Source organism: Bradyrhizobium sp. Arg237L (genome assembly GCF_029990105.1).
Taxonomy (GTDB): Bacteria; Pseudomonadota; Alphaproteobacteria; order Rhizobiales; family Xanthobacteraceae; genus Bradyrhizobium.
Genome location: NZ_JAQMIL010000015.1, coordinates 1 through 57,671, shown reverse-complemented (window position 1 = coordinate 57,671; position 57,671 = coordinate 1). Strand labels below are relative to the sequence as shown.

The 57,671-nt window shown below is 64.0% G+C and carries 50 protein-coding genes (1 of these 50 running past the window's edge); 33 read left to right on the top strand and 17 right to left on the bottom strand.

Annotation, left to right across the window (positions count from 1 at the left end):
- A protein-coding gene (locus OZ411_RS11710) for an AI-2E family transporter (RefSeq protein WP_130581175.1) crosses the window boundary here: on the bottom strand, positions 1–789 show its 5' portion. It extends 270 nt beyond the left edge of the window; the window shows 789 of its 1,059 coding nt (coding positions 1–789); the start codon lies at positions 787–789; its stop codon lies beyond the left edge, outside the window.
- A 307-nt stretch (positions 790–1,096) separates the two neighbouring features.
- On the opposite strand from OZ411_RS11710, the gene OZ411_RS11705 reads away from it, so the two are divergent.
- Positions 1,097–2,389, top strand: a complete 1,293-nt coding sequence (locus OZ411_RS11705; protein ID WP_282528063.1) for an MFS transporter — start codon at positions 1,097–1,099, stop codon at positions 2,387–2,389.
- A 25-nt stretch (positions 2,390–2,414) separates the two neighbouring features.
- Here OZ411_RS11705 and OZ411_RS11700 read toward each other — a convergent pair whose 3' ends face one another.
- The 4 genes from OZ411_RS11700 to OZ411_RS11685 all read right to left on the bottom strand — a co-directional run bounded on the left by OZ411_RS11700 (position 2,415) and on the right by OZ411_RS11685 (position 7,782).
- Positions 2,415–5,606: a CusA/CzcA family heavy metal efflux RND transporter gene (locus OZ411_RS11700; RefSeq protein ID WP_282528062.1), complete on the bottom strand. Its 3,192-nt coding sequence runs from the start codon at positions 5,604–5,606 to the stop codon at positions 2,415–2,417.
- Positions 5,603–6,895 carry an efflux RND transporter periplasmic adaptor subunit gene (locus OZ411_RS11695; protein WP_282528061.1) on the bottom strand — a complete coding sequence of 431 codons (1,293 nt, stop codon included), beginning with the start codon at positions 6,893–6,895 and terminating at the stop codon, positions 5,603–5,605. The genes OZ411_RS11700 and OZ411_RS11695 overlap by 4 nt, the downstream gene beginning before the upstream one ends.
- Positions 6,892–7,299, bottom strand: coding sequence for a FixH family protein (locus tag OZ411_RS11690; RefSeq protein ID WP_282528060.1), 408 nt, complete (start codon positions 7,297–7,299; stop codon positions 6,892–6,894). The genes OZ411_RS11695 and OZ411_RS11690 overlap by 4 nt, the downstream gene beginning before the upstream one ends.
- A gap of 99 nt (positions 7,300–7,398) precedes the next feature.
- Positions 7,399–7,782, bottom strand: coding sequence for a hypothetical protein (locus OZ411_RS11685; protein ID WP_130578492.1), 384 nt, complete (start codon positions 7,780–7,782; stop codon positions 7,399–7,401).
- A gap of 269 nt (positions 7,783–8,051) precedes the next feature.
- Here OZ411_RS11685 and OZ411_RS11680 point away from each other — a divergent pair, with 269 nt between their 5' ends.
- A complete protein-coding gene (locus OZ411_RS11680; protein ID WP_282528059.1) occupies positions 8,052–9,287 on the top strand; it encodes an MFS transporter in 1,236 nt (411 codons plus the stop codon).
- A gap of 211 nt (positions 9,288–9,498) precedes the next feature.
- On the opposite strand, the gene OZ411_RS11675 is transcribed toward OZ411_RS11680, so the two are convergent.
- Positions 9,499–10,047, bottom strand: coding sequence for a cupin domain-containing protein (locus tag OZ411_RS11675; protein WP_282528058.1), 549 nt, complete (start codon positions 10,045–10,047; stop codon positions 9,499–9,501).
- Between the two features lie 147 nt (positions 10,048–10,194).
- Here OZ411_RS11675 and OZ411_RS11670 point away from each other — a divergent pair, with 147 nt between their 5' ends.
- A complete protein-coding gene (locus OZ411_RS11670) occupies positions 10,195–11,523 on the top strand; it encodes an aspartate aminotransferase family protein (protein WP_282528057.1) in 1,329 nt (442 codons plus the stop codon).
- Between the two features lie 68 nt (positions 11,524–11,591).
- A complete protein-coding gene (locus OZ411_RS11665; RefSeq protein ID WP_282528056.1) occupies positions 11,592–12,857 on the top strand; it encodes a D-amino acid dehydrogenase in 1,266 nt (421 codons plus the stop codon).
- Between the two features lie 102 nt (positions 12,858–12,959).
- Here the strand turns inward: OZ411_RS11665 and OZ411_RS11660 are convergent, their stop codons facing one another.
- On the bottom strand, positions 12,960–13,595 hold the full coding sequence (locus OZ411_RS11660; protein ID WP_282528055.1) for a TetR/AcrR family transcriptional regulator: 636 nt from the start codon (positions 13,593–13,595) through the stop codon (positions 12,960–12,962).
- A gap of 156 nt (positions 13,596–13,751) precedes the next feature.
- Between OZ411_RS11660 and OZ411_RS11655 the strand changes: the two genes are divergently transcribed.
- From OZ411_RS11655 to OZ411_RS11645, 3 genes are read left to right on the top strand one after another with little or no spacing between them, the layout of a single operon-like run.
- Positions 13,752–14,249, top strand: a complete 498-nt coding sequence (locus OZ411_RS11655; RefSeq protein ID WP_282528054.1) for a (2Fe-2S)-binding protein — start codon at positions 13,752–13,754, stop codon at positions 14,247–14,249.
- A complete protein-coding gene (locus OZ411_RS11650; RefSeq protein ID WP_282528053.1) occupies positions 14,246–15,298 on the top strand; it encodes a xanthine dehydrogenase family protein subunit M in 1,053 nt (350 codons plus the stop codon). Before OZ411_RS11655 ends, OZ411_RS11650 begins: the two co-directional genes overlap by 4 nt.
- On the top strand, positions 15,288–17,552 hold the full coding sequence (locus OZ411_RS11645) for a xanthine dehydrogenase family protein molybdopterin-binding subunit (protein WP_282528052.1): 2,265 nt from the start codon (positions 15,288–15,290) through the stop codon (positions 17,550–17,552). The genes OZ411_RS11650 and OZ411_RS11645 overlap by 11 nt, the downstream gene beginning before the upstream one ends.
- A gap of 6 nt (positions 17,553–17,558) precedes the next feature.
- Here the strand turns inward: OZ411_RS11645 and OZ411_RS11640 are convergent, their stop codons facing one another.
- Entirely contained in the window at positions 17,559–18,338 is a 780-nt protein-coding gene (locus tag OZ411_RS11640; RefSeq protein WP_282528051.1) for a crotonase/enoyl-CoA hydratase family protein, read from the bottom strand.
- A 143-nt stretch (positions 18,339–18,481) separates the two neighbouring features.
- On the opposite strand from OZ411_RS11640, the gene OZ411_RS11635 reads away from it, so the two are divergent.
- A complete protein-coding gene (locus OZ411_RS11635; RefSeq protein ID WP_282528050.1) occupies positions 18,482–19,093 on the top strand; it encodes a TetR/AcrR family transcriptional regulator in 612 nt (203 codons plus the stop codon).
- A gap of 116 nt (positions 19,094–19,209) precedes the next feature.
- Here the strand turns inward: OZ411_RS11635 and OZ411_RS11630 are convergent, their stop codons facing one another.
- From OZ411_RS11630 to OZ411_RS11620, 3 genes are all read right to left on the bottom strand, one after another.
- On the bottom strand, positions 19,210–20,799 hold the full coding sequence (locus OZ411_RS11630) for a gamma-glutamyltransferase (protein ID WP_282528049.1): 1,590 nt from the start codon (positions 20,797–20,799) through the stop codon (positions 19,210–19,212).
- A 139-nt stretch (positions 20,800–20,938) separates the two neighbouring features.
- Positions 20,939–21,103: a hypothetical protein gene (locus tag OZ411_RS11625; protein WP_165421079.1), complete on the bottom strand. Its 165-nt coding sequence runs from the start codon at positions 21,101–21,103 to the stop codon at positions 20,939–20,941.
- Between the two features lie 39 nt (positions 21,104–21,142).
- Positions 21,143–21,784, bottom strand: a complete 642-nt coding sequence (locus OZ411_RS11620; protein WP_282528048.1) for an HD domain-containing protein — start codon at positions 21,782–21,784, stop codon at positions 21,143–21,145.
- 221 nt (positions 21,785–22,005) lie between these two features.
- Here OZ411_RS11620 and OZ411_RS11615 point away from each other — a divergent pair, with 221 nt between their 5' ends.
- The 14 genes from OZ411_RS11615 to OZ411_RS11550 all read left to right on the top strand — a co-directional run bounded on the left by OZ411_RS11615 (position 22,006) and on the right by OZ411_RS11550 (position 37,409).
- On the top strand, positions 22,006–22,965 hold the full coding sequence (locus OZ411_RS11615; protein ID WP_282528047.1) for a GlxA family transcriptional regulator: 960 nt from the start codon (positions 22,006–22,008) through the stop codon (positions 22,963–22,965).
- Positions 22,966–23,141: 176 nt separating this feature from the next.
- A complete protein-coding gene (locus OZ411_RS11610; RefSeq protein ID WP_282528046.1) occupies positions 23,142–23,648 on the top strand; it encodes a DNA starvation/stationary phase protection protein in 507 nt (168 codons plus the stop codon).
- A 54-nt stretch (positions 23,649–23,702) separates the two neighbouring features.
- On the top strand, positions 23,703–24,560 hold the full coding sequence (gene fdhD / locus OZ411_RS11605; RefSeq protein ID WP_282528045.1) for a formate dehydrogenase accessory sulfurtransferase FdhD: 858 nt from the start codon (positions 23,703–23,705) through the stop codon (positions 24,558–24,560).
- 279 nt (positions 24,561–24,839) lie between these two features.
- Positions 24,840–26,276, top strand: a complete 1,437-nt coding sequence (gene fumC / locus OZ411_RS11600; RefSeq protein WP_282528044.1) for a class II fumarate hydratase — start codon at positions 24,840–24,842, stop codon at positions 26,274–26,276.
- A gap of 11 nt (positions 26,277–26,287) precedes the next feature.
- Positions 26,288–26,692, top strand: coding sequence for a hypothetical protein (locus OZ411_RS11595; RefSeq protein WP_130578476.1), 405 nt, complete (start codon positions 26,288–26,290; stop codon positions 26,690–26,692).
- 42 nt (positions 26,693–26,734) lie between these two features.
- Complete coding sequence (mqo, locus tag OZ411_RS11590; RefSeq protein ID WP_282528043.1) at positions 26,735–28,273, top strand: malate dehydrogenase (quinone); 1,539 nt, start codon at positions 26,735–26,737, stop codon at positions 28,271–28,273.
- 18 nt (positions 28,274–28,291) lie between these two features.
- On the top strand, positions 28,292–29,704 hold the full coding sequence (locus OZ411_RS11585; protein WP_282528042.1) for a cytochrome ubiquinol oxidase subunit I: 1,413 nt from the start codon (positions 28,292–28,294) through the stop codon (positions 29,702–29,704).
- A gap of 2 nt (positions 29,705–29,706) precedes the next feature.
- Positions 29,707–30,693 carry a cytochrome d ubiquinol oxidase subunit II gene (cydB, locus tag OZ411_RS11580; RefSeq protein ID WP_282528041.1) on the top strand — a complete coding sequence of 329 codons (987 nt, stop codon included), beginning with the start codon at positions 29,707–29,709 and terminating at the stop codon, positions 30,691–30,693.
- 60 nt (positions 30,694–30,753) lie between these two features.
- On the top strand, positions 30,754–32,811 hold the full coding sequence (locus OZ411_RS11575) for an FUSC family protein (protein WP_282528040.1): 2,058 nt from the start codon (positions 30,754–30,756) through the stop codon (positions 32,809–32,811).
- Positions 32,808–33,014: a DUF1656 domain-containing protein gene (locus tag OZ411_RS11570; RefSeq protein WP_130578471.1), complete on the top strand. Its 207-nt coding sequence runs from the start codon at positions 32,808–32,810 to the stop codon at positions 33,012–33,014. Before OZ411_RS11575 ends, OZ411_RS11570 begins: the two co-directional genes overlap by 4 nt.
- A gap of 89 nt (positions 33,015–33,103) precedes the next feature.
- Positions 33,104–33,967, top strand: coding sequence for an HlyD family secretion protein (locus OZ411_RS11565; RefSeq protein WP_282528039.1), 864 nt, complete (start codon positions 33,104–33,106; stop codon positions 33,965–33,967).
- A 341-nt stretch (positions 33,968–34,308) separates the two neighbouring features.
- Complete coding sequence (locus OZ411_RS11560) at positions 34,309–34,959, top strand: response regulator transcription factor (RefSeq protein ID WP_130578469.1); 651 nt, start codon at positions 34,309–34,311, stop codon at positions 34,957–34,959.
- Positions 34,960–35,188: 229 nt separating this feature from the next.
- Positions 35,189–35,581, top strand: a complete 393-nt coding sequence (locus OZ411_RS11555; RefSeq protein WP_282528038.1) for a response regulator — start codon at positions 35,189–35,191, stop codon at positions 35,579–35,581.
- Between the two features lie 211 nt (positions 35,582–35,792).
- Positions 35,793–37,409 carry an ATP-binding protein gene (locus tag OZ411_RS11550; RefSeq protein WP_282528037.1) on the top strand — a complete coding sequence of 539 codons (1,617 nt, stop codon included), beginning with the start codon at positions 35,793–35,795 and terminating at the stop codon, positions 37,407–37,409.
- A 49-nt stretch (positions 37,410–37,458) separates the two neighbouring features.
- Here OZ411_RS11550 and OZ411_RS11545 read toward each other — a convergent pair whose 3' ends face one another.
- Both OZ411_RS11545 and OZ411_RS11540 read right to left on the bottom strand, forming a co-directional pair.
- Positions 37,459–38,703 (bottom strand): oxalate decarboxylase family bicupin, encoded by a 1,245-nt coding sequence (locus tag OZ411_RS11545; RefSeq protein WP_282528036.1) that lies wholly within the window; start codon positions 38,701–38,703, stop codon positions 37,459–37,461.
- A complete protein-coding gene (locus tag OZ411_RS11540) occupies positions 38,652–38,909 on the bottom strand; it encodes a hypothetical protein (protein ID WP_282528035.1) in 258 nt (85 codons plus the stop codon). The genes OZ411_RS11545 and OZ411_RS11540 overlap by 52 nt, the downstream gene beginning before the upstream one ends.
- A gap of 83 nt (positions 38,910–38,992) precedes the next feature.
- Here OZ411_RS11540 and OZ411_RS11535 point away from each other — a divergent pair, with 83 nt between their 5' ends.
- The gene (locus OZ411_RS11535; RefSeq protein ID WP_282528034.1) at positions 38,993–41,287 is read left to right on the top strand and encodes an FdhF/YdeP family oxidoreductase; all 2,295 of its coding nucleotides are present in this window, start codon (positions 38,993–38,995) and stop codon (positions 41,285–41,287) included.
- A 178-nt stretch (positions 41,288–41,465) separates the two neighbouring features.
- Here the strand turns inward: OZ411_RS11535 and OZ411_RS11530 are convergent, their stop codons facing one another.
- From OZ411_RS11530 to OZ411_RS11520, 3 genes are read right to left on the bottom strand one after another with little or no spacing between them, the layout of a single operon-like run.
- Positions 41,466–41,876, bottom strand: coding sequence for a hotdog domain-containing protein (locus OZ411_RS11530; protein WP_130582077.1), 411 nt, complete (start codon positions 41,874–41,876; stop codon positions 41,466–41,468).
- 10 nt (positions 41,877–41,886) lie between these two features.
- On the bottom strand, positions 41,887–45,000 hold the full coding sequence (locus tag OZ411_RS11525; RefSeq protein ID WP_282528033.1) for an efflux RND transporter permease subunit: 3,114 nt from the start codon (positions 44,998–45,000) through the stop codon (positions 41,887–41,889).
- Positions 44,997–46,172 carry an efflux RND transporter periplasmic adaptor subunit gene (locus tag OZ411_RS11520; RefSeq protein ID WP_282528032.1) on the bottom strand — a complete coding sequence of 392 codons (1,176 nt, stop codon included), beginning with the start codon at positions 46,170–46,172 and terminating at the stop codon, positions 44,997–44,999. Before OZ411_RS11520 ends, OZ411_RS11525 begins: the two co-directional genes overlap by 4 nt.
- A gap of 20 nt (positions 46,173–46,192) precedes the next feature.
- Here OZ411_RS11520 and OZ411_RS11515 point away from each other — a divergent pair, with 20 nt between their 5' ends.
- Positions 46,193–46,849: a hypothetical protein gene (locus OZ411_RS11515; RefSeq protein WP_282528031.1), complete on the top strand. Its 657-nt coding sequence runs from the start codon at positions 46,193–46,195 to the stop codon at positions 46,847–46,849.
- A 287-nt stretch (positions 46,850–47,136) separates the two neighbouring features.
- Complete coding sequence (locus OZ411_RS11510) at positions 47,137–47,985, top strand: AraC family transcriptional regulator (RefSeq protein WP_282528030.1); 849 nt, start codon at positions 47,137–47,139, stop codon at positions 47,983–47,985.
- A 33-nt stretch (positions 47,986–48,018) separates the two neighbouring features.
- Here OZ411_RS11510 and OZ411_RS11505 read toward each other — a convergent pair whose 3' ends face one another.
- Positions 48,019–48,369 (bottom strand): hypothetical protein, encoded by a 351-nt coding sequence (locus OZ411_RS11505; protein ID WP_245476638.1) that lies wholly within the window; start codon positions 48,367–48,369, stop codon positions 48,019–48,021.
- Positions 48,370–48,599: 230 nt separating this feature from the next.
- Between OZ411_RS11505 and OZ411_RS11500 the strand changes: the two genes are divergently transcribed.
- From OZ411_RS11500 to OZ411_RS11465, 8 genes are all read left to right on the top strand, one after another.
- The gene (locus tag OZ411_RS11500) at positions 48,600–49,802 is read left to right on the top strand and encodes an MHYT domain-containing protein (protein WP_282528029.1); all 1,203 of its coding nucleotides are present in this window, start codon (positions 48,600–48,602) and stop codon (positions 49,800–49,802) included.
- Positions 49,803–49,976: 174 nt separating this feature from the next.
- Positions 49,977–50,840, top strand: a complete 864-nt coding sequence (locus tag OZ411_RS11495) for a xanthine dehydrogenase family protein subunit M (protein WP_282528028.1) — start codon at positions 49,977–49,979, stop codon at positions 50,838–50,840.
- 13 nt (positions 50,841–50,853) lie between these two features.
- On the top strand, positions 50,854–51,354 hold the full coding sequence (locus OZ411_RS11490; RefSeq protein ID WP_282528027.1) for a (2Fe-2S)-binding protein: 501 nt from the start codon (positions 50,854–50,856) through the stop codon (positions 51,352–51,354).
- The gene (locus OZ411_RS11485) at positions 51,351–53,771 is read left to right on the top strand and encodes an aerobic carbon-monoxide dehydrogenase large subunit (protein ID WP_282528026.1); all 2,421 of its coding nucleotides are present in this window, start codon (positions 51,351–51,353) and stop codon (positions 53,769–53,771) included. The genes OZ411_RS11490 and OZ411_RS11485 overlap by 4 nt, the downstream gene beginning before the upstream one ends.
- Positions 53,772–54,644: a MoxR family ATPase gene (locus OZ411_RS11480; RefSeq protein ID WP_282528025.1), complete on the top strand. Its 873-nt coding sequence runs from the start codon at positions 53,772–53,774 to the stop codon at positions 54,642–54,644.
- The gene (locus tag OZ411_RS11475) at positions 54,641–55,846 is read left to right on the top strand and encodes a VWA domain-containing protein (protein ID WP_282528024.1); all 1,206 of its coding nucleotides are present in this window, start codon (positions 54,641–54,643) and stop codon (positions 55,844–55,846) included. Before OZ411_RS11480 ends, OZ411_RS11475 begins: the two co-directional genes overlap by 4 nt.
- Positions 55,847–55,921: 75 nt before the next feature.
- Positions 55,922–56,749 carry an XdhC/CoxI family protein gene (locus OZ411_RS11470; RefSeq protein ID WP_282528023.1) on the top strand — a complete coding sequence of 276 codons (828 nt, stop codon included), beginning with the start codon at positions 55,922–55,924 and terminating at the stop codon, positions 56,747–56,749.
- Positions 56,750–56,770: 21 nt separating this feature from the next.
- Positions 56,771–57,277 carry a carbon monoxide dehydrogenase subunit G gene (locus tag OZ411_RS11465; protein WP_282528022.1) on the top strand — a complete coding sequence of 169 codons (507 nt, stop codon included), beginning with the start codon at positions 56,771–56,773 and terminating at the stop codon, positions 57,275–57,277.
- The last annotated feature ends 394 nt before the right edge of the window (positions 57,278–57,671 follow it).

The window sequence follows — 57,671 nt, the reverse complement described above, 5'->3', positions numbered from 1 at the left end:
GATGGCAACGGGAATCCAGACCAGCCCGGCGCCGATCGCGGGCAGCAGCGACAGGAAGGCCATCAGCACGGCCCACAAGATCGGCGCGTGAACACCCAAGAACCAGAACGCCAGTCCGCCGAGCGCGCCCTGGGCCATCGCGACCAGCACGCCACCCTTGACGGTGGCGCGGACGACATCGGCGAAGCGCGTGAACAGCGCGGACTTCCGATCGGCCTCGAGAGGAACAGCCTCCCTGATCCGGTCCGCCACTGCCTTACCGTCGCGCAATAGGAAAAACAGAAGATACAGCATGATGCCCAGGCTGATCACGAAGTCGAATGTGTTCATCCCGATGCTGAGCGCCTGAGGCGCCAGAACCTGGCCGCCCTTCATGAGGCCGGACGTCAACGTTTCGCGCAGGGCCGAAAGATCGCCCAGGTTGAAGCGATCCAGCCAGCCGGTCGCCCACGCAGGCAGCGCATCGAAAACCCGCTGGACGTAGCCGGAGAAGTTGTACTCCCCGGACTGTATCTTTGCGTAGAGACCGGCAGCTTCCCGAGCCAGGGAGGTCGCGATGATCGCGAGCGGCAGCAGCACCATCGCGATGATAAGCAGGACCGTGATCGAGGCGGCGAGGGTCTCCCTTCCGCCCACCGATCTCAATATCCTCCGGTTGACCGGCGCAAAGATGACGGCCACCACGATGGCCCAGAGCACCGCGCCATAGAACGGCTGCAGGATCCAGGCGAACGCCAGGGTGACGACGAACAGCAGCAGCAGGAAACCTTGATCTTCAATCCGTCGCACAGTCCGTCCGCCTCTCTCGCTTGCAGCTTTGTATCTATCATACAACGAACGCGACGAGCGTAGCGTTGGTTGCAATCTTCTACTGTCATTCCGGGGCGCCGCGCTAGCGGCGAACCCGGAATCTCGAAATTGCGGCGCGAGATTCCGGGTTCGATGCTGCGCATCGCCCCAGAATGACGATGACTTGCGCACGGCGCCGCAGCCCGCGGCCATTCTCCCACAAGATGCCTCCGTCCCATTTGTCGGAGATGTCGCATCCTGCAAACGCCGGCATAGTCTCCTGGCGAAAAAGAAACGTGGAGGAAACATGACCGAGAGTACCGTTGAGACGATCGCGTCGGAAGTCGCGGAGGGTGAGGCGGTATCGCCCTGGAAAGTGTTCTGGGCGACCTGGTTTGGATGGATGCTCGATGGCTTCGACTCCTCCATGTACAGCTACATCCTGGTCGGCGCGCTCTCGGAATTGTTGCCGGCGAGCGGGATTGAGGCGAGCCACGCCAATATCGGCATCTATGGCGGCCTCCTGTTCTCGATCTTCATGCTCGGCTGGGCCTGTTCGATGGTTTGGGGCTGGGCGGCTGATCGTTATGGCCGCGTCCGGATCATGTGCTGGACGGTGCTGGTCTATTCGTTGTTCACGGCACTGTGCGGGCTTGCGACCGGCGTCGTCATGTTTGCTCTGTTTCGCTTCATGGCGGGCTTCGGCGTCGGCGGTGAATGGGCGGCGGGCACGCCGCTGCTGCAGGAATCCGTGCCCGAACACACAAGGGTGAGATTGGCCGGCTGGCTGCACACGGCAACGCCGACCGGGCTGTTTCTTGCGGCCGCCGTCACGCTGATCGGCGGAAGCCTGCTCGGTTGGCGCGGCATGTTCCTGCTCGGCATCCTGCCGGCGCTGTTGATCGCGTACCTGCGCAGCAACATTCCCGAGCCCGCCCGCAGCCGCGCGTCCAAGACGAAGACCTCCGTGGCGGAGCTGTTCTCGGGCGCGCAGGCGCGCACCACCTGGGCGGCCGCGCTGATGATGGCCTGCATCATCTTCGGCCTGTGGTCATCCAACTTCTGGGCGCCGACGGTTATCATTACCAAGCTCACCGCGGCGGGCGCGACGCCAGCCCATGCGCAGCAGATGGGCGCGGTGGCCGGTCTCATCACCAATGTCGGCACGCTGATCGGTTGCCTGCTGATGCCATGGATCACCGGATATCTCGCGAGCCGCCGCCGGACGGCGGTGCTGTTCTTCATGGGTTCGCTGATCTCGGTGGTGGCGAGCTACGAGATCGCCATCGCGCGTCTCGACAACTTCGCGCTGTTCCTGGTCCTGCTTCCCGTGCTCGGCTTCTTCACCAACGGTGTGTTTGGCCTGTTCACGATCTGGCTGCCGGAGATGTTTCCGACCGCGTTGCGGGGATCCGGCTCCGGCTTTGCCTTCAGCACGGGGCGTGTATTGGGCGCGGCCGGTCCGACCCTGATCGGCGCGCTCGCCGCGAAGACCGGGAGCTATCCGCTCGCGATCTCGCTGCTGTCGCTGATCTACGTGGTCGGCCTGCCCTTCATCGCGATGGCGCCCGAAACGGCGGGGAAGCCGCTGGCGAGGTGAGATCAGGCGCGCGCTCTCGTTCGCATCATTCGGCCGGCTCCGGAACGCGCGCCTTGCTCGCCGTCACCGGCGCTGCGGCGGGCGGTCGTGATTGGTCCCGATCCTCAGGAGGCAGGCCGAAGCCTTTGACGATGCCGAAGATCGCGGGGATCACGATCAGCGTCAGCAGGGTCGAGGAGACCATGCCGCCGATCATGGGGACTGCGATTCTCTGCATGATCTCGGACCCGGTGCCGGTGCTCCACATGATCGGCAGCGGGCCGGCCATGATCGCGACCACTGTCATCATCTTCGGCCGCACGCGCTCGACCGCGCCTTCCATGATGGCGTCGCGCAGGTCGCTCCGGGTCAACGCGCGACCCTCGGCGGCGCGACGCTGCCTGATCTCGGCCAGCGCCTGGTTGAGATAGATCAGCATCACGACGCCGGTCTCGGCGGCGACGCCGGCGAGCGCGATGAAGCCGACCGCGACCGCGACCGAGAGGTTGAAGCCGAGCCACCACATCAGCCAGAGGCCGCCGACCAGCGCAAACGGCAGCGACAGCATGACGATGACGGTCTCGGCGACCGAGCGGAAGTTGAGGTAGAGCAGCAGGAAGATGATCAGGAGGGTCGCCGGTACGACGATCTTCAACCGCGCCATCGCGCGTTCGAGATATTCGTACTGGCCGCTCCAGATCACATAATAGCCTGCCGGAAACTGGATGCTCGCCTGCACCGCGCGCTGCGCGTCGGCGACGTAGCCGCCGAGGTCGCGGTCGCGGATGTCGACATAGATGTAGGTCGCAAGCTGTCCGTTCTCGGTCCGGATCGAGGTCGGCCCACGCGCCGGCTGGATGGTGGCGACCTCGCCGAGTGGCACCGCGCCTCCCGCCGGCATCGGCACCAGGATGTCGCTTCCGATCGCTTTCGGATTGTCGCGGAGATCGCGGGGATAGCGCATGTTGACGGTGAAGCGCTGCCGGCCCTCGACCGTCGTCGTCACCGTCTGCCCGCCCAGCGCGGTCGCGATCGTATCCTGCACGTCCTGGACCGACATGCCGTAACGCGCCAGCGCCGTGCGGTCTGGGGTGATTTCGAGATAATAGCCGCCGATGCCGCGCTCGGCATAGGCCGACGACGTCCCCGGCACGGCTTTGAGCACCTGCTCGATCTGCCTGGCGAGACGATCGATCTCGACCAGGTCGGTGCCAACAACTTTCACGCCGATCGGCGTGCGGATGCCGGTCGAGAGCATGTCGATGCGCGCCTTGATCGGCATGGTCCAGGCGTTGGAGACACCAGGGAATTGCAACGCCTTGTCCATCTCCGCGATCAGGCTGTCGACCGTGACGCCCGCCCGCCACTGTTCCTTCGGCTTCAGGTTGACGATGGTCTCGAACATCTCGGTCGGCGCCGGGTCGGTCGCGGTCGCGGCGCGGCCAGCCTTGCCGTAGACCGATGAAACTTCGGGGAAGGAGCGGATGATGCGGTCCTGCATCTGCATCAGCTCGGCGGCTTTGGTCACGGAGATGCCGGGCAGCGTCGTCGGCATGTAGAGCAGGGTGCCTTCATTCAGGTTCGGCATGAATTCCGTCCCGAGCTGTCGCGCCGGCCAGACCGTCACAGCGAGGACGGCGAGCGCAAGCAGAACGACGAGCATCTTGGCGCGCAATACGCCCTTGATGACGGGTCGATAGATCCAGATCAGGAAGCGGTTGATCGGATTTTTGTGCTCCGGAACGATCTTGCCGCGGACGAAGATCACCATCAGCGCCGGCACCAGCGTGACCGACAGTAGCGCAGCGGCCGCCATCGCAAAGGTCTTGGTGAACGCGAGCGGGCTGAACAGCCGGCCCTCCTGGGATTCCAGCGTGAAGATCGGCATGAAGGAAACGGTGATGATCAACAGGCTGAAGAACAGCGCCGGACCCACTTCGGCGGCGGCGTCGATCAGGATCGAGACGCGCGACTGCCCGGGCCTGGCTCGCTCGAGATGCTTGTGGGCGTTCTCGATCATGACGATGGCGGCGTCCACCATGGCGCCGATCGCAATGGCGATGCCGCCGAGACTCATGATGTTGGAGCCGATGCCGAGCAGCTTCATCGCGCCGAATGCCATCAGCACGCCAACCGGCAGCATCAGGATCGCGACCAGCGCGCTGCGGACATGGAGCAGGAACACGATGCAGACAAGGGCGACGACGACGCTCTCCTCAAGCAGCGTGTGCTTCAGCGTATCGATGGCAGCGTTAATCAGGTTCGAGCGGTCGTAGACCGGCACGATCTCGACCGATTGCGGCAGGCTGGTCGCGATCTCCTTGAAACGCTTCTTGACGTTCTCGATGACGTCGAGCGCGTTGACCCCGAAGCGCTGCAGCACGATGCCGCTGGCGACCTCGCCCTCGCCATTGAGCTCGGCGATGCCGCGCCGCTCGTCAGGGCCGAGCTCGACGCGGGCGACGTCGCGCAGCAGCACCGGCGTGCCGTTATTGGTCTTGAGCACGATATTGCCGAGGTCGTTGACATCCTTGATGTAGCCCTTGCCGCGGATGACGTATTCGAATTCGGACAATTCGACGGTGCGGCCGCCGACATCGGCATTGCTGGCGCGGATCGCCTCGCGCATCCTCTGCATAGTGATGCCGCGGTCGCGCATCCGCTGCGGATCGAGGATCACGTTGTACTGCTTGACGAAGCCGCCGATTCCAGCGACCTCCGCGACGCCCTCGGCCTTGGCGAGGGCGAATTTCAGATTCCAATCCTGAATCGTGCGGGTGTCGGCGAGGTTCAGCTCCTTCGAGATCACCGCGTATTGGTAGACCCAGCCGACGCCCGTGGCGTCGGGTCCGATCGTCGGCGTCACGCCGGCCGGCAGGCGTGAGGCGGCGCCATTGAGGAATTCAAGCACGCGCGAGCGCGCCCAATAGATGTCGGTGCCGTCCTCGAAGATCACATAGACGAAGGAGACTCCGAAGAACGAGAAGCCGCGCACGACCTTCGACTTCGGCACCGTCAGCATCGCTGTCGTCAGCGGATAGGTGACCTGGTCCTCGATCACCTGCGGCGCCTGGCCCGGATATTCGGTGTAGACGATCACCTGGGTGTCGGAGAGATCGGGAATTGCATCGAGCGGCAAATGAAGGAGCGCATAGAGTCCGGCCGCCGCGGCGAAGCCGGTGCCGAACAGTACCAGCAACAGGTTGCGTGCCGACCAGGTGATAACGCGGGCGATCATGGCCGTCCTCCCATGCCGCTGGTTGACGATGTCTCCTGCGCGCTGCCCGCCCCGGAAAAGCCCTTCAGCGCCGCCTTGAGGTTGCTCTCGGCGTCGATCAGGAAATTGGCCGAGGTCACGACCAAGTCGTCTTCGCTGATGCCTTGCGTGATCTCGACATAGCCGCCGCCGCGATGGCCGAGCTTGACCTCGCGCGGCTCGAACCGGCCGCCGCCCTTGTCGATGATGACGGTCTGCCGATTGCCGGTGTCGAGCACGGAGCTGTCGGGCACGGCGAGCACGGGATCCTGGCTGCCGGCCTCGATGTCCGCATCGACATACATGTCCGGAAGCAGCGCGAGGTCGGCATTGTCAAGCTCGATCCGGAGGCGGACCGTGCGGGTCTCGCGGTTCACCTGCGGATAGATCACGCTGACCTTGCCGGCGAAGATGCGGCCCGGAAAGCTGCGGGCGCGCACGGTGACGGGCTGGCCAACCGCCACGCCGCCGACATCGCGTTCCGCCACGTCGACGACCGCCCAAACGAGCGAGGTGTCGGCGACGCGGAACAGCACGTCGCCGGGCTGTGCGCGCATGCCCTCGATCGCATTGCGCTCCAGCACGATGCCGTCGCGCGGCGCCGACCATTCGATCACGATTGGCACAGCCTTGGTCTTTTCCATCGTCGCGATGGCGGACTCCGGCACGTCGAGATTCATCAGCCGCTGCCGGGAGCCCCGGCCATAGCTTTCGATCGTCGCCGTGGTCTTCGAGGTGATGGTTGCCAGATATTCGGCGGCGGCCGAGGAGACCGCGGGGCTGTAGATCTCCATCAGCGGCTGGCCTTTTGTCACCCGGCTGCCGGTGGTCACATCGGCGACCTTCTGCACATAGCTTTCGGCGCGCATGGCGATGACCGAGACGCGGCGCTCGTCGAGCTGGATCGTGCCCGGCGCGCGCACCAATGTGCTGACGATATGCAGCATCACCGGCTCGGACTTGACGCCGGTGCGCTGGATCCGGCCCGGCGACAGCCTGATAGAGCCGTCGTCGGTCTCCTCACCCTCGTAGACGGGGATGTAGTCCATCCCCATCGAGTCCTTCTTCGGTGTCGGCGAGGTATCCGGCAGCCCCATCGGGTTGCGGTAGTATTTGATCTTGCGGGTGTTCGCAGGCGTGCCGCTCTCGGCGGCGGCCGCGTACGACACGGTGTAGCCCGCGAGCTTCGACGGAAGTCTGTCGGCGAAAATGGCGAGACCCGCCGCTGCGAAACTCGCAGCGGCGGCGCCGATCACAATGGCGCGGGTCATTTTTGGGCCGTGACGACGAGCTTGTTTTCGACCGCGCCGGTTTCGCCCTGCACCTTGGCGCCGAGCGAAAGCTGCCAGCGGCCGGCCATGCCCAGAGTGGCCTTGAACTTGTACAATCCTGGCTCGCCGCCGGGCACGGGGGTGACCTTGGTCGCCATCTCCTGCATGCCATCGGGCGCCATATCCAGCCGCGTGGCGAAGATCACTGCGTCCGGCACCGGCTTGCCGGTCTTCTTGTTGACCAGCCGAACCGCGATGATCTTGTCCGCTCCCGCCTGGACGGTCTGATCGACCAGTTGGAATTCGTAGTCCTTGATCTCGGCCCGCGCGGTGCCGATCGTGCCCAGCATGGCCATGCCGATGAGCGCTGCCGATATGGCGCGCCTGTGGTTGAACGATTTCATTTTTCCATTCCTCGATTGCTTTGGTCTGCCGCTCGCGCAGCACGTGTCATCCGCGCGGCGTCGCAAGCCACGCGGCAGCGTCCGGCGCCGTGACGCCGGTCAGGCCAAAGTTCGAGGGGGATGGTCGGGAGGTGGGCGCGCCAGCCCGTCCGCGATGATGTCGTTGAGCGGACGTAGCTGTTCGTCGAGCTGCCGGTTCACTTCCACCATGCTGGTCGATGGGCCGGCCAGCAGGACCTGCATCATGCAGATCGCAACCAGCGGACAATCCTGGCAAGCGGGACTCTTCTGCTTGTCCGGGCAGCAGGGCATGTCCGCCATATCCATATCTGCCATGTCATGATCATCCGCCATCGGCGCCATCTGGACACCGGCGGACGACAGCAAATGCTCCGCCGCGGCCGGAGTGGCGAGCGGCGCCAGGGTCAGGCTTGCCGTCACCAGCAGCGCGACCAGGAGCTTGAGCAGTTGGCGGATGTCCATAGGTCGAGTTTCGCACAAGTGGCCGGGCGCTGGAAGGGGCTCTGTTGCTCACAAATTTGGTGGGCGAGCGGGAGAACGCTGTCATTCCAGGATGCGCCGTCAGGCGCAGGCCCGGAATCCATTGGGCCACCCGCGCGGTGGTAAAATGGATTCCGGGTTCTCGCTGCGCGAGCCCCGGAATGACGGAGTGGCGGGGGCATTTCCGCATGCCCAATATTTCGCCAAAGCGCTTGACCGGGAGGCAATTCGCGACGAAGTTTGGCGCCGCCGTGCAAATTCCTTCTCAGATCAGCCCAAATCCGGACCATTTCATTCCCGATTCGCGCCGGGCATGGCTGCGGCTCGCTGTCGCCGTGGTGATCGGCTCGCTCGGCAGTGTCGGCATGTGGTCGGTGGTGGTGGCGCTGCCGGTGGTGCAGGGGGATTTCGGCGCCACGCGAGGGACCGCGTCGCTCGCCTTTACCCTCGTCATGATCGGCTTCGGCTCAGGCGGGGTCTTGACCGGCAAGATTACCGATCGCTACGGCATCGTCACCGCGATCGGGCTCGGCATCGGCATCCTCGGGCTGGGCTATATCGGTGCCGGCTACTCGCCGTCGATCTGGTCGTTCATCCTGTTTCACTTCGCGATCGGGCTGTCGTCATCGGCGACCTTCGGGCCGTTGATGGCGGAAGCCTCGCACTGGTTTGAGCGCTATCGCGGGCTCGCGGTCGCGATCGCCGCCAGCGGCAACTATGTCGGCGGCACGATCTGGCCGCCGTTGGTGAATCTCGGCATGCAGCAGTTCGGCTGGCGCACCACGCATGTCGCGATCGGCATCTTCACCGCGGTGGCGATGACGATCGCGCTGTTCGTGCTGCGGCGCCTGACAGGCGCGGCGAGCCGGCGCAGCCATCTCAACGCGCCGCCGCCGCGCGTCAATGTGCGGCTCTCCACCAACGCGCTGACGGCGATGCTCTCGCTGGCCGCGGTCGCCTGCTGCGTGGCGATGGCGATGCCGCACGTGCATATCGTCGCCTATTGCGGCGATCTCGGCTATGGCGTCGCGCGCGGCGCCGAGATGCTGTCGCTGATGCTCGGCTTCGGCATCATCAGCCGCATCGGCTCGGGCTTCCTCGCCGACCGGATCGGCGGCATCCGCACGCTCCTGCTCGGCTCGGTCGCGCAGGGCACCGCGCTGCTGTTCTACCTGTTCTTCGACAGCCTCACATCGCTCTACATCATTTCGGCGATGTTCGGCCTGTTCCAGGGCGGCATCGTGCCGAGCTACGCCATCATCATCCGCGAGGCGATGCCGGCCGCGGAGGCCGCCACCCGGGTGGGCATCGTGATCTTCGCCTCGGTGATCGGCATGTCGCTGGGCGGCTATGTCTCCGGGGTGATCTTCGATGCCACCGGCTCCTACGCCGCCGCCTTCGCCAACGGGCTCGCCTGGAACGCGCTCAACGTCACGATCATGCTGACGCTGCTGATCCGCTCGCGGCAGCGGCTGGCGATGGCGTAAGCCTGACGTCTTTCCGGATTTGATCGAGCGCAAAGCGCTGCCGCCGCGATCCGCTAGCTTTTCTCCATCAACCACGGAGAAGAGCCATGACACTCGATACTATCCTGGTCGTCATCGGCGTGACGGCGATGTTCCTGACCATCGCTGCGGCCATCGCCTGGGGCGACAAGCAGACCCGCAATCTGTGAAGCCGTGCGGCAGCTTGCCGCGTTCAGAATGTCGGCGGGGTACAGGCGCTGATCACCTCGCAGGGCTTGCCGCCGACGCAGCGGAAGCGATGCGGGCGGCGGCTTTCGAAATAATAGGCGTCGCCGGGATTGAGGATGCGGCGCTCGTCATCGACGCTGACCTCGAGCTTGCCCGAGACCACAATGCCGCCTTCCTCGCCGTCATGCACCAGCGGCACGCGGCCGGTATCGCTGCCGGGCTCATAGCGCTCTTTCAGGATCTGCAGGCTCCGGCCGAACAGATTGTCGCCGACCTGGCGGTAGGAGATCGGCTTCTTGCCGATCTCGGTCAGCTCGTCGGAGCGATAGAACACCTTGCGGCGGCGCTCCGGCTCGAGCGCGAAGAATTCCGCCAGCCCCATCGGAATGCCATCGAGGATGCGCTTCAGCGCCCCTACGGAGGGGTTCATCTGGTTGGACTCGATCAGCGAGATCGTCGAATTGGTGACGCCGGACCGCTTGGCGAGTTCGCGCTGCGACAGCTTCTGCTGCGCGCGAATGAATCGCAGCCGGCCACCGATATCGACGCTCATGGGAGAAGTCCTGTTGCAGGTGTTGCGGATCGCGCAAATATGCCGCGTTCGCCCCAATGAGATCAATGGGTTGCAGCAGGGCAGAAAAGGACTTGTTGCGCGTTTCAGAGCGTGTTCGGTTCGCGGTGTCAGCAGTGGAGCGACGCCGTGACCGTTCATCAGATTACGAACACCATCAAGCTCGATTCGTTCTGGATGCCGTTCACGGCCAACCGGCAGTTCAAGGAGACGCCGCGGCTGTTCGCCTCCGCCGAGGGCATGTATTACACCAGCGTCGACGGGCGGAAGGTGATCGACAGCTCGGCCGGGCTCTGGTGCGTCAATGCCGGCCACGGCCGCAAGCGGATCGCCGCAGCGGTCGAGCGGCAATTGATGACGCTGGACTTCGCGCCGTCGTTCCAGATGGGCCATCCGATCGCGTTCGATTTCGCCGAGCGCCTGGCGGCGATCGCGCCGAAGGGGTTGGATCGCGTTTTCTTCACCAATTCCGGCTCGGAGTCGGTCGATACCGCGCTGAAGATCGCGCTCGCCTATCACCGCGCCGCCGGCCAGCCGACCCGCACGCGCCTGATCGGCCGCGAGCGCGGCTATCACGGCGTCGGCTTCGGCGGCATGTCGGTCGGCGGTATGGTGGCCAACCGCCGCGCGTTTGCGACCCATCTGCCCGGCGTCGACCATATCCGCCATACCCATGATCTCGCCCGCAACGCGTTTGCCAAGGATCAGCCGCTTCATGGCGCTGAACTTGCCGACGACGTCGAGCGGCTGGTGGCGCTGCATGGCGCCGAGACCATCGCTGCCGTGATCGTCGAGCCGGTGCCGGGCTCGACTGCGGTGCTGCCGCCGCCGCAAGGCTATCTGCAGCGGCTGCGCGAATTGTGCGACAAGCACGGCATCCTCCTGATCTTCGACGAAGTTATCACCGGCTTCGGCCGGCTCGGCACGCCGTTCGCGTCGCAGTTCTTCGGCGTGACGCCCGATCTGATGACGACCGCAAAGGGCATCACCAACGGCACCGTTCCCTGCGGCGCGGTGTTCGCCAGCCGCAAGATCTACGACGGATTGATGACCGGGCCGGAAAGCCAGATCGAGCTGTTCCACGGCTACACCTATTCCGCGCATCCGGTGGCCTGTGCCGCCGGCCTTGCGACGCTCGACATCTACAAGGACGAAGGCTTGCTGACGCGCGGCGCTTCGCTCGCCGAGTACTGGCGCGATGCGCTGCATCAGCTCAAGGGCCTTCCGAACGTGATCGATATCCGCAACATTGGCCTGATGGGCGCTGTCGAAGTCGCTCCGCGCGACGGCGCGGTCGGCGCGCGCGGCTACGACCTGATGGTCGATTGTTTCAATCATGGCCTCTATTTGCGCCAGAGCGGCGACTCCGTTGCGATGTCGCCGCCTTTGATTGTCGAGCGCAGCCATATCGACGACATGGTGTCGATCCTCGGCGACGCCATCAAGCGAGTGGCCTGACCCTTGCTCCAGCCGTTGTGGAGATTATTTGCAGCGGCAAGTAATGCCGCGGCGGGAGCCTGAAAAGCGTGAAAGTCATCATTCTCGGCAGCGGCGTCATCGGCGTCACGTCAGCCTATTATCTCGCGCGCGCCGGCCATGAGGTGACGGTTGTTGACCGGCAGCCGAAGCCTGCGCTGGAAACCTCCTTTGCCAATGCCGGCGAAGTCTCGCCCGGCTACTCTTCGCCCTGGGCCGGCCCTGGTGTGCCGATCAAGGCCATCAAGTGGCTGTTGATGAAGCACGGTCCGCTGGTGGTCCGGCCGAAGCCCGATCCCGCGATGTGGATCTGGCTGTTGAAGATGCTGCGCAACTGCACCGCGGAGCGCTATGCGGTCAACAAGAGCCGGATGATCCCGATCGCGGAATATAGCCGCGACTGCCTGCGCGCGCTGCGCGGCGAAATCGGCATCCGCTATGACGAGCGCTCCCGCGGCACGTTGCAATTGTTCCGCTACGCCTCCCAGCTCGACCACACCGCCGACGACATCGCTGTCCTCAAGCAATATGGCGTTCCGTTCGAAGTGCTCGATCGCGAGGGCTGTATTGCCGCGGAGCCGGCGCTCGCTGCCGTGAAGGACAAGATCGCCGGCGGGCTGTGGCTGCCGGAGGACGAGACCGGCGATTGCCACATGTTCACGCAGGCGCTCGCGCTCGAAGCGAAAAAGCTCGGCGTGCGCTTCGAATTCAACGTTGCCATCGATGGCTTGATCGCGGATGCCTCGCGCGTCACCGGCGTTGCGACCAGCAAGGGCGTGCTGCAGGCCGACGCCTACGTCGTCGCGCTCGGAAGCTGGTCGCCGCGGCTGCTCAGGCCGCTCGGCATTTCGCTGCCGGTCTATCCGGTGAAGGGCTATTCGATCACGGTGCCGATCGTGGATGCCAGCGGTGCGCCGGAATCGACGGTCATGGACGAGAGCTACAAGGTCGCGATCACCCGGCTCGGCGACCGCATCCGCGTCGGCGGCACCGCGGAGATTTCAGGCTATTCCGACAAGCTCTATGCCGCGCGTCGCGCGACGCTCGATCATTCGGTGACGGATCTGTTTCCGCGCGGTGGCGATCTTGCGAAGGCGACGTTCTGGAGCGGCTTGCGCCCGATGACGCCGGACGGACCGCCGGTGATCGGCGCGACAAGGTATAACAATCTCCATCTCAACAGCGGTCACGGCACGCTCGGCTGGACCATGGCCTGCGGCTCGGGCAGGGTGCTTGCGGACCTCTTGTCCGGACGCAAGCCGGAGATCGATGTCGGCGAGTTGTCGATCGCGCGGTACGATCATAGATTCGGCTGAGTTGCTGCCGTCATTGCGAGGAGCGAAGCGACGAAGCAATCCATAGCGCCGCTTGTGGAGACGTGGATTGCTTCGCTTCGCTCGCAATGACGGTGTGCGCGGTCAGCGCTTGCGCTTCGCAGCCTTCTTCACCGGCTTTGGCGCCGCCGTCTCGCGCGCCCGTTGCACCCGCAGCCCGTCAATGAACACATCCAACAGCCGCAGCACGGTCGATTGCCAGCCTGCCTGGTCGTGCATGTAGCACAGGCCGATCAGGGCGCGCAGGACGTCCTCGGCGCTGATGTCGGCGCGGATCTCGCCGGCGGCGACGGCGCGCGCAAGCAGCGCGGCGATCGCCTTGGTCAGTCGGTCGAGCGAGTAGGCGTGGAGCTCGGGGGAGCCGTGGGCGACCAGCGCCAGCGCGGCCGCCATGCCCTTCTTGGTGGCGACGAACTGGACGTTGGCGTGCAGCCAATGCCGCAGCGCTTCGACCGGGTCCGCCTCATCGTTCAACTGCTCCGCGAGATCGCCGAGCTGATCCACCTCGCGCCGATACACCGCTTCATACAATGCCTCGCGAGTCGGAAAGTGACGGTAGAGCGTTCCGATGCCGACGCCGGCGTGCCGCGCCACAGCCTCCAGGCTGGCCTCGGGGCCGCCGGCGCTGAACACGGCTTTCGCCGCTTCCAGCACGCGCTCCCGGTTGCGCACGGCATCCGCGCGTGGCTTGCGAACTAATCCTGCGAACTGACTGGCCATCAGATTTGTGATCACCCCTCCCTTGTAAAACGGAGGACGCCTCCGTATATGCGATGAGTACCCGGCCTGCAAAGGTCCGCCGATCGACACATTGGCGGCCGCCGGCGGCGCATTACCACTGTAACAATTTCACCATAGCACTGATCGGAGCCCTGCATGAATTTCTCCATCAGCCTCACCGTGAATGGTGTGCGGCGGGAGATCGAGCTCGACGACCCCCGCGTCACCCTGCTCGATCTCTTGCGCGAGCGTCTTGATCTGACCGGCACCAAGAAGGGGTGTGACCGCGGCCAATGCGGCGCCTGCACCGTCCTGGTCGACGGGCGGCGCATCAATTCCTGCCTCGCCTTGGCGGTGAGCCAGGACGGCGCCGACATCCTCACCATCGAAGGTGTCGCGCATGGCGACCAGCTCCATCCGGTGCAGGCCGCTTTCATCGCCCATGACGCCTTCCAATGCGGCTTCTGCACCCCCGGCCAGGTCATGAGCGGCATCGGACTGATCACCGAAGGTCAGGCCGGCGATGAGCCCGAGCGCGTGCGCGAAGGCATGAGCGGCAATCTCTGCCGCTGCGGCGCCTATGCCGGGATCACGGAAGCCGTACTTGAAGCGCAAAAGACGATCGAGAACTCCGAGCAGAGGCGCTCCGCATGATGAATTTCGATTACGTCAGGCCCTCAACGGTCGCCGAGGCGGTCGCGGCCGCATCCGAGAAGGGCGCAACCTATCTGGCTTCGGGCACCAATCTGCTCGACCTCATGAAGGGCGGCGTCTGCCATCCGAGCCGGCTGGTCGATGTCACGCGCCTGCCGGGGCTCGACCGCGTCGAATATCTTGCCGACGGCGGCGTCCGGATCGGCACGCTGGTCCGCAACGCCGATCTCGCGCACGACGCGGAGTTCGCGCGGGCCTTCCCGTCCGTGGCCGAGGCGCTGCTGTCGGGGGCGTCCGCGCAGCTTCGCAACGCGGCGACTGTCGGCGGCAACGTGCTGCAGCGGACGCGATGTGCCTATTTCTACGACGCCCCCAGCGCCTGCAACAAGCGCTGGCCCGGCGCCGGCTGCGATGCGCGCCACGGCGAGAACCGGCTGCATGCCGTGCTCGGCTGGAGCGAAGCCTGCATCGCCACGCATCCTTCCGACTTCTGCGTGCCGCTGGTTGCGCTCGATGCGGTCGTGGAGATCGAGGGCAAGGGCGGGCGGCGCGAGGTGGCGCTCGAGGCGCTGCACCGCCTGCCCGGCGATACGCCGCAGCGGGAAACTTTGCTCGAGCGCGGTGATCTGATCGTCGCGCTGCGGCTTCCGCCCGAGGCGCGTGGCTTTGCCGCGTATACACGCTATATCAAGGTTCGCGAGCGCACCTCGTATGCATTCGCGGTCGTGTCCGCCGCCGCAAGCCTGCGGATTGAGCAAGGTCTGATCCGTGAAGCGCGGCTCGCGCTCGGCGGCGTCGCGGCAAAACCCTGGCGCGCGCGGGCGGCGGACCAGAGTCTTGCCGGCGTCGCGCCCGATGCGGCCGGCTTCCGCGAGGCGGCGCGCATCGCGCTCGCCGATGCAAAGCCGTCCGGCGACAACGCGTTCAAGATCGAACTCGCAGAGCGTATCGTGGTGCGGGCGCTGACGCTCGCCACCGCGGGCACACCGGCGCGCATTCCCGCGCTTCCCGGCTCTCCCTTCTCATCAGGAGTGCGCCATGTCGCTTGAGCTCACCCGCGATCCCGCCCATCTCAGGCACGGCTCGAACATCGGCCAGCCGCTGACCCGCCGCGACGGCGTCTTGAAGGTCAAGGGCCAAGCCCGCTATGCCGCCGATAATCACCCGGCGGGAATGCTCTATGCCGTGATCGCCGTCTCCACCATCGCGCGCGGCCGTGTGACCTCCCTCGATGTCGATGCTGCCAAGCGCTATCCCGGCGTCGTCGACGTGATGACGCCCTCGCACAAGCCGCCGCTTGCCGAAGACCCGGACGGCAAGCCCAATCCTTTCGCGTTCAAGATGGAGCTCCTGCAGAACGACGAGGTGCGCTATGCAAACCAGGCGATCGCGGTCGTGATCGCTGAGACGCTGGAAGCCGCGACTGAAGGTGCCGCACTGCTGTCGCCGCAATATCACGTCGAGCCCGCGCGGGTCGGCCTCGATGGCGCCGAGAGCTATTTGCCGCCGGTGGTCGGTATCGGCAATCCGGCCGAGGTCCGGCATGGCGATGTCGACGCCGCGCTCGCCGGCGCGTCGAACCGCATCGAGGCGACGTATGAAACGTCCGCGCAGTACCACAATGCGATGGAGCCGCACGCGATGGTCGCGGCCTGGGACGGCGACAAGCTTTCGATCGATACGCCGAGCCAGGGCATGGCGATGGCACAGATGCGGCTCGGTGGACTGCTCGGCATTCCGCCTGTTAATATCCATATCCGCAGCCCGTTCCTCGGCGGTGGTTTCGGCTCCAAGGGCCTGGTGTCAGGGCCGCAAGTGCTGGGCATCATGGCGGCGAAGCTGGTGGGACGTCGGGTCAAGCTCGTGCTGCGCCGTGACCAGATGTATGGCCCGGTCGGCCATCGTCCGCCGACCCGGCAGACGCTGCGCATCGGCGCCGACGGCGAAGGCCGGCTGACGGCGATCGATCATCACGCGAAGGTCACGACCAGCACCTTCGATGATTTCTACGAGCCGGCCGCCGACGCCTCGCACACGCTCTATGCAAGCCCCGCGATCAAGACCTCGCATGAAGCGGTGCGCGTCGATACCGGCACGCCGCTGTTCATGCGCGCGCCGGGCGAGGCGACCGGCTCGATCGCGCTGGAGAGCGCCATCGACGAGATCGCCGTGGCGTGTGGAATGGACCCGCTCGATTTTCGGCTGAAGAACTACGCCGAGGTTGAGCCGATCTCCGGCAAGCCGTTCTCCTCGAAGGCGCTGCGGCAGTGCTATGCCAAGGGCGCCGAACGTTTCGGCTGGGCAGGGCGTCCGCTCGCGCCACGGCAGATGCGCGATGATGATGGCTTCCTGGTCGGCTGGGGCATGGGCACGGCGACCTTTCCGGCGCTGATGTTCCAGGCGCAGGCGCGCGCGGTGATCCGCAGCGACGGCTCCGGCATCATGGAGAGCGGCGCGCATGACATGGGGCAGGGCGCGTGGACCGCGCTCGCCCAGATCGCGGCCGATGGACTCGGGCTCGGCATCGATCAGGTCGAGTTCAGGTCGGGCACGTCGGATTTGCCGGACGCCGGCATCGCCGGCGGCTCGGCTCATACCGCAACTGCCGGTGCTGCGATCCACAACGCCGGCGCGGCCGTGATCGCAAAGCTTGCCGATCTCGCGACCAACGACCAGCGTTCACCGCTGTTCGGCGCCGGTAATGCCGGGGTGATCGCGCGGGAAGGGCGGCTGTTCCGCCGCGACGATGAAGCGCGTAGCGAGAGCTATGCGGACATCCTCACGCGCGCCGGCGTCGCCGAGATCGAGGCCAGCGGCGGCGGTGCGGCCGATCCGGCGGCGCAGTCGAGCTACGCCATGCACGCCCATGGCGCTGTTTTCGCGGAGGTGAAGGTCGATCCCGAACTCGGCCAGATCCGCGTCACGCGTCTGGTCGGCGCCTTTGCCGCCGGCCGCATCATCAATCCGCGCCTGGTCCAGAGCCAGCTCTTTGGCGGCATGATCTGGGGCGTATCGTTCGCGCTGCACGAGGAAGCCGTCATGGACCACCGCTCCGGCCGGATCCTGAACGCGAATCTCGCCGAGTACCACATCCCTGTGAACGCCGATGTGCCGTCGCTCGATGTGCTGACCGTCGACGAGCACGATCCGCATGTGAACGCGCTCGGCATCAAGGGCGTCGGTGAGATCGGCGTCACCGGAAGCGCCGGTGCCGTCGCCAATGCGGTCTGGCACGCCACCGGCGTTCGCGTCCGCCGCTTCCCGATCCGGATCGATGATCTCCTGACCCGGCTCTCGAGCTGAGCCGCGTCACCGTCCCTGGAACATCGCAGGCCGCCGCTCGATGAAGGACTGAATGCCTTCGCGGGCGTCGGCGCTGTTCAGGACGCATTCGCGGATCGATGGGATAAAGGCGATCGCGGCGGCCTCGCCGCCCTCGATATATTTCGCGGCTGCTTCCTTGGTTGCCTGGATGCCGAGCGGCGCGTTGCGCGCGATCATCGCGGCAAGCTCCATCGCGCGGGCGATCTGCTGGCCCGCCGGCACCACCTCCTGCACCAGGCCGATCTCGTAGGCGCGCTGCGCCGTGAATTCGTCGCACAGGAACAGGTGATACATCGCATTGCCCCACCCGGTGCGCGACAGGAAGCGGAAATGCGCGCCGCCGAGGGGAGCGATCCCGCGCTTTGCTTCCATCTGGCAGAACCGGCTGTCATCGGCGGCAACGACGATGTCGCCCGCCAGCATCAGCTCGATGCCGATCGTGAACACGATGCCCTGCACGGCTGTGACGATCGGCTTCCTGCAGCGCTTGGAAAGACCGAACGCGTCGACATTGCCTTCCTTGAGATTGCGCTTCTCGGCGGTGGGGCCGAAGAATTTCGGCATGTCGAGGCCGGCCGTGAAATCCTTGCCCTCGGCGCAGATGACGCCGACCCAATAGGCGTCGTTGTTGTGCAGCTCGGTCAGCGCGTCGGAGAGCTGCTCCATCATCGCCGGCGAGAAGGCGTTCTTTTTGGCCGGGTTGTCGATGACGATCTTGAAGATGTGGTCGTGTGCTTCAGTCCGAATGCTGCCTGGCGTGGTCATATTCCCTCCCTTTCGTTGTCAGGATTCGTCATCGCGCCACTCTCGTCCGGTTGGTTGCTATGACACCTGACATAGCCGCATATCGGGCTGGCTATGTCAAGTGTCATAGTCTAGTCTGGTTTGCCGAAATCCGAGGGACGCCGATGACGTCAGGTACGAGAGCAAAGATGGTGGCGGGGGCGGCCGACCTCCTGAGCCGGCGCGGCGTCAACGCCACCAGCATGCGCGAGGTGGTGCGCCATACCGGCACGCCGCGCGGCTCGGTCAGCCATCATTTTCCGCGCGGCAAGCAGCAGTTGATCGAAGACGCGATCGTCTTTGCCGGCGCACAGGTGAGCAAGCCGCTGGACCATCTGACGCGCGAGCGCGGCGCGATCGATGGCCTGCGCGCCTTCATCGCACTGTGGCGGCAAACGCTTGAGCGGAGCAAATTTCAGGCCGGCTGTCCGGTGCTGGCCGTGGCGGTCGAGCAATATGTCTCTGATGCGATGGACAATGCGGGAGCGCCGGACGAAGCCGCGCAACGTCACTTGCTCGATCTCGCCGACGGTGTGTTCGCGGATTGGCAGCGGATCATGATCGCCGCGTTACGCCGCGACGGCGTGCCGCCGGCCCGCGCGCGGCGGCTGGCCGCGCTGGTCGTCGCTTCCGTCGAGGGAACGCTCGCGATGTGCCGCGCGGCGCGCAACGCGCAGCCACTCGACGATGTCAGGCAGGAACTTGAAGCGGTGCTGTCGGCGGCGATATCGGGCTGAGCTGAGCAGCCTGTGCGTCAGAACTTCGGTTCTGATTGGATCAGAACCGAAGTTCCGATTTCTCGTTTTGACGCGTTTCTTCACGCGAACCGGTGTCCGCTTCGCTCGAAAACGCTCTACCCTTCCGCCATCGCTTCGCTCCAGGCGTGGAACGGCTCGGTGGCGCCGCTGTTGGTGGCGCCGTCGCGCAGCACCACGCTGGGGCAGGCGAATTTCAGCGGCATCGTCTGCATGCGCGCTTCCTCATAGTCGAACCGTGCGCGCAGCGCCTCGCGCGCTACTGGCGGCAGCCGCACGTCGCCGATCACGATCGCGCCTTCGCTGGCGTCGATCCTGGGCTGGTGGATGGCTGCATCGAGGTCCATGCCGTAGTCCATCACGAAGGAGAGAAGCTGCGTCACCGCCGGCAGGATGCGCCGGCCGCCGGAGGCGCCGACGGCGAGGCGCCGGCCATCGGCGGCCTGCGCCACGACCGGCGTGTAGTTGGTCAGGCAGCGCTTGCCGGGCGCCAGCGAGTTCGGCGTGCCCGGCGTCGGATCGAACCACATGATGCCGTTGTTCATGGTGATGCCGGTTTGCGGCGTCACGAATTTCGAGCCGAAGGTCGACAGCAGCGTTTGCGTCACCGCCGCCATGTTGCCGTCGCGGTCCACGACGGAGAAATGCGTGGTGCAGGCAGGCGCGACCGCTTCCGCACCGAGCGAGCGGCGGCCGTCGGCATCGCCCATGCCCTGCAGGCGTTCGCGATAGGCGGTCTGCAGCGCCTGCGCGTAAGCCGTGTAGGCGGCGGCATCCGGGGAGGGCGAGGGCTGCACGCTCTGCTGCAGCAGGCGCAGCGTATGCGCGAGTGTCGGCCCGGCGGTCAGTTCGGGCGCCGCATAGACGTAGCCGCCGCGATAGGAGATGCGCAGCGGCTCGCGAACGTGAGCGCGGAACGCGGCCAGATCCTCGACAGATAGCGCGCCGCCGCTCTCGCTGATATCGGCGGCGATGCTGCGCGCCAGGCCACCCTCATAGAAGTCGCGCGGTCCTTCGGCGGCAAGCTGCGCCATGGTTGCCTTCAGCCGGTCCTGCGGCAGCCGCACCACCGACTTGATGCCCCATTGCGCATTCGGCGGCAGGCCATCCTGCAGATAGGCAGCGGCGCTGGCCGGATAGCGGCGGAGATCGGCGGCCGAGCTTGCGATCATCAGCGTGGTCCACCAGTCGACCAACAGGCCTTCCGCGGCGAGATCGACGCTTGGCTTGAGCAAGTCCTTCCACGGCAATTTGGCATGGCGGCGATGCGCCTCCTCCATGCCCGCCACCACACCGGGCACCGCGATCGAGCCGGGGCCATGCAGGTTGCGGTCGTCCTTCACTCGCGCCCAGGGAAAGAGGTCGGAGGCGGTGCCGTCGCCGGTCAGCGGATAATCCTCGATGCGAAGGCTGTTCGGCGCCCGCATGCCGTAGTCGATCACCTCATAGCGGTTTTCGCGGGCGCGGTAGAGCACCATCGCGCCGCCGCCGCCGATCCCGCTCATCCAGGGCTCCACCACGCCGAGCGCAAAGGTGGTCGCGACCACGGCATCGACGCAATCGCCACCCGCCGCCAGCACGGCCGCGCCGACCTCGGCGGCTCTTCGCGACTGCGAAGCGACGATGCCGCCCTTGGAGGTGACGGCTGGTTTGCGGATCTGCTGGGCGTTGGAGAACTGGTCGGACATTGCGCTGTTCGGGCCTTCTCGGAGGGAACGGATCGAGGTGGCCTAGCATGCCGGGCACCGCAGGTTAAGGCAACCAGCCGCCAGATCGGAGGTTCACGCCGAATCCGCATAGGTGGTAAAGTGTCTATTCCTTCTCGCTTCAATCGGTCCGCATCGAGGAGATCGGGTCGCTGCATGGAAAACTGTCTTCCAGCGCGACGTCGAGCCAATAGTCGAGGCGTTGCTCGATCCGTTGGCGCTGCTTCCGGAAGAAGTTCTTCTTGGGTTCAGTGCCCACCGAGCCGACGGCGTTCGTGATGGTCATGATCGTTCTCCATGCTTGATCGTTGATGCTCGGCCTTCGTCATTCCGACCATTTCGAGTTCAGGATGACGTCGCAGAAATTGATCCGGTGGTAGGTCGGGTCGCGCAGCGCCAGCACGTCCGCCTTGACGTTGCCGAAGGTCGTCCCCGGCTTCTTGATCGTCCCGGCAGCAAACGCATCGATGATGCCGTTCTTGAAGTCGTGGCCGCGCGGATGGTGGGCGCAGACCTCATGGCGCTGTGCGGCGGTGAAGGAGTCGAATTCCAGCCCCAGCACATCCATCTCGACGCCGGCCGTCACCAGCGCGACCACCGGCCGCTTGTGCTTCGGGATATCAGGCGTGGTGTGCAGCGCGATCGCGTCCCAGACGTCCTCGACATCGCGCTCATTGATGCGATGGGCGCGGAGGAATTTTGCGGCGGCATTGGCGCCGTCGACCTCGAAGCGCTCGTTGGTGCTGGCATAGGGCGCCTGCAAGCCCATGTCGTGGAACATCGCGCCGACATAAAGCAGCTCATGGTTGACCTTCAGCCCGGCGCGCTGCCCGGCCAGCGCGCCGAACAGGAAGACGCGGTTGGAATGGTGGTAGAGCAGTTCCGATTCGGTGTCGCGAACCAGTTCGTCGACTTCTCGCGCAAGCTTGCTGTCGGGAATGGTGATACCGGCAATGATCTTCGTCATGACCTGATCTCCTTATGGTCTTGGTGGATTGCTCGCCGACTAACTGATGCTTTGCGTGGGCACGAACAACGATGCCGATCCCTGCGAAACCGTCAAAACACCACGCTTTTCTGCCGATGGCGTTCGTGCAAGAAGCACCTGGCTGAAATGCATGGCCGGCTGGCAGGATTCCATGCATAGTCGTCGCGCGCATCCACGCGCGGGAACTGGATTGTTGGTCGATGAAGGCGGTCGCGCTGGCGATCTTTCCGGGAGTGCAGGCGCTCGATGTCGCAGGTCCGCTCGACGTTTTTATCGAGACGAATGGTTTCGTGGGAACGGATCGCGGCTACCGCCTCACGCTGATCGGCGCCGAACGGCAGCCGTACCGGGCGTCAAACGGGATGTCGATCACGCCGGAGATGACATTTGCCGATGCGGAGCAGGCGTTCGATCTCGCGCTGGTCGCCGGCGGACCGGAGCTTCCGACCACGCCGCCGGATCCGCGGCTTGTCGACTGGCTCGGCAAGATCGCCTCGCGCTCCCCACAATATGGCTCGATATGCACCGGTGCGTTTGCGCTCGGCCACGCCGGCCTGATCGACGGCAAGACGGTGACGACACATTGGCAGAATGCGCCCAGTCTCGCCCGGCAGTTCCCGAAGGCGAAGGTCGAGTTTGACCGCATCTATCTGCGTGACGGGCCGCTGCTGACCTCGGCGGGCGTCACTGCGGGAATCGACCTCGCGCTCGCGATCGTACAGGATGATCATGGGCCGGAAGTCGCTCTCGCGGTCGCCAAGCGGCTCGTCGTCGTGGCGCAGCGGCAGGGCGGGCAGTCCCAGTTCAGTCCCTATCTCGTGCCGCCGGCCCAGAAGGATTCGCCGATCGCGCGCGTGCACGCCCATGTGATGGCGCATTTGCGCGAGGCGAACGGTGTCGATGTACTGGCGCAGGTCGCCGGAATGAGCGTGCGCAGTTTTGCCCGCGCGTTCAAGCGCGAGACCAATGTGACGCCGGCCGAATTCGTCGAAAGCGCGCGCATCGATGCCGCGCGCAACCGCCTCGAAGGTTCCGACCTCCCGCTGAAAGTGGTCGCGCATGAAAGCGGCTTCAGCAGCGCCGAGCATATGCGCGTCGTATTCGTCAAGCGCCTCGGGATCACGCCGAGCCAGTTCCGCGCGAGTTTTCGCAAAGTCTGACGCGGCCCCGTTCCGCGCGCGTTCGCAACCAATGCGGAAGATTGTCCCGAAATCCGTGCGAATCCGAAAGAGTCCGCAGGCTCTGGAAAGATACGCTTCCCGATGCACGGTATCGCAACCGTCAAGGACGGCCCGGAAACGCTGGTGCCGTCGACCAAGAAACAAGGATGGCACGAATGCTCAAGTCCACGCGCCCCGAATTGCAAAGCCCGACCGATCTGAAAGCCGACGCGACGCGCGATATCTCGGCAGCGCTCAGCGCCCTGCTGGCCGACGTGTTTGCACTCTATCTCAAAACCAAGAACTTCCATTGGCACATGTCGGGCCGCCACTTCCGTGACTACCACCTTCTGCTCGACGAGCAATCCGACCAGATCTTCGCGATGACCGACCCGATCGCGGAACGCGCGCGCAAGATCGGCGGCACCACGATCCGCTCGATCGGTCAGGTCTCGCGCCAGCAGCGCATCCTCGACAACGATGCCGACTACGTCGATCCGCAGGACATGCTGGCTGAACTGGGCAGCGACAACCAGCAGCTCACGCGCGAGATGCGCCAGGTTCACAATGTCTGTGACGAGTATGGCGACGTCGCCACCGCGAGCCTGCTCGAAAACTGGATCGACGAGACCGAGCGCCGGACTTGGTTCCTCTACGAAGCGACGCGGAACAGGAACTCCTGACCTGAGCCGCGCAACCCGAGGCGAATCCAACGCCAAACCCGAGCTGAGGTGATCATGGCCGCCAATGGTGCTTTCATCGAACGGGCCGGCCTCAACTGGCGGGGTGGCCGCGCGAGTTCATCGTCGCGGGCGGTGGCGGAGGAGACCGCCATTGCGCTGACCTTCGACGGATCGACCTATGCCGTGATGATGGCGACGCCCGCCGATCTAAAGGATTTCGGCATTGGCTTCGCCGTGACCGAGGGCATCGTTGCCCGTGCCGACGAGATCAGGAGCCTTGATCTGATCGAGACTGATCTCGGCATCGAGGTGCGGATCTGGCTTGCAGAAAATCGGACGGCGGCCTTGTTCGCGCGGCGGCGCGCCTCCGTGGGCCCCGTCGGCTGCGGGCTTTGTGGCATCGAAAGCCTTGTGCAGGCGAGGCGCGCGGTTCCCAGGGTGAAGAAGGGCGCGACGTTCGATGCACGCGATCTCTTGGAGGCCATGCGCGCGCTTCCGTCGCTACAGGACCTCAACCAGAGAACCCGCGCCGTGCATGCGGCCGCTTTCTGGCAGGCCGATGGCGGCGTCGGCCCGGTGCGTGAGGATGTCGGCCGCCACAATGCACTCGACAAGCTTGCCGGCGCGCTGATCCGTCACAACAGGTCGGTCTCGAACGGCGCCATTCTGCTCACGAGCCGCATCTCGGTCGAGATGGTGCAGAAGACGGCCATGATGGGCGCGCCCGTCATCGTCGCCGTTTCCGCGCCGACGACGCTCGCGATCAAGACCGCTGACGACGCCGGGATCACCTTGATCGCGGTTGCGCGCGATGACGGCTACGAAGTGTTCACGCATCCAGATCGTATCGTCTTCGCACAGGGAGTGCACCGGCGTCCGGTTGAGACGGGCGATGGCTTTGCGACGGCGTGAATGCCGCCGCGGCATCGGTCCAAGTAAGTAATGAGATAACGGAATCGCGGCCGCACGCGCCGATGCGTTTGCATGGTTTGCGCGCGCGTCCTTCTGCGGCGGCGCTCGCTCGTTCTTGCTCGTGACGACAGAGAGTTGGTGAAGATTGCGGCGGCGCAGTCCTGCCATGCAATTCCGTAAAAGACGTTCGTTTCAGGAAGCCTGAACGCGGCACCGAACGTAGCCTTATTGTGAGGCGTCAATGCTTGTTTTCCGAACCGCGCGCAAAGAGAGGCTGCGATGAATGACCTCCGCAAGGAAACCGACAGTCTTGGTGAAGTCGATGTCCCCGCCGACAAGCTCTGGGGCGCCCAGACCCAGCGTTCGCTCGAGCATTTCAGCATCGGTAAGGATCTGATGCCCCGCGAGATGATCCAGTCCTACGCGATCCTGAAGAAAGCGGCCGCGAACGCCAACCATGCCGGCAAGCGGCTCGATACCAAGGTCCACAAGCTGATCGTCCATGTCTGTGACGAGATCCTGCAGGGCCAGCATCACGACATGTTTCCGCTGCATGTCTGGATGACAGGCAGTGGCACGCAATTCAACATGAACGTCAACGAGGTGATCTCGAACCGATGCTGCCAGCTCGCGGGAACGCCGCTCGGCAGCAAGCATCCGGTTCATCCGAACGATCACGTCAACATGTCGCAATCGTCGAACGACAGTTTTCCTTCCGCCATGTACATCGCGGCCGCCGTCAACGTGACGCAGCGCCTTGTTCCCGCGGTGAAGGCCCTGCACGATGCGATCGATGCCAAGGCCAGGCAGTGGGACGACGTCGTCAAGATCGGCCGCACCCACATGCAGGATGCGACGCCGCTGACGCTCGGCCAGGAATGGTCGGGCTATGCCGGCATGCTCGCCGATGACCTTGCGCGGATCGAGGACGCGCTCAAGGGCGTGTTCCGGCTCGCGCTTGGCGGCACCGCGGTGGGCACCGGCATCAATGCGGCGCCGGGCTTTGCCGAGGCGGTCGCCAGCGAAATCGCACGCCTGACGGGACTGCCCTTCGTCAGCGCGCCGAACAAATTCACCGTGCAGGGCGCGCATGATGCGCTGGTGCAGCTTTCCGGCACGATGCGCACGCTTGCAGTGTCGCTCTACAAGATCGGCAACGACATCCGCCTGATGTCCTGCGGCCCGCGCGCCGGCTTTGCCGAACTGATGATTCCCGAGAACGAGCCGGGCTCCTCGATCATGCCGGGCAAGGTCAACCCGACCCAGGCCGAGGCGCTGACGATGATCGCGGTGCAGGTGATGGCGAACGACGTCGCGGTCGGGTTCGGCGGAGCCAGCGGCTATCTGGAGATGAACGTCTACAAGCCGCTGATGATCCACAACATCGCCCAGTCGATCACGATCCTGACCGACGGCTGCACGAATTTCCGCAGGTTCCTGGTCGAGGGCACCAAGCCGAACCAGAAGAAGATCAAGGAATATGTCGAGCGCTCGCTGATGCTGGTCACCGCGCTCGCGCCCGTGATCGGCTACGACAAGGCCTCGGCGATCGCGCACTATGCGATGGACAACGATCTCACGCTGAAAGCGGCGGCGCTGAAGCTCGGCTTCGTCAGCGAGTCGGAGTTCGACCGCATCGTCGATCCCGCCAAAATGGTCAAGCCGTATGTGGCCCAGGGCAATGCGCCGGTCAAAGCCGGCACACCGACACGCTGAAGGAGCACAGCATGATCAGATGCGTCAGGTTATGGACCGGTGAGGACAGCAATTCGCATTTCGAGGAAGGGCTCATCGATCTTGAACCCGGCCAGCGCGGCGACTGGCTCAGCAGCAAGGTCGACGTCGTCACCATCTCCTTCCAGGAGACGGCATCGGGCGGCGCGTTCGCCTGGCACACCGCGCCGATCCGCCAACTGGTGATCACGCTCTCCGGAACGCTCGATTTCCAGACCCGCGACGGCGAGCATTTCCTGTTGCATCCCGGCGACATCCTGCTGGCGGAAGACACCGTCGGCTCCGGGCATAGCTGGAAGCTGACCGACGATTCGTCCTGGCGCCGCGCCTATGTGGTGCTGCACCCCGGCGCGCATGTGCCGTTCCGCACCAAGGAGCACCAGCCGGCCTCGGCGTGAGCCGTTCAGGACAGCGACATCCAAACCCGCAAGGAGACATCCATGCAGAGCACCCCCACTGGTGAACCGGACGTCGTCCTCATCGGCGCAGGCATCATGAGCGCTACGGTAGGCGTCTTCCTCAAGGAACTGGAGCCACAGCTCACCATCTCGATGTTCGAGGTCCTGGAGGATTGCGGGCTGGAAAGCTCGGATGCCTGGAACAATGCCGGCACCGGGCACGCCGCCAATTGCGAGATGAACTACACGCCGGAGCGTGCGGACGGCAGCATCGACATTTCCAAGGCGCTGCAGGTCAACGTCGAATTCGACCTGTCGCGGCAGTTCTGGTCCTACCTGGTCGGCAAGGGCGCGATCTCGGATCCGCGCTCCTTCATTCACCCGGTTCCGCATATGAGCTTCGTGTCGGGCGCCGACAATGTCGGCTTCCTCAACAAGCGCTTCAAGGCGATGTCGGCTCATCATTGCTATGAGGGCATGGAGTATACCGAGGATCCGAAGCAAATCGCCGACTGGGTGCCGCTGGTGATGGAAGGCCGCAGTGGCGACGATCCGGTCGCTGCAACACGGATCATCACCGGCACCGATGTCGACTACGGGTCGCTGACCCATCATCTGGTTCATCATCTCGTCAGCCAGCCCGGCTGCGCTGTCCACTACAAGAGCGTCGTCACCGATCTCGTCCACGATCAGGACGGTCGTTGGCAGATCGAGGTTCGCGATACCGACACCGGCGAGAAGCGGTCGGTCAAGGCGAAGTTCGTGTTCATCGGCGCCGGCGGCGGCGCGCTGCCGCTCTTGCAGAAATCCGGTATTCCGGAAGGCCACGGCTATGGCGGCTTCCCCGTCTCGGGAATCTGGCTGCGCTGCGACGATCCCGCGGTCAACAAGCGTCACCACGCCAAGGTCTATGGCAAGGCCGCGGTCGGCTCGCCGCCAATGTCGGTGCCGCATCTCGACACCCGCGTCATCGGCGGGCAGCACTCGCTCCTGTTCGGTCCCTATGCCGGCTTCTCGAGCAAGTTCCTCAAGCACGGATCGCGGCTCGATTTGTTCGAGTCGATCCGGCCCGCCAACGTCGAACCGCTGCTTGCGGTGGCGCGCGACAATTTCGATCTGACCGAATATCTGATCGGGCAGGTGCTGCAATCCGAAAGCCATCGCCTGGCGACGCTCGACCAGTATTTTCCGAATGCCGATCCGAAGGACTGGCGATTGCAGGTCGCCGGCCAGCGCGTCCAGATCATCAAGCCTGACGTCAAGCGCGGCGGACTGCTCGAGTTCGGAACCGAACTGGTCGGTGCTGCTGATCATTCGCTGGTCGCGCTGCTCGGCGCTTCGCCGGGCGCCTCGACCGCGGCCTTCATCGCCATCAGCGTGCTGGAGAAGTGCTTTGCCGGTGAGCTCACGGCGAATGCCTGGCTGCCCAAGCTGAAGCAGATCATCCCCTCCTACGGCATATCGCTGATCGATGATGCGGATTTCTGCCGGCGCATCCGTGCGACGACCGCCCAGGTTCTGAAGGTCGACAACATTCCACCGCCGGCCGCCACGCCGACGTCGGCAGCGCAGCGAGCTTGAGAGGACAGGAGACTTTCGATGGACGTCACGGCACTTCTTCTGTCGCGATTGCAGTTTGCGTTCACCATCTCGTTTCACATTATCTTCCCCTCGTTCACGATCGGCCTTGCCGCCTGGCTGACCGTTCTCGAAGCGATGCACATGCGTACCGGCAAACAGGTGTACCGGACGCTGTTCGAGTTCTGGCTCAAGATCTTCGGCGTCGCCTTCGGCATGGGCGTGGTGTCGGGCGTGGTCATGGGGTTCCAGTTCGGCACCAACTGGAGCGTGCTGGCCAAGATGTCGGGACCGATCCAGGGGCCGCTGCTCTCTTACGAGACATTCACTGCCTTCATGCTGGAGGCCAGCTTCTTCGGTATCCTCATCTTCGGCCGCAATCGCGTGCCGCCATGGTTCTATCTGTTCTCCACCGCCATGGTGGCGTTGGGGACGACGCTTTCGGCGTTCTGGATCATGGTCAACAATAGTTGGATGCAGGCGCCCGTCGGCTATGTCATGGAGAAAGGACAGTTCGCCCCCGACGACTGGGTCGCGATCCTCTTCAATCGCGTGGTCTGGGTGCGCTTTCCGCACATGCTGTTGGCATCCTTCCTGACCGGCGCGTTCTGTGTGGCGGCGACGGGCGCGTGGTACCTGCTGCGGCGGACCTATTACGCCGAGGCGCGGGTCATGCTGCGCATGGGCCTTTCGCTTGCGGCGGTGCTGCTTCCGATCCAACTCTTCATCGGACATCTCGTCGGCGATTACGTCCACGATTATCAGCCGGCGAAATTCGCCGCGATCGAGGCCCGCTGGCATGACGAGCAGCCAGCCTCCGAGGTGCTGATCGCGATCCCCGATCCGAGTACGGAGTCCAACAAATACGCGATCAGCATTCCCGTGCTCGGCAGCATCATCGGCAGCATGAGCCTGACGTCGAAGGAAGTCGGGCTGACGACATTTCCACCGCAGGACCGGCCGCCCGTGATCATCCCGTTCTTCACCTTCCGCATCATGGTCGGCTGCGGTCTCCTGATGCTGGGACTGGCGTGGCTCGGGACCTATCTCGAGCTCAAGCATCGCCTCGAGCGCAGCCGCCTGCTGCTCTGGGGCATCTTCCTCAGCTTTCCGCTGCCATGGATCGCGATCCTCACCGGCTGGTACACCGCGGAAGTCGGCCGTCAGCCCTGGACCGTCTATGGCGTGCTGCGCACGGCTGATGCGATGACGCCGTTCCTCACCGCGTCCGCCGCCTTGACCACGCTGATCCTGTTCGTCCTGGTCTATGCGTTCATCTTTTCGTTCGGCACCTACTACATCTATCGGCTGCTGCGTGCCGGCCCGGCCGGAATTCCGACCACGGAGCCGCGCGAAGCTGCGCCGAACCGGCCAATGTCGATGGCGGACCAGCCCTCGGTCGCCACGCGCAGCTATATCAGTGCGGGAGAATAGACATGGTGATGTTCTGGGTTGCGCTGCTCGCTATCAGTATCCTGATCTATCTCTTGCTCGATGGATTCGATCTCGGCGTCGGCATGCTGTTCGGCCTGGCGAAGAACGAGAAGGATCGAAACGAAATGCTGCATACCGTCGCGCCGGTCTGGGATGGCAACGAGACCTGGCTCGTCGTCGCGGGCGTGATTCTGTGGGGCGCCTTTCCCGCGGCCTATTCGATACTGCTCTCCGCCTTCTATATCCCCGTCATCGTCATGCTGCTGGGGTTGATCCTGCGCGGCGTAGCATTCGAGTTCCGCAACAAGGCGCTGGCCTCGCGCTGGGTGTGGGACCTGTCCTTTTCCGGCGGCTCACTTGCCGCAAGCTTCATGCAAGGCGTGATGGTCGGAGGGTTGGTCGAAGGACTGCAATTCACCAATGGCGAATATTCCGGCGGCGCGCTTGGGTGGCTGAGCGGATTTTCGGTGCTGTGCGGTATCGGCCTTTGCCTTGGATACGCGCTGCTCGGAGCCTGCTGGCTGGTGAGGAAGAGCGAGGGGTCCGTTCGCGCCACCGCGCGCCGCCAGATCCCGATCCTTGCGATCGCGGTGCTGGTGTTCCTGGTCGTCGTCTTTGCCCATGCGCTCATCGAGAATCTTCCGATCCTGCAGCGGTGGACCGAAAGGCCGTATCTGTTCGTGTTTCCGGCGATCGGCGCCGGCGCGGCGCTGGTGCTTGCCACCAGCATCCTGCGCCATGACGATTACTGGCCGTTCCACATGGTGGTGACGATCTTCGTTACCGCCTTTGGGACACTGGCGCTGTCGTTCTGGCCCTACATGATCCCCTCCGTCATCACGATCGAGGAGGCGGCCGCACCGCATTCCAGCCTCGCCTTCATGTTCTGGGGCGAGGGCCTGTTCGTGTTCCCACTCATGCTGCTCTACATCGTGATCGGCTACCGCGTGTTCCGTGGCAAGGTCGGTCCCATGACCGATCATTACTGATGCGGCATGACCTCGATCGAAACCAGCGGGCAGCCTGCCCGATGTGCGTAGGTGAGGCAGATGACCAGGGCGGCGGCATCGCTCCTGATTGATTGGACTGCGAGGCGGCTGCCTGACGCAAGACGGCTCGCCGACCGGCTGCAGGTCCCGGCGTCGGCGCTGCTGTTTGGCTTGCGCCTTTGGGCCGGCGTTTGTCTCGCCCTCTATCTCAGCTTCTGGCTTCAGCTCGAGATTCCGTCCTGGGCTGGTGCATCGGCCGCGATCGCCAGCCAGCCGCACCTCGGCGCTGCGCTGCGCAAGGGCTGGTTTCGCCTGATCGGGACGACGATCGGCGCTGTGGCGATCGTGATGCTGGCGGCACTCTTTCCGCAACAGCGAGTCGGATTCCTGCTTGGACTGGCGCTTTGGAGCGCGGGCTGCGCCTTCGTGGCGACGCTGCTGCGCAATTTCGCGTCCTATTCGGCAGCGCTCGCTGGCTTTACCGCTGCGATCGTCGCAAGCGACCTGCTTGGCGCCACCGGTGGCGCCAATGGCGAGGTCTTCACGCTTGCGGTGAACCGCGCCAGCGAGATCTGCGTCGGCATCGTGTGCTCGGGCCTGGTGATGGCGATGACGGATTTCGGCGATGCGCCAAGGCGGCTGGCGAAGGAGATGGCTGCGCTGGCGACGGAAATCCTGGCTCAGATCGTCGCGACGTTGTCGGAAAGGCGAGAGGGATCCCGCCGGATCGGCTTCGGTCTGGCGCAACGGATCGGCGCTCTCGATCCCCTTATGGATGAGGCGGGCGGCGAGTCCTACGACGTTCGCTATCACATGCGGGAATTAGAGTCGGCATCGACTGGTCTTCTCCGCGCGATGTCCGCCTGGCGAAGGGTGGCCGTCCATCTCGATCTGCTGCCAAGCGAAGAAGGGCGGCATGAGATCAGCCAGATCGCGCGTAGCCTTCCAACGGAGTTGACAGTGCAATCCGCCGACGTTGCGATGATCGCACAAACCGATCCGGCGCGTTTGCGCAGGTCATGTGCCGCAGCCGTACGTGGATTGCTCGCGATGGGATGTACGACGCCGTCGGTCAAGCTGATCGCCGATGAGGCGGCGCGATCGCTGCTTGCGCTTCGAAAGGCACTCAGTGGCTTGCTCGTGCTGAATGATCCCGCGCAGCCCGTTCGGGCACGGCGGCGTGAGCGACTGCCAGTCCCGGACTATGCCCCTTCGGTTCTCAATGCGGCACGCGCGTTCACCGCGATCGCCGCAGTCGAATTGTTCTGGGTCGTGACGGCGTGGCCGAATGGCGCGCTTGCCGTCGCCTTTGCGGCGATCGCGCTCACCCTGTTCTCGGCGCGGCCCGATCAGGCCTATGGCATCACCATGCTGTTCATGGTCGGCGCCGCCATCACCACCGTGCTCGCGGCCATCGCCAATTTCGCACTTCTGCCGCAGATGACATCCTTCGCCGGTCTCTGTCTCGTGATTGGGCTCGTCCTCGTTCCGGCCGGTGCGCTGATGACTCAACCCTGGCTGCCGCCGGTCTTCATCGCGCTGGTTGCGACTTTCATTCCGCTGCTCGGGCCGGCAAACCAGATGACCTACAACACGCTCGCTTTCTACAATGTCGCGCTGGCGATCTTCGTAGGACTCGGAGCGGCTGCGCTTGCGTTCCGCATGGTGCCGCCGTTATCGGCCGAGCTTCGTGTCCGCCGCCTGCTGAGTCGGACGCTGCGGGAACTACGGCGGCTTGCCACCAACCGGCTGCAACTGACATCGGAGGCGTGGGAAGGACGGATCTACAACTACCTGCAGGCGCTCCCCGAGCCGACCGAGCCGACGGCACGCTCTGATCTTCTATCGGCCCTGGTGGTGGGTAATGCCATCATCCGGCTTCGCCCCGTCGCCGGCCGCTTCGACCTTGATCAGGAGTTCACCGTTGCACTCGATGCCATCGTCCAAGCCGATACCGCGGCTGCGATCGAACGCCTCGGTGACTTCGACGGGGAGCTTGCCGCGGTCGCGCGCACGACGCCGGGATTGCCCGTCAGGGAGCGGGCGCGCGGCAGCATCCTCGTGCTGTCGGAAACGCTCGCACAGCACAAGACCTATTTCGAAACATCGCCGCCATGAGCTTTTCCGAGATCAATCTGTTTGGCGTCTATGTCGCCCCCATTTCGTTGCTGATGGTGGCGGCCTGGCTTATCCTGGTCGTGCTGCGGCGGATGGTGGCGCGTCTTGGCCTGCTGCGCCATGTCTGGCATCCGGCGCTGTTCGTGCTCGCGATTTATATTATTCTGCTTTCATGCGTGGTTCTGGTGGTGGCTGAGATATAGCGATGTCTGACGTTCAGACGCGATTGGCTGGCGAGGCGGGCGATCGGAAAGCTCTGCCGCGCCCTTCGGCAAGCGGGGCGAGCCGCAAAATGTCGCTCAGTTCCGTGATCCCGGTACTGCTCACGCTGGGCGCTGTCGCGGTGGCAGCGTTGTTCGGCTGGTTCGCGTGGGATGTCTATATGGGGCGGCCGTGGACCCGCGACGGCATGGTGCGGGCTTATGTGGTGACCGTCGCGCCGGAGATTGCCGGGCGGATCGTCAAGCTGCCGGTCGCCGACAACCAGATGGTGCACAAGGGCGACGTGCTGTTCGAGATCGAACCGGCCGATTACCAGATCGCGTTGGACGCTGCCCGCGCCCAGGTCGCGCGCGACCAGGCCGCGCTCGACTACGCGCGTGCCAACGAAGGACGGCAGGCGACGCTGCGCGGAGAAGGCTGGGTCTCGAAGGACGTCTTTCAGCAATCGGCAAGCTCGCTGCATCAACTGCAAGCCGCCGTTGCCGCGGATCAGACCGCGGTCGCCAAGGCGGAGCTCAATCTCAGCCGTGTCACCGTTCGCTCACCTGTCAATGGCTATGTGACGAATCTGCTGGCCCAGCGCGGCGACTACGCCAATATCGGCCAAAACCTGGTCTCGCTGGTCGACTCCGATTCCTTCTGGGTCGACGGCTATTTTGAGGAGACGAGCCTTGGAAGGATTCGCGACAATGATCCGACGACAATCCGCTTGATGGGCTACAGCCAACTTATCCGTGGTCATGTCGGCGGGGTCGCGCGCGGCATCACTGTCGTCAATGCGCAGCCGGGGCAGGGCGGGCTCGCTTCGGTCAACCCGATCTTCACCTGGGTGCGGCTGGCGCAGCGCATACCCGTGCATATTCACATCGACCAGGTGCCTGATGGAGTGCGCCTCGTCGCCGGCACGACCGCCAGTGTGGAGGTCGGCCGCTAGAGCGTGATGACTTTTCTTCGAATCGTCATCCCGTTCTAGCTCTTTGTTTGAGCATGATCTTTTTCGGAAAACCGGTCTCCACTTTTCCGGATCATGCTCTAGCCTCTTCCGCAGTTTGGCCCTTCGATCCCGATCGGCTATTTTGTCGCAGGCATGGCAGCAGCGCCGCCGGAGCATGGTTGCGTCCTGTTCCCGGCATCCCCGTAGAATTGCGGAGGTTCCCCTGATGTGTTCTAACGTCAGGGGCCAGCGATACCCGGAAAATCAGTTTTGAATCCGAAACATCCGTCTGCTGCCGTCCGGTGGAGTTTTCATACGGCCATTGCATGCGGAGATAGCGCATGAAGCCGTTTGCGTCGCCTTACGATCTGACGAACGGCCAGGAGTCAGTCGTCTTCGTCGTCGACGATGACGAGAGCGTACGACGGGCGCTTGCCAACTTGTTCCAATCGGTGGGCCTACAGGTGCAGGAGTTCGGCTCCGCTGCGGAACTGCTGCACAGCAAGCTGCCTGATGTCGCGAGTTGCCTGGTGCTGGACATCCGGCTGCCGGGGTTGAGCGGGCTCGATCTCCAGCTCGAATTGGCCAGGGCGGACGTCCACATTCCCATCATCTTCATGACCGGTCACGGCGACATTCCGATGAGCGTCCGGGCCATGAAGGGCGGGGCAGTCGACTTCCTGACCAAGCCGTTCCGCGATCAGGATATGCTCGATTCCGTGATGACGGCGATCAAGCGCGATCGCGAAAGGCGCGAGGCGGAGAAAGCCGTTACGGGCCTGCGAGAACATTTCGAGACCTTGACCGAACGTGAACGCGAAGTGCTCGCTTTGGTGGCTGCGGGCCTCATGAACAAGCAGATTGCGGCGCAGATCGGTGTTGCCGAGATCACCGTCAAAATCCATCGTGGCCGCGTCATGAAGAAGATGGGCGCAAAATCGCTGGCCGATCTGGTCAGGATGGCCGAAATGATCGGGATTCGCCGCCGATAGGTGTGGGCGAGAAACCTAAGTATGATTCCCCGCTGTATCGATAGAGCGCATTTTACCACTACCAGTGCACGATCCGGGGAAGCGGGTACCGGCTTTTCCGCGCGACAAACGGGGAGGGTTTGCGCGCAGATCGTGTCCCAGACAACATCTAGGGCGGGCTGACGGTTCGTGGAAAAGTCATCGCGCGCTAGCGGAAGCTTTATCCCCGTTTCCCCGAAGGACAGCGATCTTGCCGACAACACCGATGATTTCCATCATCGACGACGATGCGTCCGTCCGTACCGCGACCGACAATCTGCTGAGGTCCCTGGGTTATGGCGTTCTCACGTTCGGGTCGGCTGACGAATTTCTGCAGTCGGATGTGCTCGACCTGACCTCCTGCGTGATCGCCGACGTCAATATGCCCGGCACCAACGGCGTCGAGCTCCTGCTTCGCCTGCGCGCCAGGGGCACGCAGATACCTTTCATCTTTATCACGGCTTTTCCCGAGGCGGCCGTGTCCGCCCGGGCCGCAAGCGCCGGTGCAGTCTGTCTCTTGACCAAGCCGTTCGAGACAGACAATCTGATTCAAAGCCTTGAGCAGGCCCTGCAGGGGCGTGGTGGGCAAGGTCCGGACCAGTAAGGTCCTGAATTCTTCGGCCGGCGGGCTTTCCCGACCCCGGTCGGTCGGTAGGCGGGACAGGTCCCGACTGATCACCAAAACCGCAGCTCGGCCGCCCTTCACGGCTCGTCCAGTCCTGCCACACGGAAATTCAACGGGTCTTGAGTTGGAAGAACTCCTGAGCGACCGTAAGCAGGTATACCACGATCGGGCGGCATAAGGAGCATTCGGCATGTATCCGGGCCAGCGTAGCAGCAAAACACGTGCGCCGGTCTTGTCCGTCGATGCGCCGCGCGGCCCTTCAGATTGGCGTTTGGGACTGACCGATATCGATCAGACGCCTTGGGTGACGTTTTCCCGTTATGCGATTGCGATCTTGTCGGTTACTGCAGCTCTATTCGCCTCCAAGGCCGCGGTCGAGTACCTGAACATCGAACCGTACGTATCGCTGTTTCTATGCGCGATCATGTTTGCGGCCTGGTTTGGGGGCCTCGGCCCGGGCTTGGTGTCGACCGCGCTTGCCGGTTTGGCGTTCGAGTATTTTGTGACGACTCCGACCCATTCGTTCGAGATCGATGTTCATCAGATCCCGCGCGTGAGCTTGTTCTTGATCACGGCGCTGTTCGTCAACTGGATCAGTGCGGCGCAGAGAAAGGCGACGAGATCGTTGGAGCTTTCCCGCCGCGACCTCTTGGCCGCGCTCGATGAGCAGAAGCGGACCGAGGCCCGGCTGCTGCGGAGCGAAATGTACCTGGCCGAAGCTCAGCGGCTGAGCCGGACCGGCAGTTTCGGCTGGAAGGTGGCGACCGGCGAGATCAGTTGGTCGGAGGAGACGTTTCGGATCTTTGAATGCGATCCGGCGACAACGCCGACACTGGAGTTCGTTCTGCAGCGTATGCATCCCGAAGATCGGGATTTCGTGCAGCAATTGCTCGAGGAGGCGTCCCGGGATGGCGTGGATTTCGGTCATGATGCCAGGCTGGTGATGCCGAACGGCGCGGTGAAGCATATCCGAACCTTGGCCCATGCGGTGACGGACGGTCCTGATGGCATCGAGTACATCGGTGCGGTGACCGACGTCACGGCCGCCAAGCAGGCCGAGGCCGCGCTCAACGACGCGCAGGCGGACCTCGCGCACGCCACGCGCGTGATCTCGCTCGGCGAGTTGACATCCTCCATCGCCCACGAGGTGAACCAGCCGCTGGCCGCGATCATGTCCAACGGCGAAGCCTGCCTGCGCTGGCTCGATCGCGGCGCGGCGGGCATGGAGCATGCGCGGCGCTCGGTGGAATGGATCGTCAAGGATGTCAGCCGGGCGGCCGACGTGATCGGGCGCGTTAAGGCGCTGGCACGCAAGACCGATACCGAGCGGGCGCTTCTTGACATCAACGAGGTCGTCAACGAAGCCCGCGTGCTGATGCGGCGCGAGCTCACGAGCAAGCAGATCACGCTGCGCACGGAGCTCGCGGCCGATCCGCTGATCGTCCGGGCCGACCGCGTTCAATTGCAGCAGGTCGTCATGAACCTGGTGATGAATGGCGTCGAGGCGATGCAGCCGGTCACGGATCGGCCGCGCGAATTGCTGATCCGATCGCAGCGCAGTTTCGACGCCGATCAGGCCATCCTGATCATGGCGGACTGCGGCGTCGGTTTCTCCGACGAGAACGCCGAGCGGCTGTTCAATGCGTTCTTCACCACCAAGTCGACCGGCCTTGGCTTGGGATTGTCGATCTGCCGCTCGATCGTCGAGGCCCATGGCGGAAAGCTGTCCGCCACCCGCAATGCCGGGCCCGGCGCGACCTTCCAGTTCACCCTGCCTCTCCATGAGGATGTCGGGCGGGCGCAATAAGCCTGCCCGACTGACGCGTTTGTTCATGCCTTCGGCATGATACCCCGGTTCATGCCTTCGGCATGATACCCGGGCTGTTGTCGGGCCACTTCGCAATCGTCGCTTCGTCGATGTTCAGATGCTGCGCTACCAGCTTGGGCGGCGTATGCGTGAGCCAGTTCGTCAGCGAGACTTCCTCATAGCGAGGCGCGCGGAACACGCCGACGAATTGCAGGTCGGTATCGCCGACGTTCTCGACATAGTGCCCGTAGTTCCGCTTGACGTAGCCGATGTCGCCCGCGTTGAAGTCCATCGTCAGCGCATTGGGGCCGGTGTTGAACACCGTCATCCGGCCCTTGCCCTTGATGTAGTATTGCCACTCGTCGGCGTTCGGGTGCCAGTGCATCTCGCGGACCGCGCCCGGTTTGAGCGTGACCAGCGCCGACGCGACGGTCGTTGAAACATTGAAGTTGGTGCTGTCGACAACGTGAATCGTGCCGGCATCGGACTGCTTGAGCGGACGCGAGCCTTCCAGCGAGAAGATGAAGGGATGCGGCGGCATCTCCGCATTCCTGCTCATCGCAGCGCGGTCGGCAGCGAGGTCGCCGGGCACAGTGCCCTGGAATATCCAGAGGTTGTGCAGCGGAATGTTCGCGAAGCTCTCGACGGGAACGCCGAAATTCTTGGCGAGCACTTCGGGCGGCGTGTGAGCCATCCAGTCCGAGAGCAGCAGCGTATTGAATTCGTCGGCGTGGCCGTCATCGAAGCAGATCACGAATTCGCATCCGTCTGGTCCGAGACCCTGCAGCGAGTGCGCCGTGCCGGCCGGGAAATACCAGAGGTCGCCCGCCTTGACGTCGCCGACATAAGGACGCCCCTGCGCATCGAGAACGGTCACGCGGCAGGTGCCATAGGTCATGATCGCCCACTCGGCGGCCTGATGCCAATGCAGCTCGCGGATGCCGCCGGCGGCGAGGCGCATGTTCACGCCGGATATCTCCGTCGAGATCGCGAAATCGTCGACCGTGACCTGCCGTGCCCAACCGCCGTTCTGGATGCGTCTCGCCGCATTGTTGAAGGACGCCCAGGTCGTGGGCAGGCCGCCAACGTCGGTCGCGGGCGGAGTGAATGCGGATGGAAACTGTTTTGCAATGGCCGGATTCTGCGGACCGGGATCGGTCAGACTTCCAGGCGACTTGGCATTGATGGCGCCCTGAGGCGGCTCGTCCGGGTTACCGAAGCTTGCAGCATGCGCGGATGCGGTCATTGCGGCTCCGACAGCCGACGCCGCCAGAAGATCTCGTCGCGAGAACATGGATTGAGACTCCAGAAAGAGAAGATCAGACCGGCATAGATCCGCTCATCAGCGGACCGTTCGTCGACAGTTAGACAAGCGATCCTCGTTTCACTTCCGTAATGACACGCGTTTTTCCGGAATGCACTGCCGTGATGACAGATGACGCGCAGTTGCGTGAGCGCGATGCGCAAGCTCATCACGCGGCGGGCGGTGCGATTGCGCAATTCCGACCTCGTTTTGGAAAGACATCTGTTGGACGGCTCTCCTTTACTCAGTCGATCCCGCCCATTTTCAAAGGCCCTCGCCAATGACCGTTCGCAAATCCATCCGTCCCTATCATCAGCCGGCCGGCGGGTGGGGAGCGCTCAAGGCGCTGAGCGAGCATCTGATCGAGCAGCGCGTTCCGATAAAGGGTGCAACGACGCTGAGCCGGATGAACCAGCCCGAAGGATTCGACTGTCCGGGCTGCGCCTGGCCGGATCCGAAGCATACCTCGTCGTTCGAATTCTGCGAGAACGGCGCCAAGGCGGTTGCCTGGGAAGCGACGGCGAAGCGCTGCACGCCGGAGTTCTTCGCCGAGCACTCCGTCACCGAGTTGTCCGGCTGGAGCGATTACGATCTCGAAATGGTCGGTCGGCTCACCCATCCGATGGTCTATGACCGGGCATCTGATCATTACCGTCCGGTAAGCTGGGACGATGCTTTCGCGATCATCGGCCGTCACCTCAACGCGCTGCCCGACCCGAACACGGCGGAGTTCTACACCTCAGGTCGCACGTCGAACGAAGCCGCGTTCCTCTATCAGCTTTTCGCCCGCGAATACGGCACCAACAATTTTCCTGATTGTTCGAACATGTGCCATGAGGCAACCAGCGTCGGCCTGCCGCAGTCGCTTGGGGTAGGGAAAGGCACCGTGCTGCTCGACGACTTCGACAAGGCGGACTGCATCTTCATCTTCGGCCAGAACCCCGGCACCAACAGCCCGCGCATGATGACGAGCCTGTGGAAGGCGTCGCGTCGAGGTGCAGCGATCATTTCCTTCAATCCGTTCCGCGAGCGGGCGTTGGAGCGCTTTCAATATCCGCAGAATCCGATCGAGATGGCGACCTTGTCGGCGACCAAGATCAGCTCGCCGCTCTACCAGGTGCGCGTCGGCGGCGACATCGCCGCGCTCAAGGGCATCATGAAGGTGATGGTCGAGGAAGACGCGGCCGCGCGCGCAAGCGACAAGCCCGAGCTCCTCGATTGGGATTTCATCCGTGGCCATACCGCCGGCATCGAGGCGTTCATCGCGGATCTGAAAGCGGCGCAATGGCCCGATATCGAGCGGCAATCCGGTCTCTCGCGCGAGGATCTCGAGCATGCCGCCCACGTCTATATGAAAGCCGAGCGCGCGATCATCGTCTATGGCATGGGCATCACCCAGCACAAGCGCGGCGCCTGCAATGTGCAGCAGCTTGCCAACCTCGCGCTCTTGCGCGGCCACATCGGACGCGAGGGCGCAGGCCTCTGTCCGGTGCGCGGCCACTCGAATGTGCAGGGCGACCGCACCGTCGGCATCACCGAAGTGCCGACAAAGGAGTTCCTCGACAGGCTGGAGCACCGGTTCGGCTTCGAGCCGCCGACCGCGCACGGCCACAATGTGGTGACGGCGCTCGAGGCGATGCTTCGCGGCGAGGTGAAGGTGTTCGTCGCCATGGGCGGCAATTTCGCTGCGGCTATACCGGACTGGCAGCAAACGCAGGCCGCGTTGCGCAATCTCGATCTCACGGTCCATGTCTCGACCAAGCTCAACCGCAGTCATTTGATCCATGGGCGCGATGCGCTGATCCTGCCGTGCCTCGGGCGCACCGAGATCGATATCCAGGCGACCGGACCGCAATCGATCACGGTCGAGGATTCGATGTCGATGGTTCATGCCTCCGGCGGCCGCAACAAGCCAGCCTCGGAGCATCTTTTGAGCGAGCCTGCGATCATCGCCGGAATCGCGCGTGCCACCCTCGGCAACCGCAGCGTGGTGGACTGGGAGGCCCTTGTCGCCGACTACGATCGCATTCGCGATGCGATCGAAGACGTGTTCCCGATCTTCCAGGGCTACAACGCCCGCATCCGCGTGCCGGGCGGTTTCCATCTCACTTCGACCGCGCGCGAGCGCATCTGGATGACGCCGTCGGGAAAAGCCAATTTCCTGCTGTTCGATGGACTTGGCGAAGATACCTGCGAGAGCGATCCGGAGATGCTCTGGCTGAGCACCATCCGCAGCCATGATCAGTACAACACGACGCTCTATTCGATGTCGGACCGCTATCGCGGCGTATACGGCCAGCGCGACGTGGTGTTCCTGAACGAGGAGGAAATGAAGAAGCGCGACCTTGCGGACGGCGACCGGGTCGATCTCGTCACGCTGTCGACTGATGGGATGGAGCGCAGCGTGCACAATTTCCGCGTGGTCGGCTATTCCTTCCCGAACGGCTGCTGCGCCGCCTATTATCCCGAGACCAACCCGCTGGTGCCGCTTTATGCGCATGATCCCATGAGCTTCACCCCGTCATCCAAGGGGATACCGGTCCGGATCGTGCGCTCGGTGACGGAGCAGAGCTGAAGCGACGAGCCACCTGACCTCGCCCCGCTCGCGGGGAGAGGTCGGAATTCAAGCGAAGCTTGAATTCCGGGTGAGGGGGACTCTCCGCAGACGTAACTCTCACCATGTTCGCGGAGCCAACCCCTCACCCCGCCCTCTCCCCGTGAAGGACGGGGAGAGGGAGAGACAGAGGCCGCGGTCACGCGGCGGCATTCTCATTCACGCCGAACCGCTTCTCGAATTCTGCGACGTTGACGAGGCCGCGGCGGTGGGTGCCTTCGCCGATCTTGCGCTCCTCGTTCCAGGCTTCGACCGCGAACAGGATATGCCTGGAATCGAGCTCGATGACGCGGGCGGTCGCGCGTACGGTGTGGCCGATCGGAGTTGCCGCGAGATGGCGGACGTTCACCTCCATGCCGACGCTGACAAATCCCTTCGGCAGCGCCGCCGAGATGGCGGCACCTGCGGCGATCTCCATGTGCAGGATCATCATCGGCGTCGCATAGACCCGCGGCATGCCTGGAACGAAATGTCCGACCGTCAGTTCCGGCGTCACGATGATCATCGTCTCCGCGGTCATGTCGAGCTTCAATAGTTCACGTGCATCCATATCCGCTTCCTTATTCTGCTGCCGCCGCAACCACCTTCTTGGCGTGCCGCTTGCCGGTGTTGCCGAGCCATTGGCCCAGCCTGTCGAGATAGAGGTAGACCACTGGGGTCGTGTACAGGGTCAGCACCTGCGACAGCATCAGGCCGCCGACGATGGTGTAGCCGAGCGGCTGGCGCAGCTCCGACCCGGTGCCGGTTCCAACCATCAGCGGCACGCCGCCGAGCAGCGCCGCCATGGTCGTCATCAGGATCGGCCGGAACCGCATGGTGCAGGCCCGATAGATCGCCTCTTCCGGGCTCAAGCCCTCGTTGCGCTCGACCTCGAGCGCGAAGTCGACCAGCATGATGCCGTTCTTCTTGACGATACCGATCAAGAGGATGATGCCGATGATGGCGATGACGGTGAGATCCATATGCACGGCCATCAGCAGCAATAGCGCGCCGATGCCCGCCGAAGGCAATGTCGACAGGATCGTGATCGGATGGATGAAGCTCTCATAAAGCACGCCGAGAATGATGTAGATGACGATCAGCGCCACGCCGATCAGGAGCGGGGTGCCCGACAGCGACGACTGGAAGGCCTGGGCGTTTCCTTGGAACGACGTCGCGAGCGACGCCGGCTTGCCGGTCTCCTTTTCGATGTTCTGAATGCCGCTCACCGCCTCGCCCAGCGACGCGCCGGGCTTCAGGTTGAAAGAGATGGTGACCGACGGGAACATGCTCTGATGGTTGATGAGGATCGGCGCCGGCTTGATCTCGCTCTTGACGAGCTGGCTGAGCGGGACCTGCTGGCCGCTGGCGGAATTCACGTAGATGTCTTTCAGTGCCTCGGGCCCGTACTGGAAGCTCGGATAGACCTCCATCACGACGTGATACTGGTTCAGCGCAGTGAACATGGTCGAGACGATGCGCTGGCCGAAAGCGTCATCCAGCGTGTTGTCGATGGTGGAGGGGAGAATGCCGAAGCTCGACGCCACTTCGCGATTGACGGTGACATCCAGCATCGGCCCGGCGTTGGCCTGATCGCTGGCAACGTCGGTGACGAAGGGCAGGCCCCTGATCCGTTCGAGGAAGATGGCCGACCAATGCGTCAGCTCGTCCGAATCCGCGTCGGTCAACGTGTACTGATACTGGGTCTTCGACAGCCGCGCGCCGATGGTGATGTCCTGCGCGGCCTGCATGTAGAGGGTGATACCTTGGATATGGGCGAGCCGCGACCTCAGGCGATTGATGATCTCGTCCGCGCTGGCCTTGCGCTGTGGCCTGGGTTTCAGCATGATGAAGATGCGGCCTTGATTGAGCGTCGCGGTCGGCCCGCCCGGCCCGATATAGCTCGCCACCGAATCGATCGCGGGGTCCTTCAGCAGCGTGTCGACCAGCACCTGCTGCCGCTCGGACATCGCCGGGAACGAGATATCCTGTGCGGCTTCGGTGATGCCGACGATCTGGCCGGTGTCTTCCTGCGGGAAGAAGCCTTTCGGAATGATGACGTAGAGATATCCGGTGAGTGCGATCGTGCTCAGCATCACCATCAACGTCATGAAGCGATGGCGCAGCACGACCTTCAGGCCGCGGGCATAAAGCGCGAGCAGGGAACCGAAGCCCCACTCGAAGGCGAGATAGATCCTGCCATGCTTCTTGTGGCTGTCGTCCTTCAAGAGCCGCGAGCACATCATCGGCGTCAGCGTCAGCGAGATTACGAGCGACAGTATCAGTGAGGCGGTGATCGTGATCGCGAATTCCTGGAACAGCTTGCCGACATAGCCGCCCATCAGGAACAGCGGGATGAACACTGCGATCAGCGACAGCGTGATGGAGACGATCGTGAATCCGATCTCGGCCGAGCCCTTGAGCGCAGCCTGCATCGGGGTGAGGCCTTTCTCGAGATGGCGCACGATGTTCTCGATGACGACGACGGCATCGTCGACGACGAAACCGACCGCGATCGACAGCGCCATCAGCGACAAATTGTCGAGGCTGTAGCCGAGCACGTAAAGCGCAGCAAAGGTGCCGATCAGCGATAACGGAACGGTCACCGCCGGAATCACCGTCGCCCACAGATTTCGCAGGAACAGGAAGATCACCATCACCACCAGAGCTACCGTCAGCATCAGCGTGAACTGGACGTCGGCGACAGCGGCGCGGATGGTGGTGGTGCGATCGGCCGCGATCGTCACCTTGATCGCTGGCGGAATGGAGGCCTGAAGCGTGGGCAATAGCTTCTTGATGCGGTCCACGGTCTCGATGACATTGGCGCCGGGCACGCGCTGAACCGCGAGGATGATCGCCGGCTGCTTGTCATACCACCCGGCCAGCAGGTCGTTCTCGGGAGCCTCGATCGCCTTGCCGATATCGCGGATCCGCACCGGAGAGCCGTTGCGATAGGCGATGATCAACTCGTCATAGGCGGCGGGGTTGAGCAACTGATCGTTGGTGTTGAGCGTGTAGGTCACGCGCGGGCTGTTGAGCGTACCCTTCGGCAGATCGACGTTGGCGCCGGCGATGACGGTGCGGACGTCCTCGAGGCTTATCCCCCTTGCGGCGAGTGCCTGCGGGTTGACCTGGATGCGGATGGCGGGTTTCTGCTGACCGCCGATGCCGACCAGGCCGACGCCGGGAATCTGTGAGATCTTCGGCAGCAGGATGTTCTCGGCATAAGCATCGACCGTGGTCATCGGCAGCGATTCCGAGGTCAGCGCGATCAGCATGATCGGCGTCTCGGCCGGGTTCACCTTCCGGATCGTCGGTGGGTACGGAATGTTCTGCGGCAGATAGGGGCTCGCGGCATTGATCGCCGAGAGCACGTCGACGGCGGCGCTGTCGATCGTGCGCGAGAGCTCGAACTGAACGACGACCTGGGCCACACCGAGCGCGCTCGACGACGTCAGTTGCGTGACGCCGGGGATCTGGCTCAACTGCTGCTCGAGCGGCGTGGCGACGGAAGATGCGATCGTCTGCGGATCGGCGCCGGGCAATTGCGCTGAGATCTGGATCGTCGGGTAGTTGACATTCGGCAGCGCGCCGACCGGCAACAGCGGATAGGCGGCAAGCCCGCACAGCAACAGCCCGGCCATCAGCAGGATGGTCGCGATCGGCCGGGCGATGAACGGCGCCGAGAGGTTCATGGAATGGCCTTCTGCACCGAGCTTTGCAGATCGGCTTCCGTTGCGGCCTTGCCATGCAATTCCTTGACGCGGCTGCCCTGCTGCAATCTGTATTGGCCATCGACCACGACGGTCTCATTGGCCTTGAGGCCGTCATCGATCAGTGCCTGCCCCTGGCTGATCTGTCCGACCTTCACGGAGCGCAACTGCGCGGTCTTATCCGGCGTCACCACGTAGACATAGGAGCCGTTCTGGCCTTGCTGCACCGCGGACGCGGCGATCGTCAGACCATCCTTTCGGGTATCAAGCAGCAGGTTGACGTTGACGAGCTGGCCGGGCCAGAGCCGATGCGCGGCATTTGGAAATTCGGCCTTGAGCTGGATGCTGCCGGTCGTCTGCACGATCTCGTTGTCGACCAGGAGCAGCTTGCCTTCGTCGAGCTTGATCTTGTTGTCCTGGCTGTAGGCGATCACCTTCAGCGGGCCCTTGGCCATCTCCTCTTGAATTCGCGGCAGATAGCTTTCCGGGAGCGTGAAGATCAGTGAAATCGGTTCGATCTGGGTAACGACCACGAGGCCGTTCGGATCGGTCGGGTGAATGATGTTGCCGACGTCGATCTGGCGCACGCCGGTCACGCCGGGAATCGGCGACGTCAAGCGCGTGTAGCTGAGTTGGATCTTAGCCTCGTCGATCTGGGCCTGATCCGCCTTCAGCGCGCTTTGCAGCTGCGCCACCTGCGCCTGCTGGGTCTGGATCAGTTGCGGGGTGGCATAGCCCTTGTTGCCGAGCTGAGTGTAGCGCGACAGATTGGCCTGCGCATTCTCAAGCTGCGCATTGTCGCGCGCGAGGTTCGCTGTCAGTTGCTCGATCTCCGCCTGATAAGGCCGCGGATCGATTTGCGCCAATAGATCGCCGGCCTTGACGGTTTGTCCTTCGACGAAGGTGATTTGTGTGATCTGTCCCTGGATTTGGCTGCGCACCAGGTCGGTATTGTAGGCAATCACCGTGCCGACGCCGGTCAGATAGATCGGGACATTACCGCTGGTGACGGTCGTCGCGACCACCGGGATAGGCGCCGGCTCCGGCACTGCGGCGGCTTGCTCCGACGTCAGCGAGCGCTTGAAGTACCAGAATCCGCCGCCCGCCAGCACCACGAGCAGAACGGCCACTGCGATCGCGATCTTTCGCTTCACGGCATGCCTCGCAAATGTGTTTGTCTCAACAGCCGCCCGGCGCCGTTGTCGTGGTTGTCGCGCCATCGGTCGGGCAAGGCATCGCTTCGGTCGGAGGCGAAGAGCCTATCGGCGATGACGCAGGTAATGGGAGCGACAGCGCCGGACTGAGACCTGCACTGCCCAATTCAGTCGAGCCCAAGGGAATCGAGTCCGAGCGAGTTCCGATCGGCCCCACGGATGACGATGTCGAAATCATGGGACGCACGATGCTCGTCGTGCCGCGCGCACCGCAGCCGGCCGATGAATGTCCCGACAGCCCTCCGCCATCGAAAATCGCTCCCGGTTTGCTGGCGATGAAACAGTTTTCGTTTCCGAAACTCATGGCGGCGCCGGATTGCGGCAGCACCGGACTCGTGCCGGGTATTGCAAGTTCCGTCGATCCCAGCGGAATGCCTGCCGGCCGGATCGCGGAGCCCGTTCCCGAACCGAGCGGCGAGGTGAGGTTCGGAACTGGCTGCACGCCAGGCGTCACTGCCTGCGCGCTTGCAGGTTCTGACGACATCGATTCGACGGCGAGCCACAGCGAAGTGCAAGCAGCGAGTGCGGCGATTAAGGATCGTCGTCCGGACGTGCGCGAAAGCTGGTTTCGCGTCGACCGAAGCAGACCTGTCATAGGACGGCTCTCCGGAGGTTAAGCTCTCCGAAAAGTTACTTCCCGCCTTCCGCGACGGTATTTCAAGAACGCACGCCCCACCCGCCGAACGCACGCAGCAGATACCAAGGTATGATGTCCTAAGCCCACAATATACGTAGGTGAAAACGCCCGTAGAATGGAGCGCGCGGCGGTGCTAGATATTCTCCAAGGCACAAGTCGGAATGCGGCCGCTCCGAGGAGAGACGCTCAACGAAGAGTGATCTCTCGATTGGTAACTCGAAGGGGCCTTCCGGCGTACGGTCACCATGGCGACAGAGAGATGGTACCATGCCGCAGATTCAGCTTCGACGAGATGACAACGTTCACTTCAACGATGATCTGCCGGTTCACGCGACTGTCTACGAAACACCATATCGCCGTAAGACAGTTGCAACCGACCGTTTGGATAAGCCGACGCAGGCCGCAGTGCTGCTGCCCGGCCGACCTATCGTCGATGACAGGATGGCGCTTGCCTTTGAACGCCTGCACCTCGTGCTCGCGATCGCAGCGCAAGGTCATGCGGAGGGGAATGCCGCTGAGCGCGACGCGCTGCTGAACGCCGCCAGCAGCCTCGATGTCTTCCAGCACAAGGCTGCGATCGAACGGCTCAAGGATCCCGTCATCAAATGCCTGTCGGATGCGCTCGCGGACACCGGGCAGGCCTATGACCGTCATGCCGGAATTCGCGCCGATGCGCTGCGGCTCGCCGTGGCCATCAGGTTGCTTGGCCTGCAGGCCGAGAACAGCTCAGCCATCGATGATCGAGCTGTCACCACTGTTCCTGCCGAGCGACCGGTCGGGGGATTGCAGAAATGGCGGCTGAAGCGTGTCGGCGAATATGTCGACAGCCATCTGTCGAAGAAGATCACGCTCTCGGATCTGGCGGTCGTCGCGGGATTGAGCCGGATGCATTTCGCTTCGCAATTCCGGATCGCGACCGGCCTTCGGCCGCACGAATATCTGCTGCGACAGCGCATCCGCCGGGCCGACGAACTGCTTCGGCACACGACGATGACGATCGTCGAGGTCGCCCTGAGTGTCGGATTCCAGACCCAGGCTCATTTCACCACCGTGTTTAAGCGGATCGCGGGAAGCACGCCGGCTCAGTGGCGAAACGCGCACTCCGTTAACGGCTAGGCCTCCGCGCGACGTGCGGCCGCGTGTGACCGCTCATCGCGCCGCCGCGAGCGCGCGCGTTGCCTTGTCGAGTTGCGCATTGCATTGCGCCACATCCCCTGCGCGATCGGCGGCGCGGGCAAGGTCGAGCGCATTGAGCACGCGTTGCAGACGCCGTCCATATTTGCCTTCACTGGCCGCGATCGATCGCGGCGTCGGCTGGTAGTTGCGCGTCGCGTCGAGACTCTCCTTCTGCCAACCTCCGGCGCCGGCGCGCTTCTCGATGGCGGCATCGGCCTGGGCTTGAACGCGCACGATCGAATCCTCGCAGGGGCCGGCGTGGCCCGGCGGAGTAGTCAGAAGCAGGATGAGGATGGCGGCTCCGAACGGCGCGACCTTTTCCATGGGTTCGTCTCCTTGTGTGCGGCCAACTGTTACTTGGTTACCAGATGACAATGTTCGTGACGATGTCTTTCGCAATTGAACGTGGACGCGCAACCACAAGCTTTTCGAGATAACATCGCATTTGCGAAGGGAACAAGGCCCCCCCGCAGCGGTGGACTGTCTCTAACTGTCCGGTTATGTAGGGAGGCTAGGGAGGGGCCAGCCCGTGGAGACGGGCGGCCGAGACGATCATGTTCGAAGGACACGATCCCTATCTCGTCGCGCTGTCGGTGGCGATCGCGATCCTGGGTGGATATACGGGCTTCAGCCTGGCGGCGCGGATTCGCGGCACGCCGGGCGGCAGCAACCGCATCCTGCTCGCGGGCGCCGCCGCGTTTCTGGCTGTCGGCATCTGGACCATGCATTTCGTCGGCATGCTGGCCGCGCCGCTGCCGCCCGACACCGTCTATCTGGTCCTGCCTACGATCATCTCGTTTCTGATCTGCGCGCTGGTGGTCGGCATCTCCCTGTTCTTCGTCAGCATCGGCGAGCCTTCGCTCAAGCGCGTGGTCTCGTCCGCCGTTTTGCTCGGTGCCGGTATTGCCAGCATGCATTATGTCGGCATCCACGGCCTGTCCGGTCATTTCGCGATCGAACATGACGACGTGTTCGTCCTGCTGTCCGTGATCGTTGCGATGGTGACGGCCTATGGCGGCCTGCGTGCCTTCCTGGCACAGCAGGAGGGCTTTCGCTTGGTCGTCACTTCGATCATCTTCGGAGTCGCGGTTTCCGGCATGCACTACACGGCGATGGCCGGGATGCACTTCGTGCCGCTCGCGGCGGGAGTGCATCAGCATCTCGGCGGCGGGCTTGCTGCGTCGCAACAAATCCTTTCGATCATCGTTGCCGTGCTCTGCTTCGTGATCGCGGCTGGCTTCCTGCTGTCGCTGGTGCCCGATCCGCGACGGCAGAATCTGGTTCCGGCCATGGCTGGCGATCTGGCGCCCCCGGCCGATGTGCTTGTGCCTGAACCGGTCGCGGCCGTTGCTGCACCGCGAATGAGCATGGCACCGCTCGGCGGTGTCGGCCGGCCGCCCCGTCCGGCGCCCGCGCCGCGGCTGCCGGTGGAAGGCGCCGACGGCACACACTTTATAGATATCGCGGATGTGCGCAGCGTCCGGGCCGATGCTCATTATACCCGGGTCCATGACGGGACCCGGGAACGGATGTGTCCGTGGTCGATCTCCGAGGCCGAGGCGCAGCTCGATCCCGCGCTGTTCATGCGGGTGCATCGCAGCCACATCGTCGCGATCCCGCATGTTGCGTTCGTTCGCAGGGAGGGCGATGGCGCGATCATCGAGCTCGGCGGCTCGTCGCCGCATCGCGTCCCCGTCAGCCGCGCCAAGATCGCCGAGGTCAAGGCGCGACTCGGTCTCAGCCGTCGCCATGCCTAGGCCCGGTCGCGGGCCATAGGTCGCGGCGGTTGACGCAATTCGTGTCTCGCCATCCGCATTTCGTGCGAAAAACCCCATTCCGTGCCCGAACGATTGCGGTCGGGAAAAACCGGAGAGACCGTCCCGCCAACGTCCACGCGCCCGACCGGCGCCAAAGGACGATTGGAGGAAACGATGATTCCGGGACCTTTCAGCTATCACCGGCCGGCAAGCCTGGCCGACGCGGTCAAATTGCTGGCCGATCTGGGCGACGACGCCCGGCCGCTGGCGGGCGGGCACAGCCTGGTGCCGATGATGAAGCTGCGGCTCGCCACGCCCGCTCATCTGGTCGACCTTCACGATGTCGCCGATCTCAAGGGCATCCGTCACTATGGCAGCACGATCGTGATCGGCGCGATGACCACTCAGCACGAGCTGTTGGTCTCCGGGGAGATCCGGCAAAGCTTGCCGATCCTGCAGGAGGCGGCGGCCCTGATCGCCGATCCCCAGGTGCGCTACCGCGGGACTATCGGCGGCAATGTCGCCAATGGCGATCCCGGCAACGACATGCCGGCGCTTATGATGGTGCTTGGCGCGAATTTCCGGCTCAGCGGACCAGGCGGTGAGCGTGAGGTTGCTGCGAGTGAATTCTATCAGGGCGCCTATTTCACCGCGCTTGAGTCCGGCGAAATCCTGACGTCGATCTCCATTCCGGTGCCGCCGGCCGGCCACGGCTATGCCTACGAGAAGCTGAAGCGCAAGGTCGGCGATTACGCCACCGCTGCCGCGGCCGTCGTGCTGACCATGGCGGGCGGCAAGGTCGCGACCTGCGCGATCGGCTTGACCAATTTGCACGAGACGCCGCTGCTCGCGACGGACGCAGCCAATGCCGTCATCGGCAGCAGTCTCGATGCGGCCACCTTGAAGCAAGCCGCGGCGGCCGCGGAAGCGATCATGGCGCCGGCGGCGGACGCCCGAGGTCCAGTCGAATACCGCAAGCATGTCGGCGGCATCATGGTGATGAGGGCGCTGCAGCGCGCCGCTGGCCGCGCGGTGTAGAGGGAGAGAACAAATGGCAAAGACGCATGTGACCATGAAGGTCAACGGCGCGGAGGTCGAGGGACTGGTCGAGCCGCGCACGCTGCTCGTGCACTTCATCCGCGAGAACCTGCAGCTCACCGGCACCCATGTCGGCTGCGAGACCACCCATTGCGGTGCCTGCACCGTCGATCTCGACGGCATGTCGGTGAAGAGCTGCACGGTGTTCGCCGTGCAGGCCAACGGCTCCGAGATCACGACTGTCGAAGGCATGGCCAATCCTGATGGCTCGCTCTCGGCGCTGCAGGAAGGCTTTCGCATGATGCACGGGCTGCAGTGCGGCTTCTGCACGCCCGGCATGATCATGCGCGCGCATCGGCTCTTGCAGGAGAACTCGTCACCGACCGAAGAGGAAATCCGGATGGGCATGTCTGGCAATCTCTGCCGCTGCACCGGGTACCAGAATATCGTTCGGGCGATCCAGTATGCCGCCGCCAAGCTCAACAATGTCGAATTCAAGGAGGCCGCGGAATGAACGACATGACTCCCACGCGGGAACAACGCACCGCCGCGCTCGAAGGCATGGGCTGCAAGCGCAAACGCGTCGAGGACATCCGTTTCACGCAAGGCAGGGGCAACTATGTCGACGACGTCAAGCTGCCGGGCATGCTGCATGGCGATTTCGTCCGCTCGCCGCATGCGCATGCGCGCGTCAAGGCGATCAAGGCCGACGAGGCGCTGAAGGTGCCGGGCGTGCTGGCGGTGATCACCGCCGAGACGCTGAAGACCGTCAATCTCGCCTGGATGCCGACGCTCGCCGGCGACGTGCAGATGGTGCTGGCCGACGGCAAGGTGCTGTTCCAGAACCAGGAGGTCGCGTTCGTGGTTGCCACCGACCGCTATGCCGCCGACGATGGCATCAACAAGGTGGAGGTCGAATACGAGCCGCTGCCGCCGCTGGTCGATCCGTTCAAGGCGATGGACCATAACGCGCCGGTGCTGCGCGAGGATCTCGCCGGCAAGACCACCGGCGCGCATGGGCCGCGCAAGCATCACAACCACATCTTCGAGTGGACGGTCGGCGACAAGGACCTGACCGATGCGGCCTTCCGCAAGGCCGAGGTCACGATCAAGGAGATGATCTCCTATCATCGCACCCATCCGTCGCCGCTGGAGACCTGCCAGTGCGTCTGCTCCTTCGACAAGGTCAAGGGCGAGCTGACGATCTGGGGCACCTTCCAGGCCCCGCATGTGATCCGCACCGTGGTGTCGCTGATCGCCAAACTGCCGGAGCAGAAGATCCACGTGATCTCGCCGGACATCGGCGGCGGCTTCGGCAACAAGGTCGGCGCCTATCCCGGCTATATCTGCGCGGCGGTCGCTTCCATCGTCACTGGCAAACCAGTGAAGTGGGTCGAGGATCGAATCGAGAACCTGACCGCAACCTCCTTTGCGCGCGACTACCACATGACGACCGAGATCGCCGCGACGAAGGAGGGCAAGGTCACCGGCCTTCGCGTCCATGTGCTCGCCGACCACGGCGCCTTCGATGCCTGCGCCGATCCGTCGAAATGGCCGGCGGGGTTCTTCAACATCGTCACCGGCTCCTACGACTTCCCGACTGCGCATCTCGTTGTTGACGGCGTCTACACCAACAAGGCGCCGGGCGGTGTCGCCTATCGCTGCTCTTTCCGCGTCACCGAGGCGGCCTACTGCATCGAGCGTGCGATGGACATCCTGGCGCAAAAGCTCGGGATGGATCCGGCGGAGCTGCGGCTGAAGAACTTCATCAAGCCGGAGCAGTTCCCGTATCACTCGGCGCTCGGCTGGGAGTACGATTCCGGCGACTATCACACCGCCATGCGCAAGATGATGGAGACGACTGACTACGCCGCGCTCCGCAAGGAGCAGGCTTCGAGGCGCGCGGCGTTCAAGCGCGGCGAGACCCGCGAGATCATGGGGCTCGGCGTGTCCTTCTTCACCGAGATCGTCGGCGCCGGCCCGTCGAAGAATTGCGACATCCTGGGGATCGCGATGTTCGACTCCTGCGAGATCCGCATGCATCCGACCGGCGCGGGCATCGCGCGCATGGGCACCAAGAGCCAGGGCCAGGGCCACGAGACCACCTGGGCCCAGATCATCGCCACCGAGATCGGCATTCCCGCCGACAACATCCAGGTCGAGGAGGGCAACACCGACACCGCGCCTTACGGGCTCGGCACCTACGGCTCCCGCTCGACGCCGGTTGCGGGCGCCGCGATCGCAATGGCGGCGCGCAAGATCAAGGCGAAGGCGCAGATGATCGCCGCCTACAAGCTCGAGGTCCACGAGGATGATCTCGAGTTCGATATCGACGGCTTCCGCGTCAAGGGCCTGCCGGAGAAGTTCATGTCGATGAAGGATATCTGCTGGGCGGCCTACAACTCCGTGCCACCGGGCATGGAGCCGGGGCTGGAGGCGGTGAGCTACTACGATCCGCCCAACATGACCTATCCGTTCGGCGCCTACCTCTGCGTGATGGACATCGACGTCGACACCGGCGTGTACAAGGTCCGGCGCTTCTATGCGCTCGACGATTGCGGCACGCGCATCAACCCGATGATCATCGAGGGCCAGGTGCATGGCGGGCTCACCGAAGCCTTTGCGATCGCGATGGGCCAGGAGATCCGCTACGACGACACCGGCAATGTCGTGACCGGCTCGTTCATGGACTTCTTCATGCCGACCGCGGTCGAGACCCCGCACTGGGAGACCGACTTCACGGTGACGCCGTCGCCGCATCATCCGATCGGCGCCAAGGGCGTCGGCGAGAGCCCGAATGTTGGCGGCGTGCCAGCATTCTCCAACGCTGTCAACGACGCCTTCTCGTTCCTGGGCTCGACCCACATCCAGATGCCGCACGATTTCTGGCGCAACTGGAAGGCGGCAAAGAATCTCGGAGCGGTCGCCTAGATGAAGGGACGTGAGGAGATCGCGCAAGCATTGGCCGCATCGGGTTATATCGCCGATGCGGAGCTTGCGACCGCGATCTCGCTGATGCAATTGCTGCGGCGTCCGCTGCTGCTCGAGGGCGAGGCGGGCGTCGGCAAGACCGAGGTCGCGAAAGCGCTGGCGCAGGCGTATTCGACCGCGCTGATTCGCCTGCAATGCTATGAGGGGCTCGACCAGTCGGCCGCGCTCTACGAATGGAACTACCAGCGGCAGCTCTTGGCGATCCAGGCGCATCATGGCGAGGATGCCGATGCGGTCGAGGACCGGATCTTCTCCGAGAAGTATCTCCTCGAACGGCCGCTGCTCGCCGCGATCCGCCGCGAGCAGGCGCCCGTGCTCCTGATCGACGAGATCGATCGCGCGGATGACGAGTTCGAAGCGTTCCTGCTCGAACTGCTGTCGGACTTCCAGGTCTCGATTCCCGAACTCGGCACCGTGTCCGCGGTCACGATCCCGCACGTCGTGCTGACGTCCAACGGCACGCGGGAGCTTTCGGATGCGTTGCGGCGACGCTGTCTCTATCACTATGTCGACTATCCCGATGTCGATCGCGAGACGCGCATCATCCTGGCGCGGATTACGAATGCGAGCCCGTCGCTGTCGCTGCAGATCGCGCGCATGGTGCAGGCGATCCGCAAGGAGGATCTGCGCAAGGTCCCCGGCGTCGCCGAGACGCTGGACTGGGCCGCGGCGCTGGTCGGGCTCGATATCCGCGATCTCAACGACGCGCCCGAGACGGTGCATGAAACGTTGATCTGCCTGCTCAAGACTCATGAGGATCGCGCCCGCTTCACGCCGGAAGTGACGCAGCGGCTGTTGGGGAAAGTCGCATGAGCTGCTGTGGCACCAATCCCGGCTTCGAAGAGATCGACGAGGTCTCGCGCCTCGTCTCCGGACGGCTCGCCGTCTTCCTCCGGACGCTGCGCGACAATGGCTTTCGCATCGGCCTTGCCGAGGGCCGCGATGCAGCGGCGCTGATGGCCGAAGGCTATGCGGCGCGGCCCGGATTGTTGCGGTCGGCGTTCAAGCATCTGTTCTCGGCGCGGAAGTCGGATTGGGAGAAATTCGACGGGCTGTTCGATGCGTTCTGGCTCGGAAAACGCGTACGCTCGCGGTCGCGGACCATGGCGTCGGGGCAAGCGGCGAACAGTCCGTCGCTGAAGAGCCTGGAGGGCCGACCCGAGCAAGGCAGCAGCCGCTCCGCAACCGACCAAGTGCCGTCGTCCGACGATGCGCCCGAGGGGCAGAGCGGCGAGGGACGGATGGAAGGCGCCTCGCGCGCGGAAAATCTCGCCGAGGTCGATTTCCGCAAGCTCGCCGATCCCGACCAGGTCGCCCAGGCCCACGAGGCTGCAGCGCAACTCGCGAAGGTCATGCGCACGCGATTGACGCGACGGGACCTCGCGCGGCGGCGCGGCTACCGGCTCGATCTCCGCCGCACCATCCACCGCAACATCAGCCATGGTGGGGTGCCGATCAGCCTGGTGAAGCGGCAGCGCAAGGACAAGCCATTGCGGCTGATCGTGCTGCTGGATGCGTCGGGCTCGATGAGCATGTACACCAGCGTATTCCTGCGTTTCATCCACGGCGTGCTCGACGAATTCCGCGAGGCCGAGGCGTTCCTGTTTCATACCCGTCTCGCTTACGTCTCCGACGCCATGAAGGAGAAGGACGCTGGCCGCGCGCTCGACCGGCTCTCGATCATGGCGCAGGGCGCGGGCGGCGGCACGAGGATCGGCGAGAGCCTGCAGACGTTCAACCGCTGGCATGCCGCGCGCGTCATCCATTCGCGCAGTTGCGTGATGATCGTGTCCGACGGCTATGAGACTGGCGATGCGGCGCTGCTCGGCCGCGAGATGGCCGCGCTTGCACGGCGCTGCCGCCGCATCGTTTGGCTCAACCCGATGATGGCCTGGGAGGGTTATGCGCCGGAGGCGCTCGGCATCAAGGCGGCGCTGCCGCATGTCGATCTCTATGCGCCCGCCAATACGCTGCAGAGCCTGCGCGCGCTCGAGCCCTATCTGGCGAAGCTCTAGATTGCTGTTACGACGCGTTTTCTTCACGCGAACCGGTGTCCACTTCGCTCGAAAACGCTCTGAAGGAGGTGTCCGATGACTGCTCATGTCGAAGTCATGGACCTGGTCGCGCAGATGAAATCGGCCGAGCGGGCCTTTGTGCTCGCGACCGTGGTGCGTACGGTCTCGGTGACGGCGGCGAAGGCCGGCGCGAAGGCGATCATCGCGCCTGACGGCACCATCGTCGCGGGCTGGATCGGCGGCGGTTGCGCGCGAGCCGCGGTGCTGAAGGCGGCGCGCGAGGCGCTGGCCGATGGCGCGCCGCGGATGGTGTCGGTGCAACCGCAGGATCTGCTCGCCGAGCTCGGCGTCAAGGCCGGCGAGAGCCGCGAGGGCATCCGCTTCGCCAGCAACATGTGCCCGAGCCAGGGCACCATGGATATTTTCGTCGAGCCGGTGCTGCCGCATCCTTCGCTCATCATTTTTGGCGCGAGCCCGGTGGCGATGTCGCTTGCCGCGCAGGCGCGGACGCTCGGCTATCACGTCACGCTCGCCGCGCCCGCAGCCGATGTTCCCGCCAAGCCGGATGCCGACGAGCGGATCGATGGCTTCCAGTTGGGCGAGCTGAACGACGCCAAGCGCTTCATTGTGGTGTCGACGCAAGGAAAGGGCGACGAAGCCGCGTTGCGCGCCGCGGTCGCGATCGATGCCTGTTATCACGCCTTCGTCGGCAGCCGTCGCAAGATGGCTTCGATGCGCGCGAAGCTGATCGGCGAGGGCGTGGACTCTTCGCTTGTGGACCGCGTCAAGGCGCCGGCCGGCCTCGACCTCGGCGCCATCACGCCGGAGGAGATCGCGATGTCGATCCTGGCCGAGATCACGATCGAGCGGCGGCGCGGCCAGCGCCTGCCGGTGTCCGCCTGAAGTGACCTGAAGGAACTGATCATGCAGATGAACGATAGCCAGCGCATCCCCGCGTCGAAGGAAAAGGTGTGGGCGATGCTGAACGATCCCGCGGTGCTCAAGCTGTGCATTCCGGGTTGCGAGGCGCTCGAGATAACATCGGCGACCGAGATGACCGCGACCGTCGTCATCAAGGTCGGACCGGTGAAGGCGTCCTTCGGCGGCAAGGTGACGCTGTCCGATCTCGATCCGCCGAACAGCTATCGCATTTCGGGCGAAGGATCCGGCGGTGTCGCCGGCTTCGCCAGGGGCGGAGCGACGGTGCGTCTGGAGGCGGAGAGCGCCGATGTCACGGTGCTGCATTACGAGGTCGATGCGCAGATCGGCGGCAAGCTCGCGCAACTCGGCTCGCGGCTGATCGACTCCACGGCCAAAAAGCTCTCCGGCGAATTCTTCACGCGCTTCGCCGCTGCGGCAGGCGGGACGCCGGATGCGGCGCCGGCGGAAGCAGGCGAGAAGAAGGGCTGGATCGCAAGCCTGATCTCGTGATGGTTTGCACCGCGGCCGTAGGGTGGGCAAAGGCGCGAAGTGCCGTGCCCACCATCAAGCACTCCGCCCGTGATGGTGGGCACGCTCCGCTTTGCCCACCCTACGATGTCGTCCCTGCGAAGGCGGGGACCCATAACCACAGGGAGGCGTTGTGGCGTCGGCAAGTGGTTGCAGCGGAGCACATCATACAGGCCTGTGGTTATGGGTCCCGGGTCAAGCCCGGGACGACGCGGGGGTGAGTTCTGATGCAAATGTCAAACAGCGTGAGGATGTGAGCTCACGTTCTCGCGACGCGATGCGCCCGAGCTTTGCTTTACTTTCCACCCTCCTCGATATCAGAGGGCGCAGGGAAAGCCGGGTGCTGGTTGCACCCGTGGGTCCCGTGCAACAAAAA

Bases quoted from the DNA above. Each gene is read 5' to 3' on its own strand.
- OZ411_RS11615 (WP_282528047.1), top strand. From the start codon at position 22,006: ATGAAGGCGGTCGCGCTGGCGATCTTTCCGGGAGTGCAGGCGCTCGAT.
- OZ411_RS11495 (WP_282528028.1), top strand. From the start codon at position 49,977: ATGATTCCGGGACCTTTCAGCTATCACCGGCCGGCAAGCCTGGCCGAC.
- fdhD (WP_282528045.1), top strand. From the start codon at position 23,703: ATGGCCGCCAATGGTGCTTTCATCGAACGGGCCGGCCTCAACTGGCGG.
- OZ411_RS11660 (WP_282528055.1), bottom strand. From the start codon at position 13,595: ATGGCCAGTCAGTTCGCAGGATTAGTTCGCAAGCCACGCGCGGATGCC.
- OZ411_RS11475 (WP_282528024.1), top strand. From the start codon at position 54,641: ATGAGCTGCTGTGGCACCAATCCCGGCTTCGAAGAGATCGACGAGGTC.
- OZ411_RS11635 (WP_282528050.1), top strand. From the start codon at position 18,482: ATGACGTCAGGTACGAGAGCAAAGATGGTGGCGGGGGCGGCCGACCTC.
- OZ411_RS11645 (WP_282528052.1), top strand. From the start codon at position 15,288: ATGTCGCTTGAGCTCACCCGCGATCCCGCCCATCTCAGGCACGGCTCG.
- OZ411_RS11500 (WP_282528029.1), top strand. From the start codon at position 48,600: ATGTTCGAAGGACACGATCCCTATCTCGTCGCGCTGTCGGTGGCGATC.
- OZ411_RS11470 (WP_282528023.1), top strand. From the start codon at position 55,922: ATGACTGCTCATGTCGAAGTCATGGACCTGGTCGCGCAGATGAAATCG.
- mqo (WP_282528043.1), top strand. From the start codon at position 26,735: ATGCAGAGCACCCCCACTGGTGAACCGGACGTCGTCCTCATCGGCGCA.
- OZ411_RS11505 (WP_245476638.1), bottom strand. From the start codon at position 48,369: ATGGAAAAGGTCGCGCCGTTCGGAGCCGCCATCCTCATCCTGCTTCTG.
- OZ411_RS11625 (WP_165421079.1), bottom strand. From the start codon at position 21,103: ATGACCATCACGAACGCCGTCGGCTCGGTGGGCACTGAACCCAAGAAG.
- OZ411_RS11695 (WP_282528061.1), bottom strand. From the start codon at position 6,895: ATGACCCGCGCCATTGTGATCGGCGCCGCCGCTGCGAGTTTCGCAGCG.
- OZ411_RS11570 (WP_130578471.1), top strand. From the start codon at position 32,808: ATGAGCTTTTCCGAGATCAATCTGTTTGGCGTCTATGTCGCCCCCATT.
- OZ411_RS11620 (WP_282528048.1), bottom strand. From the start codon at position 21,784: ATGACGAAGATCATTGCCGGTATCACCATTCCCGACAGCAAGCTTGCG.
- OZ411_RS11650 (WP_282528053.1), top strand. From the start codon at position 14,246: ATGATGAATTTCGATTACGTCAGGCCCTCAACGGTCGCCGAGGCGGTC.
- OZ411_RS11700 (WP_282528062.1), bottom strand. From the start codon at position 5,606: ATGATCGCCCGCGTTATCACCTGGTCGGCACGCAACCTGTTGCTGGTA.
- OZ411_RS11610 (WP_282528046.1), top strand. From the start codon at position 23,142: ATGCTCAAGTCCACGCGCCCCGAATTGCAAAGCCCGACCGATCTGAAA.
- OZ411_RS11675 (WP_282528058.1), bottom strand. From the start codon at position 10,047: ATGAGCGTCGATATCGGTGGCCGGCTGCGATTCATTCGCGCGCAGCAG.
- OZ411_RS11705 (WP_282528063.1), top strand. From the start codon at position 1,097: ATGACCGAGAGTACCGTTGAGACGATCGCGTCGGAAGTCGCGGAGGGT.
- OZ411_RS11560 (WP_130578469.1), top strand. From the start codon at position 34,309: ATGAAGCCGTTTGCGTCGCCTTACGATCTGACGAACGGCCAGGAGTCA.
- OZ411_RS11585 (WP_282528042.1), top strand. From the start codon at position 28,292: ATGGACGTCACGGCACTTCTTCTGTCGCGATTGCAGTTTGCGTTCACC.
- OZ411_RS11550 (WP_282528037.1), top strand. From the start codon at position 35,793: ATGTATCCGGGCCAGCGTAGCAGCAAAACACGTGCGCCGGTCTTGTCC.
- OZ411_RS11480 (WP_282528025.1), top strand. From the start codon at position 53,772: ATGAAGGGACGTGAGGAGATCGCGCAAGCATTGGCCGCATCGGGTTAT.
- OZ411_RS11630 (WP_282528049.1), bottom strand. From the start codon at position 20,799: ATGTCCGACCAGTTCTCCAACGCCCAGCAGATCCGCAAACCAGCCGTC.
- OZ411_RS11595 (WP_130578476.1), top strand. From the start codon at position 26,288: ATGATCAGATGCGTCAGGTTATGGACCGGTGAGGACAGCAATTCGCAT.
- OZ411_RS11525 (WP_282528033.1), bottom strand. From the start codon at position 45,000: ATGAACCTCTCGGCGCCGTTCATCGCCCGGCCGATCGCGACCATCCTG.
- OZ411_RS11510 (WP_282528030.1), top strand. From the start codon at position 47,137: ATGCCGCAGATTCAGCTTCGACGAGATGACAACGTTCACTTCAACGAT.
- OZ411_RS11530 (WP_130582077.1), bottom strand. From the start codon at position 41,876: ATGGATGCACGTGAACTATTGAAGCTCGACATGACCGCGGAGACGATG.
- OZ411_RS11640 (WP_282528051.1), bottom strand. From the start codon at position 18,338: ATGACCACGCCAGGCAGCATTCGGACTGAAGCACACGACCACATCTTC.
- OZ411_RS11545 (WP_282528036.1), bottom strand. From the start codon at position 38,703: ATGTTCTCGCGACGAGATCTTCTGGCGGCGTCGGCTGTCGGAGCCGCA.
- OZ411_RS11465 (WP_282528022.1), top strand. From the start codon at position 56,771: ATGCAGATGAACGATAGCCAGCGCATCCCCGCGTCGAAGGAAAAGGTG.
- OZ411_RS11535 (WP_282528034.1), top strand. From the start codon at position 38,993: ATGACCGTTCGCAAATCCATCCGTCCCTATCATCAGCCGGCCGGCGGG.
- fumC (WP_282528044.1), top strand. From the start codon at position 24,840: ATGAATGACCTCCGCAAGGAAACCGACAGTCTTGGTGAAGTCGATGTC.
- OZ411_RS11685 (WP_130578492.1), bottom strand. From the start codon at position 7,782: ATGGACATCCGCCAACTGCTCAAGCTCCTGGTCGCGCTGCTGGTGACG.
- OZ411_RS11655 (WP_282528054.1), top strand. From the start codon at position 13,752: ATGAATTTCTCCATCAGCCTCACCGTGAATGGTGTGCGGCGGGAGATC.
- cydB (WP_282528041.1), top strand. From the start codon at position 29,707: ATGGTGATGTTCTGGGTTGCGCTGCTCGCTATCAGTATCCTGATCTAT.
- OZ411_RS11485 (WP_282528026.1), top strand. From the start codon at position 51,351: ATGAACGACATGACTCCCACGCGGGAACAACGCACCGCCGCGCTCGAA.
- OZ411_RS11575 (WP_282528040.1), top strand. From the start codon at position 30,754: ATGACCAGGGCGGCGGCATCGCTCCTGATTGATTGGACTGCGAGGCGG.
- OZ411_RS11565 (WP_282528039.1), top strand. From the start codon at position 33,104: ATGTCGCTCAGTTCCGTGATCCCGGTACTGCTCACGCTGGGCGCTGTC.
- OZ411_RS11690 (WP_282528060.1), bottom strand. From the start codon at position 7,299: ATGAAATCGTTCAACCACAGGCGCGCCATATCGGCAGCGCTCATCGGC.
- OZ411_RS11490 (WP_282528027.1), top strand. From the start codon at position 50,854: ATGGCAAAGACGCATGTGACCATGAAGGTCAACGGCGCGGAGGTCGAG.